The sequence below is a fragment of the Alteromonas sp. H02 genome (assembly GCF_059682525.1).
Map to the genome: position 1 here is coordinate 4,260,989 of NZ_CM185021.1, position 56,792 is coordinate 4,317,780.

Genomic DNA, 56,792 nt, shown 5'->3' on the forward strand with positions numbered 1-56,792 from the left:
AGTCTCTGAAGCATTACTGGAGATATCCCGTAAAGGCCTGGGCCTAACCGGCATTACCGATACAGAGCGCAACCTGCTGGGCGTATTTACCGACGGGGATTTACGCCGCCTGCTGGATGCCCGGGTGGATATCCACGATACCCGTGTAGAAGAAGTAATGACCCGTGGCTGTAAAACGTCCCGCGGTGAAAACCTCGCCGTTGAGGCACTTAACGTAATGGAACAATACAAAATCAGCGCCCTGTTAGTGGTGGATGAAAACAACCAGCCAGTAGGTGCGTTTAACATGCACATGCTGTTAAAAGCCGGAGTACTGTAATGAGCATGGTTAAAACCCTGTATACTGAACTTCCTCATGCGTTTTATCAGCAACTGCAACAGATTAAGCTGCTGGTTTGCGATGTGGATGGTGTATTCTCAGATGGACGCATTTATCTGGGCAATCAGGGCGAAGAATTAAAAGCTTTTCATACCCGCGATGGTTATGGCGTTAAAGCGCTGGTTAATGCCGGCATTGAAGTGGCAGTTATTACCGGTCGGCGTTCAGCTATCGTTAAGGACCGTATGACATCATTAAAGGTGTCGCACATAATCCAGGGTGAAGAAAACAAGGCCGACGCGCTGGCTGAGTTAATGGCTTCACTGGGACTTAGCCGGGAACAGGTGGCCGCTATAGGTGATGATATGCCGGATACCGGTATGTATACCCACAGCGCGGTTAACATTGCGGTGAAAGATGCTCACCCACAGGTGATTGCGCAGGCAAACTGGGTAACCACCCTGCCTGGCGGCTTTGGTGCGGTAAGAGAAGTGTGTGACACCCTGCTGCAGGCCAACGATAAGTTACAAGGTATTTTAGGAGCCAGTGTATGAGTAAAGTAGGCCTGAGCATTGCCTGCCTGTTTATTCTGGCCACACTGCTTTACCTGCCCGGGTTTCTGGCAGAAGAACCGCTTATCCCCCCGGATCAGGATGTATTGGCCATTACACCCAGTTATAAAGCCCGTAACCTGACCACCACCTTATATAACGAACAGGGTCAGCGCGTGCATGAAGTATTTTCATCTACCATGGAAAACTACGAGCAGCTGGGCTTTGTGTTGTTTTTAGCGCCGCAGTACACCATTTACCAGGAGTCTGGCGAGCCACCCTGGCAGGTAGTCGCCGACGAAGGGACGTTGTATGATAACAATATGATACAACTGGAAAATAACGTAGTGATTGTGAGTAAGGACCAGGCTGACTTTGTACAGCGGGTAACCACAGACTACCTTGAGATAGATTTGGACCAACAAACCATGGTTTCCGACGCCAGGGTGGAAATTTCGGGGCCTGATTTCCTGATATTTAGTAACGGACTTCGCGCCAACCTATTGAATAAAACTTATGAGTTGAATCAACATGTGCAAACGACTTATTCCCCTGCTAACTAGCCTGTCGCTGACGCTCTCGCCGGCGGTGGTCATGGCAGCCAAGTCTGATTTCAAAAAAGACATCGAGGTGTTTTCCGAGTCACAGTTCCTCGACGGTAAGAATAAAAAGTCTATCCTGATTGATAATGTACAGGTTACCCAGGGCTCGCTCAGCATTAAGGCCGACCGGGTAGAAGTAGAAGCTGGCGGCGGCAAGGGCAAGGAAATATTTATCGCTACTGGCAAACCTGCTGTATACAGCCAGACTCTGGACGATGGCCGGGTTGTGGAAGCCCGTGCATTTGAGATCCGTTATGAAGTGGCGAATCGCACTATTTCGCTGGCCGGTGATGCCGAATTGAATCAGAATACCAGTGTCGTAAAAGGTGAAACCATCGTTTACGACATGGAAAAAGAACAACTTAAAGCCACCGGTGACGGCAGCGGCAGTGAAGATGGCCGGGTGCGTACCGTGTTTAGTCTGGAAGATATTGAAGCCGTGCGCGACGAAAGCAAGGCCAGTGATAGCACAGACGACCAACAGGATAATGACAACGAATGACCACCCTGACCGCCACCCACTTAGCTAAGTCGTATAAGTCCCGGCAGGTAGTAAGGGATGTTAGCGTTGAGGTATCTGCCGGCCAGATTGTTGGCCTGTTAGGCCCCAATGGTGCAGGTAAAACCACCACTTTTTACATGATTGTAGGCCTGGTGGCACTGGATAAGGGCGATATTCGCATCGACGAGATGGATCTGACCCGCCAGCCCATGCACGAACGTGCCCGCAACGGAATTGGTTATCTACCCCAGGAAGCCTCTATTTTCAGAAAGTTAACGGTTTTTGACAATATCATGGCAATATTGCAGACACGCAAAGACCTTTCTTCTGCCGAACAGCAAAATGAAGCCGATGCGCTACTTGATGAATTCAATATCAACCATATACGTAATAGTACAGGGATGAGTTTGTCGGGGGGAGAGCGGCGTCGGGTAGAAATTGCCAGGGCACTGGCGGCGAATCCAAAATTTATTTTGCTCGATGAACCCTTTGCGGGAGTTGACCCAATTTCGGTTAATGATATAAAGAAGATCATACAGCATCTTCGTGACCGTGGAATTGGTATCCTGATTACCGACCACAACGTCCGGGAAACCCTCGACGTATGCGAGAAAGCCTACATTGTGAGTCAGGGGGAATTAATCGCCCAGGGCACCGCCGAACAGGTTTTAAGTAATCAAAAGGTCAAGGATGTATACCTGGGTGAGCAATTCAGGCTATAGTTAGATGCATATAGACAACAAATTTTGTCCCGATCAATAATAAGCAAGGCGTTAAGAACAGAAGTAGATGAAACCATCTTTACAGCTCAAATTTAGTCAACAACTTACTATGACGCCACAATTGCAGCAGGCGATTAAACTGCTGCAACTATCTACTCTGGATTTACAACAGGAAATCCAGGAAGCGCTCGATTCAAATCCGTTATTGGAAGTTGATGACAACAGCGACAACGATACGGTTGAGAAAAGTAAACTCGATGCGGAAGCGGATGCCGCAGCAACCGCCAGCACCGAGACCAGCATGGACACCAATGAGGCCCTCGAAAAGAACGAGTTGCCCGACGAATTACCCATCGACAGCACCTGGGATGAATATTATTCGGCCTCCTCAGCGCCAGCGCCAGGCCCTGCTTCCAACGACGATGAGAATGTTTTTCAGGGTGAAACCACCGACAATATTCAGGACCACCTGCTCTGGCAAATGCGCCTCACGCCCTTCAGCGATGTAGACCGTGCCATTGCGATTGCCATTATTGATTCGATTGACGAATCAGGATATTTAACCGTAACAGTTGAAGATATCCTGCAGAGCGTCAATACTGAAGATATGGAAGAACCGGTTGAAGTGGACGAAATTGAATGCGTGCTGAAACGGATCCAAATGTTCGACCCGATTGGTTCAGGCTCACGTACCCCGCAGGAGTGTCTACTGGTCCAGTTAAAACAATTTGCTCCCGACACGCCATGGCTCAAGGAAGCAAAAACCCTGATTGAAGACTATGCCGACCTGCTGGGCAGCAAGGACTATCGCACCTTAATGCGTAAATCACGCCTGAAGGAAGACGATTTGCGTGAAGCAATGCGCTTACTGCAAACCCTTAATCCGCGTCCGGGCAGTGCATTAATTACTCAGGAGCCCGAGTACGTTATTCCCGACGTATCGGTCACCAAGAAAAAAGGCCGTTGGGTGGTTGAACTCAATCCCGACAGCCTGCCAAAACTGAGCGTAAATCAGCAGTACGCTGCCATGAGCCGTCAGGCCCGCAACAGTTCAGATTCCCAGTTTATTCGCTCGCATATGCAGGAAGCCAAGTGGTTTATCAAGAGCCTGGAGTCGCGTAACGAAACCTTGCTCAAGGTTGCTAACTGCATTGTGCAGCAGCAAATGGGCTTTTTCGAACACGGCCCGGAAATGATGAAGCCTATGGTCCTCAATGACGTAGCCGAAATGGTTGATATGCATGAATCTACCATTTCGCGGGTAACCACTCAGAAATACATGCACACCCCCCGCGGTATTTTTGAACTGAAGTATTTCTTCTCCAGCCACGTAGCCACCGAGTCGGGCGGAGAATGTTCATCTACTGCCATCCGCGCTCTGATTAAAAAACTGGTTGCCGCCGAGAAGCCCAGTAAACCACTAAGCGACAGCAAAATTGCTCAATTGTTGGCCGAACAAGGTATAAAAGTTGCCCGGCGGACAATAGCAAAATACCGGGAATCCTTGTCGATTCCACCGTCTAACCAACGCAAGAGCCTTATTTAGGCCGAAATATAAGGAAGACGAACTATGCAAATAAATCTTACAGGTCATCACATCGAGATAACCGATTCTTTGCGTAATTATGTTGATACCAAGTTTAGTAAACTGGAGCGCCACTTTGATCACATATCCAATGTGCATGTGATCCTCAACGTGGAAAAGCTTGCTCAAAAAGCCGAAGCCACGATGCATTTGAGTGGCGCGGAAGTATTTGCCTCGTCAGAAAATCAAGATATGTATGCCGCGATAGACAGTATGGTCGACAAACTGGATCGCCAGGTAATTAAGCATAAGGAAAAGCTCAAAAAGCACTAGGCCCAATTTAACCTTATGAATATTCAAGCCTTAGTTAGCCTGGATCGCACTGAATGTGCGGTCCAGTGCAACAGTAAAAAAAGAATTTTAGAAATCATCAGCGATATTGCTGCCGAAACCAACGCCGAAATTCAAAAAGAAGACGCGCTTAACGCCCTGCTCAGTCGTGAAAAAATGGGCAGCACCGGCATTGGCAATGGCATAGCGTTGCCGCATGGCAGACTGGCTAATCTTTCCAACGTAACAGCCGTGGTAGTAACCACCAACCCAGCCATTGCCTTTGACGCCATTGATGATAAACCGGTTGATATCTTTTTTGCCATTCTGGTACCAGAAAACCAGACCGAGGGGCATTTGCAGACCCTCGCCACGATTGCCGGCAAGTTAAGCCAGAAAAGCATTGTAAAAACCATCCGTAACGCCGAATCGAAGGAACAGGTTATCGCCGCACTATGCGACGAGGCTGCAAATTAGTCCGGCAGGGAGTCTGACAAAACCATGAAACTCATTATCATCAGCGGGCGCTCCGGCTCCGGCAAATCCGTTGCGCTAAGGGCGCTGGAAGATTTAGGCTACTACTGCGTTGATAACATTCCGGTAAACCTGCTCCCCACCCTCACCCATACCGTGGTCGACGAATACGATCAGGTAGCCGTGAGCATCGACGTGCGTAACCTGCCAAAGGATCCCGATGAATTAGTTGAGATTCTCGACTATCTGCCCTCGTCCTGGTCGATGACCATTGTTTACCTTGACGCCAGTGATGACATGCTGGTGAAGCGCTTTAGTGAAACCCGCCGCCTGCACCCGCTGGCCAAATTGAATAAATCCCTGGCCGATGCCATTCAGGCAGAAAAAGAATTACTCGCGCCCATTACCGAGCGGGCCGACCTGTACATTGATACCGACAGATTATCGATTCACCAGCTCGCCGAACTTATCCGCGAACGTATTCTGGGTAAAAAGAGCTCAAGGTTAGTGTTGGTATTTGAGTCATTCGGCTTTAAGCACGGCATACCCAAAGACGCGGATTACGTGTTTGATGTTCGCTTTCTACCCAACCCGCACTGGGAGCCGGACCTAAAGCACCTTACCGGTCTGGACTCCCCGGTAGAAGCCTTTCTGGGTTCACAGCCCATTGTGACCAAGTTTATCTGGCAGATTCAAAACCTGCTAGACACCTGGATGCCCCATCTGGAACGTAATAACCGCAGCTATGTGACCATTGCCATCGGCTGCACCGGAGGCCAGCACCGCTCGGTGTTTGTAGCCCAGTCACTGGCCAAAATATACAGCGATAAGCATCCGGATGTGCAAATCCGTCACCGGGAGTTAAACCGATAATGCGCGTAGAAAAAACACTTACCATCGTTAATAAGCTAGGCCTGCATGCCCGTGCAGCCACACAGTTAGTGCAACTCGCTAATCAGTTTGATGCCGAAATCACCCTTAAAAAAGGGGATAAAGAAGCCAATGCCAACAGTGTACTGGGTTTAATGCTGATGGAAAGTCATCAGGGCGAACAGGTTGATGTGATCAGCGAAGGCCCGGATGCCGAAGCCGCCATGGCAGCGGTGGAAACTTTGATTGTTGGCCGTTTTAACGAAGACGAGTAGTAGCCACAAACAACCACTGTGCAGCGGTTATCTGTGGTTTTATTGCGGATAGCAAAGACTAATCATTCAATTGCAGTTGCAATCGGCCGTTTTGATTCACATAAAATCCAAATCGAAACTCCACTCTCACATGACGATTATCTGCTGAATCTGTGTCGTAATGGCCGGGTGGTGGCGCATTGCCATCTCTAATCCATGCAGGCCAGCCTTTGAATGTTACCGACTTCCCCGGGCCGGGAGAGATTTGGTACTCTGCAACTAAAGCCTGTTTATTGTGACTTACCACAGGTCTAAAATATTCACACGCTAACTGAAATGGTTTTGCAAGCCTGATCAAATCGGAACCACCTGGGTTGCAGAGCGGTACAGCAAACATTGTATTTTGCACTTCATTCACGCCTTGCGCCTGAATTCCAATGGTATATTGACTGAAAGTGAGATCCACTGCGTCTTGTGAAGTGAGCTGGTCGTTTATCCCATTGATAGTCGATGCAGCGACAGACGAAGTGATCAGGATATTCAGTGTCATTAAGGTTGGCACGAATCGCGTTATTTTCATATCGAACTCCTTCTGTTTGACTTCATTAATTATAGCTTGTACGAATGAACAGAGCCTTTCAGCAACATTAACAGAACATTAAAAGCAGAGTCCTGGCAGGCTTCACAGTGCCCTGTGAGATAAAGAGGAAATGCGATATTTGCACTAAGACAAAATATTCGCGCCCTGCTCCGGCGCCCTCGCTTCTTCTGCCTGGCGACGGATATCATCATTTTCACTGGAGACATCGTCATGTGCCGCTGAGTCCTTCTCTGCTTCAGTTTGGGGTTCACTGACAGGGCTTTGTTTAACCGGGTCTTTTTGCTCGCTGACCTGCTCCTGGTTATTGACCATCGTTACCGGCACGCCCTGCGGGAAAATCACTTCACGGGCGTCATCCGGCATACTAATACCCCTGGCAGTGAACAGCTCCACCAGGTCGCGCATTAATACTGACGCCATTTTAATTACGCTGGTACTTTCTACGTTGATCCAGAAATACACTTTTAGGTTAACCGTTGCCGAGCCGAGCTCATCGACCAGCACTAACGGCTCAGGTTCTTTGAGTACGTTAGGGTGCTCACCAATTAGCTGTAACGCTAACCGCTGAGCCTGCTGACAGTCGGCATCGTAACCAATGCCTAAGGTAAACTGGCCACGCATTTTAGGGTTAGCGGTAAGATTTTTAATGGTCCCTTTGTATATCACGGCATTGGGGATCTGAATATGATTGCCATCGAAATCCACCAGCGTAGTGGCCCGCGTCGTGACTTTCTGAACCACCCCGGTATAACTATTAATTTGCACCACGTCATCGATACGAAACGGGCGCTGCACCGTTAATAACAAGCTGGCCATCATGTTTTCTGCGATATCCCGAAAGGCAAACCCCAGAATAAGCCCCAGTACACCGGTTCCGCTCATTATTGCCACGGCAAACTCGGAAAGGCCGGAGAGCTTTAAAAAGATATACAGTGCCAGCAGAATAAGAATCAGACTCACCGCGCGCTGGCTGACCGAACGCAATAGCGGACTGGAAGAAAGGTAACGAACAGGTCTTATCAATGCTTGTGAAACTCGTCCGGCGAGCCACAAGGTCAGCATCAATATCAACACCCCTAATGCAATAGCTGGCAGCTTTACGATAAAAGCCTGCCAGTATGCATTTAGCGAGCTAACCAGTTCACTGGTGGAGGATTCCATTAACTTATTCCCTTACGCTGTTTCCATTAATTAATAATAGCTTTTTCCCTGAATAGATCAGAAATGCCAGGGCCTCACCGTTGAATAACCTTCGGTTCAGCACTGGCACCAGGTGTATTTGGATTCAACCGGCTGTTAATTTAAACGCTTGAGGCTACGTATCCCAAACGTCGCTAACACAAATCCAATCCCACCGGTTATCGCACCGATCCATAGCGCGTGGATAGGTACAAAGATAAGTTCCAGCGAAGACGTTGAGGATGTATAGTCTGGGGTATAAAACGAATACTGCATGGCCCAATACCCCCAAAAATGAATTACCGCAATCGCTAACAGCGCTAACCAAAGAGCCAGCTTGCCTGGTACAGAGTGTTTCAGGCGGCTAGTTAGCCCCACCAGTAGCAAAGCGCCGTAAGGAACGGCTCTGAATCCGGCAGCAAATAGCAAGCTATCGACAGTTAAATACCGGGTAACCTCAGAAACCCCTTCTGCCACGCCGTAGTCGCCAACAAGTACAGCCAATACCCAGTCCACCAGTATTTCATTAATAACAACAAAGGCCGTTATTAACACTATCCAGAAACGTTTATTCATCACTCAACCCTTGTTTAGTTTTGGGTATTTATCAATCGTGAGTAAGTCGCCATCAGGGCGACTTACTCTGCCTCTGGAGCAAAAGTGGCTGCCTGGCTTGTGGCGGGTTGAATAGTGGCAGTCCCGGATTTCGCCTCAGCACAATCCCGCACATTCTTTTGCACGGTGATAGCCGCAAACATACTTAATACAAAGGCCATCCCGAAAAAGCCCTTTTCACTGAGTGCCAGTTCTGCGTTATACAGCCCCACAATTAACAAAGCAATGGCTGCCACAGTAGCAACCCCACAAGCAATAAAGTAGGCACGGGTCACTTCAATACCCGCCATTTTATCGCGGATGGTTTTTTGTAGAGACACCACAGCAAAAAGTCCCAGTAACATTACGGTCAGGTAATAGCCTTTTTCATTAAGCTGCATATAAGCGTTAAATAAGCCAATCAGATAACTGGCAACCCCAATAATAAGCGCCGCTACTGCAGCAGTCCGAAAAGCCTTGGTGGGTGCATTTGTCATCGTTTGAGTTGAGATTTCCATGTCGATATCCTCGGTTAAATGGCTTGAGTACGGCCGTTGGCATAGAGCACCACGGCATGTTGAGATAAGTTAAACTGCGCTAAGTAATTGCCAATGGTGGTAAAGGTAGCTGTGCGAACCCGCCCTTTGTGATCAGAAGTGGTTACCCCATCTGTTACCATACTGCCCAGGGCCAGTTTTAGCGGGCTGATATGCACTCGCTGAGGATTAAAGTAAGCGGCATTATTAGCTTTAATTCGCTTTTTATCCTCGGTCTGGTACATGGCCGCCTGCAGCATATCCAGGGTGAACTCCGTGCAGTTTTGCCTTTCACTATTAAAAGGATTGGCCACTACCGAATAACGGGGGTTGTGCAAAACCAGATGCTTTTGTTCACTGATTAGTGCAATGAGCCGTTCCTGCACCGCCGGGGTTGGTATTACGATACCGGCTTTAAGCGTTTGTGCGCCCCAGAAAAAATCCACCGGGTAATCAATAACAATGTCGCTGCGGCCCGGGTCGTCTGCGCGCTGATAAAGATTATGAATGGCGTAACCGTATTCTGTACTCCCGTCATCCAGGGTAATGGCAGAGTAAACCGCCACCGCCGTATGGGTAAAATGAATGCCTTTGGGCAGCTCTTTTTCCGGGCGGCCGACCCGGCCGATAATAAAGGCATGGGCTTGGTGCTCTGCCGCATACTGCTCGACCTGCTTGGCAAAGTCGATGATCTGCTCTGGTTGAAATACCGATTTCGACGGGGCCTGACTGCCGGCCTGTGCGCCGGCAGTCAGTAAAATCAATAGTGCTGCTATAATGACTCGCATAGTCTGTTCCTTGTCGGATTAACCCTGAGGGTGAACCCTGAGGGTAAACCCTTAGTGTTTTACCGTTTGTTCAACTACGACTTCTGAAGGCGGTGGATCGCGAGTGATCACGCGGGTAGTAATAGTGAGAGGTTTTGTGTTTTGCTGATGTTTGGCATGAAGGGCTTTAACCGACTGGTGGGTTGAGTCGGCGACGGCCACCACACTCATGCCAGTAACAATCACCGGTGCTGCGACTACGGCACTGGCTACCGAAGCCGTTGAAGCAGCACCTTCCACACTGGCCAGTACACTGTGTTTACTGGCCTGACCGCTGTGATCAACGGAGTCCGCCGCTATAGCCCCCTGGCTAATAACAACACTGGTAAGTAACGCAATAACTAATTTCTTCATGGTCATAATCCTTCATTGGTTGGTTCCCCTTCAAGCTAATCCTCGGTAGAAAATAAGTAAACTCAATTAAAATTTGTAGTATATTCCTACACCAAAGGTATCGGATTTTAATACTATGAGTCAGATTAAGCAGGTAACACAGCGTTTAAAGCAATTACTCAAGGAACAGGGAATGACCTATAAATCCCTGTCTGAACAGCTGCAACTAAGTGAAGCGAGTATAAAACGCTGCTTTTCCCAACAGAGTTTTACCCTGGAGCGCCTGGAGCAGGTTTGTGAGGCGTTAGGGTTAACCCTGAGCGATGTGTTTATTCAGGTTGCCCAGACTCAGCCCCGGGTCTCCCAGCTATCGAAGGGGCAGGAGCGCGAACTGCTTGAGAATCCACGCTTGCTGCTGGCCGCGGTGTGCGTGCGCGATGGCTGGCAATTTAACGAGATCATTGATTACTACGCTATCAGCGAGCCCGAAGCCGTGCGCCTGATGGTAAAACTGGATCGTCTGAAATTGATTGAGTTTCTGCCCGGTAATCGCTACCGCCTGTTGATTGCGCAGGATTTTCGCTGGATCCCGGGCGGCCCCCTGGAAAGGTTTATGGAGCAGGAAGTGATGGTAAAATTTATGGCGCCGAAAAAAAACGAACCCTGGGCTTTTCGTTTTTACCTGCGTGGGCGCTATTCGGCGAGTTCGGTGGAAATTATCCAGCGCCGGCTCAATCAGTTAACCCGGGAAGCGGCCGAACTCAATGAAGAAGATGCCCGCTTACCGATCAGTGAACGCACACATATGGGCTTGCTCATGGCCATGCGCCCCTGGGAGCCATCATTATTTGAAGCAATGCGCCGGGAGTAATACCAGCCTGGCCTACCCGGGCTGGCCAGCATTTTTCTCAATCATCAGTGCCACAATCTCATTGCGGTAGCCATCCGTGGTCTTATATTCCCGATAACCTTTTGAGACGGCAAAACCAACCACGTACTGCTGCCCATCGAGAGTATAAATACCCGCTCCCTGTTCACCGCTACGATAACGAACAATATCTTGAGGAAGCGTCAGTTGACAGCCCGCCTGCCAGGGCGCATTGCTGCTGGCGGAGACTACCTTACCGCTACGCTCTACAAAAATCCCCATCCGTTTTGAATCTCTGCTATTGAGCACATCGTCCAGCATCTGCCGGAACTCGGGTTCACTGTCGAATACCAGACCTATCCCCCCAACGACACGGTTATTACTGCGAATGGCGGCATTATAGATATACGTGGGTCGCTGCTGGTAATAATCACAGGGGTGAAATGACGACACACTGTATTGCTGTGTGTCCGTCAGGGCCATTACGCTTTGCCAACGGCTGTGCTCTGTTGCCTGGGTATCCTGCCACGCTTTGAAGCCAGGATTTGACACGGCAATGATCCTACCGCTTTTATCAAACACGTAGATCCCCTGATACACCGTATATAAATCGTTGATGTAAGCTAAGGTATCACTTATGGATTGGCCTGCCTGCGGCGAAAAATCAGGTGCAGACAGCACCTGTGTAAAAGTGTCCGTTAATGCCCACCAGCGGCAATCATTGGCCCGCTCGTATAAATTTCGGTCCATAATATCAATCGCCAAAGCTGCCTGAGCGCTCAGTGCATTGTAGTGGGTAGTTAATGCAGTACTCATCAGCTGGCTCACGGAGCGACTGAAAATGCCCTGCATCTGACGGCCAATCTGACGAATTTCTTCCAGTATCGGAATAAACTCATCCGCATCGGTGCGGGCCGCCGCGATACGGCCATTGAGCACCACCAGATCGAGATCATCCGTAACCACCCGGGAACGATGTTGAATATTGCTGAGCGTGGCAGAAAATCCCTGCCAACGGGTAACGTCCTGCTCAGCCGCTGCTGTGTCTGTCTGCTCTCCTTGTTCCGCAGGTTGTGTAAAAGGCATTAACACACATCCCTGCCAGGATAACCCTGTATATCCCTGATAACCCCGGGTTGGTGCCACGGTGCAAAAATATTGCTGGTTGTTAAGCGTAATTAACGAGCCCTGACCATTCGTTGCTACCTGCTCACCCCGCCCTAATACCGACTGATCACTGCACACCAGAACCTTACCACGAGCATCCAGTAACGCCATCAGCAGTCCGCTGCCATCATCCAGGTCAGCAAACAGCGAAGTCATTTCATCTTCCAGTTTAAAGCTTAAACACAGCACTCCAAGCAGTTCGTTGCTATGCGGATCCCTGACCGGCGCGAGAAACAAAGAAGCAACCGTTTTATGCGGACACAGTGCAGAATAACGGCAAATCTCCACGTAGTCTTTACCACTGCTTACCAGCTCCTTGATTACCGGATCCGTGCCTAATTGCCCGGCCACCGCGCTATTCATACGGGCTCTTACGCGGCCCTGCGGGTCGAGTAATATCACATCGTCGTACACGGAATATTTTGCTGCGTATTCCTGCATATGCTGCACGATGTTTTGAGTATCAGTTGCGGTTTGGCTATCGGTGATGTTGTGCTGCGCTTTCAAAAAATTGACAAACCGGGTATCGGTGGCCAGAAAGCCCACATCGGCGGTGCGTTCAAACAAATTACGGTTGGGAATATCAATCAGCGTCTGGGCCATAGAGCGGTGCTTGCGCCCCACCTGTTGTAGCTGCTCAGCCAGTAGATTTTCAATCAGCAATTCCTGTAGGTCGGCAAATTCCCCCTTAGTATCCAGCATGTTAGCTAACAAACTCTGAGGCACATTCAAACTGTTAATTTTGCCAACCAGAGCTACTTTATCCCACCAACGATTGAGGTTTGTCAGGTTAGTCTGATGTTTTATGACAGAAGGAAAGACTACTGCCAGCGCATTGTTATTTCTGGTATTTAAAATTTCCACGGCGCCGCACCTAATACTTTAGTATAAGTTATTGTTTTAAATGGGTTATTAATATTCTTTATAACAGATGGTAAAATAAAATATCGTATAATTTATGTTAACAACCATAACCTTTAGCTATAGAAGTCACGCTAAAACCTGTTGTATAGAATAAAAAAGCGCCAGTTAACGTTTTAATCCATGACAGAAATCAGCCTCTGAGTTACCCTTACAGACATAGCGATATACTTAAGGATTACGGGTGGCAGAAGCGATTGAAGCGAACTATGCGCGAGGGCAATTACGTGCCATCAATCAGGCGCTGTCTGAGGGTCGCTTTGTTTCTGTGCGCAAGCAGCTGCACGAGATGCCCCCCAGCGATGTCGCGCTGATTCTTGAGTCCAGCCCTACCAAAACCCGTGATGATTTATGGGAATTACTCGACAGTGATTTTCATGGCGATGTCATCGAAGAGCTTTCCGAGGAAGTCCGTAACGGTATTATTGCCAAAATGATGCCCGCCAAGGTGGTCGATGCTCTCGAAGACATGGACACCGACGACCTCGCCGAAACCTTGTCGAGTCTGCCTGAAGAAGTGCTGCAGGATGTGCTGCAGTCCATGGATGCCCAGGACCGCCACCGCGCAGAACAAGCCATGTCGTACGGTGAAGAAACCGCTGGTTTCATCATGAACACCGACACCATTACGCTGCGCCCGGAAGTCTCCATTGATGTAGTACTGCGGTATCTGCGCCTGAAAGGTGAGCTGCCGGAAAATACTGATACGTTTTACGTCGTCAGCCGCACTGATAATCTGGTGGGTATTGTGCCCGTAGCACGGCTTCTCACAACCGATCCGGAAGCCAAAGTATCGGATGTCATGGACGAAGAGCCAGAAGCTATTCCCGTGAATATGCCCGATGACGAAGTCGCCAGCATGTTTGAACGGTATAACTGGCTTTCGGCACCGGTGGTGGACGATAAACACCGTCTGGTCGGCCGGATCACCATTGATGACGTGGTGGATATTATTCGTGAAGACGCCGAGCACTCCATGATGAGTATGGCCGGTCTGGATGATGAAGAAGATACCTTTGCCCCGGTCTGGCAAAGTACCCGCAGACGCTCTGTCTGGCTTGGCGTTAACCTGCTTACCGCCCTGATGGCCGCTGCGGTAAGCGATTTATTTGAAGCGACGCTGAGTCAACTGGCAGTGCTGGCCATTCTCAATACTATTGTGCCCAGCATGGGGGGCGTCGCAGGTAACCAAACCCTCACCTTAGTGATCCGCGGTATGGCTCTGGGCCACGTTAATCCGTCTAACTCACGCTGGCTGATCACCAAGGAGTTCGCTATAGGCTTGCTTAATGGTGTTATCTGGGCAGTCCTGATTGCCACCGTAATAGCCGCTTGGAAACAAGACCTTACACTCGGAATTATCATTGCCTTCGCAATGCTGATGAACATGATTGCCGCTGCGCTGTCAGGCGTTACACTACCTATTGTTATGAAAAAGCTGCGCATTGATCCCGCGCTGGCTGGTAGTGTGATTTTGACTACCATCACCGACGTAGTGGGTATCTTTGCCTTTTTGGGCACCGCAACGCTATTTCTGGTGTAGCGGTAACTCGCCACATCTACCCTGACGATGTAACCAACAATCAATAGAGTAGCCTGCCGTTATCACCCGCTGCTGAGTGGTGAGCGGCCATCTTTCAAAGGAGAGAACACATGGAACTGATCCGCTCTTTGAGCATTGCTGTTGCAACCGCCCTCGCGCTGAGTGGCTGTATGACCGCGCAACAAAGCTCTACAGAGGACACCGCCAGTTCGGTAACCCCGGCCGTCCCTGCCACCACTGAAGATCCTTACCTGTGGCTGGAAGAAGTCGAAGGCGACAGAGCACTCAACTGGGTACGTAGCCAGAACCAGCGCACCCTGGCCGACCTTCAGGCTAATCCAGTTTATGCCGACCTGAATGAGCAAGCGCTGGAAGTGGTTAACTCCTCCGAGCGTATTCCCTACGGCACCATCCGTAATGGCTATGTGTACAACTTCTGGCAGGATGCGACTAATGTAAGAGGCCTGTGGCGCCGAACCACACTCGAAAGTTATGCTACCGAATCTCCCCAATGGGAAACTATCCTCGACTTCGACCAACTGGCACAACGCGAAGATAGAAACTGGGTATATAAAGGCGCCAACTGTTACACCGCCAAGGCAAAAGCCGATTACAAATGCCTGATTAGCTTATCCAATGGCGGCAAAGACGCGGTGGTGATCCGTGAGTTTGACCTTGCTACCAAGCGCTTTGTGGATGACGGCTTTACCCTGCCCGAAGCCAAATCCGGCGTAGCCTGGGTTGACTACAATACACTGCTGGTGGCGACAGACTGGGGCGGTGATGGCACTACCCTAACGCAATCCGGCTACCCCTCTACGGTAAAACGCTGGCAGCGCGGCACACCACTTAGCGAAGCAACACAGCTGTTCAGCGGCAATAAAACTGATGTTGGCGTATTTCCTTACACCCAGGAACGGGATGATGGCACCCGCCTGGAAGGGGTAGTCGTTGCCCCCACTTTCTTTACCCGCGAAAACTATATATTCCCGGCAGGTAAAGATGCTGTGCGTCTTCCGCTGCCAGATAAAGCCGATATCGTGGGTTTGTTTGAAGGACAACTGATATTTACCATCAAACAAGACTGGACCGTGGAAGCCGGTGGCAGTACCACGCATTATTCTACCGGTAGTCTGCTGGCGATGCCTTTCACTGAAGCAGGCGAAATGACCTCTGAAACGGTGCCTGAGGTCATTTTTGAACCTAACGATCGTCAGGCTATCGAAGGTGTCTCGATGACCCGGGGACAGTTACTGATGACTTTAAGCGACAATGTGGTAGGCAAAGTATTTGCCATCACTAAAGCCGGCGATGAATGGCAACGGGAACAACTGGACTTGCCTGCCAATGGCACGCTGTCGGTCTCTTTTGCTGGTAAAGATGAGGCAACGGTACTGATCAATTACGAAGGCTTCCTGACGCCCGATTCGTTAATGAGTTATTCACCGCAAAGCGGCGAAGTGACAACCTTAAAGAGCCTGCCCAGCTGGTTTAACACTGAGGATCTGGTAGTAGAGCAAAAAGAAGCAAAATCGAAAGACGGCACCATGGTGCCGTTTTTCGTGATCCATAAAAAGGCATTAAGCACGATGGCAAAACGCCTACTCTGCTGTATGGCTATGGCGGCTTTCAAATCTCCATGCGCCCCAGCTACAGCGGCTTAAGGGGCAAGCTGTGGTTAGAGCGAGGCGGTGCTTTCGTACTGGCGAATATCCGTGGCGGTGGTGAATTCGGCCCTAAATGGCATCAGGCCGGTTTGAAAACCAACCGTCAGGTGGTGTATGACGACTTTATCGCCGTAGGCGAATGGCTGATTGATCACAAACTGACCTCCCCTGAACATCTGGGGATCCAGGGCGGCTCTAACGGTGGCCTGCTAATGGGGGTCATGCTCACCCAGCGTCCCGATTTATGGAATGCGGTGATAGTGCAGGTACCATTGCTCGATATGCTGCGTTTCCACCTGTTGCTGGCCGGCGCCAGCTGGGTGGGAGAATACGGCTCACCAGAAGTGCCCGAAGAGCGCGAATGGCTGGAAAAAATGTCGCCCTACCACAACTTTGATGCCGATGCGGATTACCCGGAACCTTTCTTTGTGACCTCCACCAAGGATGACAGGGTACATCCCGGACACGCCCGTAAGATGGCCAAACTGTTTGAGGCCGCCGGCAAGCCGTTTTTGTACTACGAGAACATTGATGGTGGTCATTCAGCAGCGGCTAACCAGCAAGAAACCGCTAAGCGGGTAGCCCTTGAGTTCACCTATCTGACAGAGAAACTGATGGCTGAAAGCGCAGATTAAGCCTGCTGATTTTCACCAGAAAAGCCCACAAGAAAGCCCGTTACGTTAACGGGCTTTTTTCATTTTACTGGTTCCCCAATCCCTAAGCGGATTGGGATAACTGTAAACAGTCGCTGTTAAATTTATACCCCACACCCCATACGGTTTCGACCAGATGAGCGCCGGCTTTGGTTTTCCCCAGCTTGGCACGCAGGCGGTTTACATGACTGGCCACTGTGTGTTCAAAGCCCCCATAATGATATCCCCAGACTGAGGTTAACAATTGCTCTCTGGAAAATACCTGATCCGGATGACTGGCCAGGAAATGCAGCAACGAGAATTCTTTGGCGGTGAGAGGTAATGCCTGGCCGTCCAGCTCGGCACGGTGATAGCTGTTATCGATATAAAAGCGACCGATACGAACCGGGTGCTCACTGCTTTTATCCGCCCCGGTTCGACCGGCGGCGCGGCGTAACTGAACCCTTATCCGGGCCTGTACCTCGGCCGGATTAAACGGATACTCAATATAGTCCTGGGCACCGAGTTCAAGGCTGACAATACGCTCTGAATCACAGCCCTGATGAGCCATAACGATGATTGCGCTTTCGGGTAACTTAGTCTGTAGCTGGGCAATCAGCTCAAAGTGTTCGGCAAGCTTGCTGTAGCTGTCAATAATGATTACCGGGTAACGTTTTTGCAGGCAACGCTGAATGACCCCGGATGAAGTGCATACCAGTTCACAGTTTTCGCTGATCCGCTCAACGCAAGTAAGTAGCGGCCGACAATGATGACGATTATCGCTGACAATTAGAATCATTCCCTCTCCCGGTCTGTTGCCTGACTGCAGACGCAGTCAGCGTACCTGTTATTAATCAACAGACCGGAAGACAGGAAACTTTATTCCACTTTTTTATTGCGGTGGTTATTCAACCCGGGTAATGGTGAGTTTTACCGCCGGGTTATCAAACCGATGCGCAGCAGTAAGCACCGACATTGTCAGGCCATCTTGAGCCGAAACCACGCCAGGGTGAAAGCTCACCAAATCCGCATCGTCCCGTTCAGCATTGTAGCCTTCCCCGCCATCAGCCGGGCCGGGAATAGTGCCCGCCACCTCGCTGTTGGCCTCGGTACCTGCATCGAGGACGGGCAATACCATGGTCATGCTCTGGTTCACTTCAAGCTCACCCAAAGCATGGCCGGTAACGCCGGCAAACGCGTCGTTGGTGTTAACCAACATGGTAGCAACGCTGATAAACGTATCAGGTTCATTTATCACTGTGACAGTGATGGTTTCACTGCTACCCGGCGCAATAGGCCCTGCACCTGATGCAGAGGCCATTACGCCCTCTGAGGCAGTAAAATCGCTGTTATCACCACCCTCAGCGAGTACTTCCAGAGCCGCTGAGGCAGGCATGCCTACTTCCCACATCACCGCATCACCATGCAGCGCTACACCTACCGGCGACAGCGGTTGTCCCTGCGTTATGTTTTGTACTGTCACCTCATAGGAATACGAGACATCAGCGGGTGGCACCGGGGCAGGCTCGTTATCATCGTTATGATCACATGCAGTCAGGGCCAGGCAGCTTAACGCGACCAGTGAAAGTCCGAATCGTTGTTGTATAACCATGGGACCTCCTACTCTGATACGGTAACGGTGACCATGGCAACAGGGTTTAACCAGCGCTGGACAGTATTGGAAATATCAGACATGCCAGCCTCGGTATCATTGTCGCCAAGATTCCCGGGGTGAATGTGCACCGTGGCATTGGTGATTTCGCTGGTGACACCACTACCACCGCTACCTACCAGATCCTCAAGCGGTGGTGGAACAGGCAGACCCGGTGCGCCAGGTGCGCCGCCACCCCGGATTTCATCGTTGGCTTCCGTGCCGGCATCGTAGGCATTAAGATACACGGTATAAGTACCCGGCTCATCGGGGATCATCCAGCTATTCAGACCAATAAAGCCATCATTAGTCGGCAGCATCATGGCAACAATAGATAATGTGGTGTTGCCGTCCATGGTAGACAAACTCGTTGTGGTGGCTGCGGTAGGCATTAATAAACCGCCAGCAGGGTTGGCTACTGTATCAGCACTTAATGCATCGACGGCCATTTCCAGCCCGGAAATATCGCCGCCTTCGGCCATCGCCTGCAGCTCGGTGCTGGCGGCTTCACCCACATTGAAAAGCTGCTGATCAGGGCTATGGGCCGTAATTAAAATGGGCGTAAAATAAATACCACGAGTGAGGTTTTGCACGGTAACTTCAAGCTCGGCGGCCTGAGCAAATCCGCTCATTGCAGTCAGGCCGGTGGCGACCATCAAGGGTGTCAGTTGCTTTAGTTTCATAGAGATTCCTTTTGCGCTTAATCATTCTAAGGCTTCGGTATTTCATTCAGTAAGTGCTAAACACTTTGAGTTACCGAAGCACTGGCTGTTCACGTTACTGAAGAGCGGAATAACGCTGATATGTGCTAACACCGTTCTTCATAGCGCTAAGGATGGCCGACAAAGTTCGCAAAAGTTTCACAGAAAAATCACAATTTTCAGGCATAAAAAAACCGGCGGTTAAGCCGGTTTTTACTGATTATCTATTCACGCCAGATTATTTAATGACCTTCAGATTAGGTTTACCACGAGGTTTTGGTGGCGTCTGAGGCGGTACCTCAGCGTCTGTTTTTGCTTCTTCCAGAACCGGAGCGCTGTCGTCTGTTTCGGGCTCATCAGCCGGCATGCCCTCAGGAGCAAATACCGTACCGGCGCCATTCTCACGCGCATAGATAGCCAGAACTGCCTCACAAGGCATACTCAGGCTGCGCGGCTGGCCACTAAAACGGGCCTGAAAAGACAAACCATCTTTATCCAGATAGAAATTAACACAGGCAGACGGCGAGATGTTCAGCACAATCTGGCCGTCTTTAACAAATTCCTGCGGCACATCAACCAGACTATTTGTGGCGTCTACAACAATGTAGGGCGTGAGATCGTTATCAACAATCCAGTCGAAAAACGCTCTTAACAAATACGGTTGGTTGGAGGTCATTTGACTCATAACGGGTTATGAATTTCGCGTTCTTGATCAGTCAGCGACGCTTTGAACGAACTTCTTGAGAAGATACGGTTCATGTAAGCGTGGATGTCTTTAGCGCCACCACCGTTAAGCTCAATGCCCAGGGCAGGTAAACGCCATAACAGCGGCGCAAGGTAGCAATCTACCAGACTGAATTCTTCGCTCATGAAGTAAGGCATTTCGGCAAATACCGGTGCCAGGCTTAACAGCGCTTCGCGTAAATCGTTGCGGGCAGTTTCCACATCACCTTCGCCACGGAAGATTTGCGCTGCCAGGCTGTACCAGTCCTGTTCGATGCGGTGCATCATCAGGCGGCTCTGACCACGGGATACCGGATAAACAGGCATCAGTGGCGGATGAGGAAAACGCTCATCAAGGTATTCCATGATGATGTGAGACTTATACAGCACTAATTCACGATCAACCAAAGTGGGCACTGTTCCATAAGGATTCAGCTCCATCAGGTCTTCAGGCAGTTTAGTGGGATCGGTGTAGCTGATCTCAACGCCAACGCCTTTTTCGGCCAATACAATACGAACCTGATGACTATAGATGTCAATCGTGTCTGAGAACAACGTCATGATTGAACGTTTATTCGCGGCTACGGCCATTCATTCTCCTCCGAGATACATTAAATCGAGCATGGTTGAACGCTAATTTGCGGCCAACATAAACTAAAAAAAGGGGGCGAGAGGCCCCCTGTCATTTATTATACTATAAAACCCTGACGATTAGTGAACGTCTCGCCAGAATTCTTTCTTGAGCATGAATACAAATACAAACAGTACCAGGATGAAGATCAGTACCCATTTACCAATGGACTCTGACTCCAGGCGGAACGGTTCGCCGGTGTATTCGAGGTAGTTAACCAGATCCAGAATAGCCTGGTCGTACTCTGCGGTTGTCAGTGCACCGTCACCATCGGTTTTAATACCGGCGTGACGCATCACTGTTTCACCATCGACCATTGCTTCTTCTTCAACCATGCGCGGCGTACCTTGCAGTGGTTGCAGCACGTGTGGCATACCTACTTCAGGGAATACTGTGTTGTTGACACCAAACGGACGCGACTCATCCACGTAGAAAGAACGCAGATAAGTGTAAATCCAGTCAGCACCACGAACGCGAGCAACCAGTGTCAGATCCGGCGGCGCCGCACCAAACCACTGAGCGGCAGACTCTGCCGGCATAGAGCGTTCAATGTAATCGGAGATTTTATCACCGGTGAATTGCAGGTTTTCTTCTGCCAGTTCTTCCGGAATACCCAGATCGTTGAACGTACGCTGGTAGCGCTGATACTGCTGGCCGTGACAGCCAAGGCAGTAGTTCATGAATAATTTCGCACCACGCTGCAACGACGCTTTGTCGCTCAAATCGTAGTTAGCTTTGTCCAGGTGGACGTTGCCGCCAGCGGCCAGAGCCATCCCAGGCAACAGCAACGCCAGTACACAAATTAGTTTTCTCATTTAGGGATCCTCGCTGGTACAGGCTTAGTTGTTTCATTTTTACTGTAGATAAACAGCAGGATGAAGAAACCGAAATACATCACTGTTAAGATTTGCGACGCCGTGATTTTCCAGTTTTCCTGAGGCGTACCGCCTAAGTAACCTAAGAAAATAAACACACCGGCAAACACAAGCAGATTCAGCTTATGCAGACCGCTGCGATAGCGCCATGACTTAACGGTACCGCGGTCGAACCAAGGTAACAGGAACAGGAAGATAATCGCACCAAACATCGCGATAACCCCAAACAGCTTATCCGGAACCGCTTTCAGAATCGCGTAGAACGGCGTGAAGTACCATACCGGGAAGATATGCGCAGGCGTTTTCAGCGGGTTAGCAATTTCAAAGTTTGGATGCTCAAGGAATTTACCGCCCATTTCCGGCGCAAAGAACATGATGTAAGTGAACGCCGCCAGGAAGATACAAAACGCCACCAGGTCTTTCAGCACGATGTGCGGGAAGAAGGGTACAACATCATCTGCGATGTCATACTTGCTGGTGTAGTACTCATGAATTTCAAACTTGGTTTTTTCGTCTTCAGACAGGCTGCCTTTCTTGTGTTTGATAGCCACACCATCAGGGTTGTTAGAACCCACTTCGTGCAGTGCAATGATGTGCAGGAACACTAAGATAACAATAACCAGTGGCAATGCGATAACGTGTAACGCAAAGAAGCGGTTAAGCGTAGCACCAGAGATAACGTAGTCACCCTGAATCCACTGTACTAAGTCCGGACCAATCACCGGAATGGCACTAAACAGCGATACGATTACCTGTGCACCCCAGTAAGACATCTGACCCCATGGCAGTACGTAACCCATGAAGGCTTCAGCCATCAGGGCGAGGTAAATCAGCATACCGAAGATCCACAGCAGCTCGCGTGGCTTCTGGTAAGAACCGTAGATCATGCCACGGAACATGTGCATGTATACCACGATAAAGAACGCTGACGCGCCGGTGCTGTGCATGTAACGGATGATCCATCCGTAATCGATTTCACGCATGATGTATTCAACCGACGCGAAGGCACCTTCGGCAGTTGGGTTGAAGTTCATGGTTAACCAGATACCGGTTACGATTTGGTTTACTAATACAATGGTGGCCAGAAACCCGAACACGTACCAGAAGTTCATGTTACGTGGTGCCGGATACTGGATAGCGTGCATGTTGGCCACACGCATCATTGGGATACGTGCTTCAATCCAGGCTAGAAATGCTTGCATGTTACGCAACCTCCGCTTCTGAACCAATGATCACTGTTGTGTCGTCAACAAACTGATACGGTGGAACAACCAGATTTAATGGCGCTGGAACGTTTTGGAAAACGCGGCCGGCCATATCGAATTTAGAACCGTGGCACGGGCAGAAGAAGCCTTCTGGCACGCCTTCGACGTATTCTTCAAACGCACCATCTTTCATGTGTTGTGGAGAGCAACCAAGATGCGTACAAATACCTACCAGAATGAGGTATTCCTCTTTCATTGAGCGGTACTGGTTCTGCGCAAATGCAGGTTGTTGCTCGTTTTCAGAGTTAGGGTCACGTAACTGATCTTCGTGTTGACCAAGTTCTGCCAGGATTTCAGGCGTACGACGTACGATCCATACCGGCTTGCTTCGCCACATAACACGAATCAGCTGGCCAGGTTCGATTGCGCTGATATCAACTTCCACATCAGCACCGGCCGCTTTCGCTTTTGCACTCGGATTCCAGGACGCAACGAAAGGTACAGCTGCACCTACTACACCCACACCACCAACAACCGATGTCGCAACGGTTAGAAACCGACGACGCGGATTATCTTGCGGTTTGTTATCACTCAGCGCAGACTCTTTTGCATCTACAGATACATTGCTCATCCACTTTTCTCCAGGTTTTGGATAATATGAAAACCCGCAAACCACCGCCCCAGGCGGGTTTTACAGGCTTTCATTAAACTTGTCGTGTCCGTATCGCCAGAGCGTTTTAGCAAGGTGGCGATTTAGCACGAAAGATTGTCATAATTTTCGACCGAAAATGATAAAAGAAAACCCCCTCAAAACACAAGGAATTACTGGAATTAACTGGATAAATATTTGCGCCAAATCAGGCCGGTAATGCAGCCTGAGACGAAAGTCGTAGTCAGATTTACGGCCTTAAACATATTTTTTACATTTAATTATCACAATTGTGCAGCGGGCGCTTCGCGGTCTGCGTAGAAGCGTAAAAATCCCTGTACATCAGGCATAAAAAAACCCGGCATAAGCCGGGTTTTTGCATTCTGTATAAACGTATTAACGTTTTGAGAATTGTGGTTTCTTACGTGCTTTATGAAGACCCACTTTCTTACGTTCAACGCGACGAGCGTCACGAGTAACGAAGCCTGCTTTACGCAGAGCTGGACGAAGTGCTTCATCATATTCCATCAGTGCACGGGTAATACCGTGACGGATTGCACCAGCCTGACCATTTGAACCACCACCTTTAACAGTGATGTACAGGTCAAACTTTTCAGTCATTTCTACCAGTTCCAGTGGCTGACGAACAACCATGCACTCGGTTTCACGACCAAAGTACTCGTCAAGAGCACGTGAGTTTACTGTGATGTTTCCTGAACCTGGACGCAGGAATACACGAGCAGTAGAACTTTTGCGACGGCCAGTGCCGTAATATTGAGTATCTGCCATGTGATAAGCTCCTTAAATGTCCAATACTTGAGGCTGTTGAGCAGTGTGCTTGTGTTCAGCACCTGCGTAAACTTTAAGCTTGCGGAACATTGCACGGCCCAGAGGACCTTTTGGCAACATACCTTTAACCGCTTTTTCAAGCACCATTTCTGGCTTGTGAGCAAGCAGCTTCTCAAAGTTAGTCTCTTTAAGACCACCAGGATAACCAGTGTGAGCGTAGTACATTTTACCCTGCGCTTTGTTACCAGTTACAGTAATTTTCTCAGCGTTGATAACTACAATGTAGTCACCAGTGTCAACGTGAGGAGTATACTCAGGCTTATGCTTACCACGTAAACGCAGTGCGATTTCAGAAGCCAAGCGACCCAGAGTTTTGTCTGTGGCGTCTACCACATACCAGTCACGGACTACCGTTTCTGGCTTTGCAACAAAAGTTTTCATTTTAAAATTCACCGAAATAATTCGTCGTTACTTTGGTTAAGAAGCATTGTTAAGCGATTAACAACGTTTCAAACCTACCTAAAATCAACTGTCTGACCCCTTCGAGTCTGATGATTCTTCCACCTTCCCACAGGTGGGTGTAACTGGGCAGGGCGCGAATTATACAGCATTTGCACAAAAAGCATACCCCCAACACAGCAAAAAATTAAATTGGCACAAGCTTTATTCGTCGACTAATCTTGATAACGAATTCAAACATATATTGCTGTTTATGAAACCCTTTTCATTTTCAATCCTGCTCGCCGTGTTATTCAGCCCGGCAGGCTTCGCTAACGACGCGCCAGAAAAAGTGATTTTCACCCGCGCCTTTGCCGATGAAGCCTACGGGTATTATCACGCGCAGATCCTGGCACAGGTGCTGGAGTTAACACCAGAATTTGGGGCGGCAGTGGCAGAACCACATCCCCAACCCATGCCCCAGGCCAGACAAATTATAAAGCTCCAGAGTGGCGAGGCGCAGGTAATGTGGAGCGCTACCTCAGCGGAGCGCGAAAAACAGTTACTCACGGTACGTTTTCCATTACTGCAGGGCCTGGCCGGCTACCGGGTGCTGGTTATCCATAAATACAAGCAAGGCAGTTATCCGCAGGATGTAACCAAATCAACCCTACAGTCTTATCTGGGGGTACAGGGCGCAGACTGGCCGGATTTAACGGTGCTAAAATACAATGGATATCAGGTTGAAGGGCTACCCTGGAGTCTGTGGTTTACCAATATGTTTATCGCCGTAGAAAAAGGCATGGTGGACTACTTTCCGCGTAATGTTATCGAAGTCTCCAACGACCTCGAACGACATGCCGACAAGTTAGTTAAACTCGAAGATAACCTGTTGCTGCGCTATCCCAGCTACGAATATTTTTTTGTATCGCCAAAACATCCGAAACTGGTAAAACGGCTGTATACGGGTTTGTTAAGAATGCTGGATAGCGGTGAACTTAAAACCTATTTCGACAAACACTACAATCATCCACGAGCGCTGGAGCTGGCCACCGACCCCAACCGAAAAATATTTGAGCTGGAAAATCCTGGCATCAAGCAAACCTTTGAAAACCCTTTGTGGAGCCAGAGTCCGGCTCCGTTACGCGCTTACCTTGCTGCCCGGGCTGCAGAATAAAACATTGCAAACAGCGATATCAGGCAGATGTTTCCTGACGTTTTACCCGCTGCCATAATTGTTCAAGCTCATCCAGCGAGTGCGCTTCAAGTGCGCCTTTTTCCGCCTTTGCCATCGCTTCAACCGCAGCAAAACGATTAGCAAACTTTTGACTGGCCCGGCGCAACGCGGCATCAGCATCCACATTACAATGTCGTGCCAGGTTTACCATGGCAAATAATGCATCACCAATTTCAGCTTCGAGGGCCTGCTGATCGCGCTTCGGCGCATCCAGCTCCGCCTGTATTTCCGCCACTTCCTCGCGCACTTTATCAGCCACCGGGGCAACTTCTGGCCAGTCAAACCCCACTCGCGCGCATTTCTTCTGAATTTTCTGGGCATACATTAACGCCGGCAAACCGGTGGGGACACTGTCCAGTAGGGCTTGCGGGACGTGTTTTCGCTCCTGTGCCTTAATGGCTTCCCATTGCTGCGTTAAACCGGCGTTATCGGTGGTTGCTTCGCCAAACACATGGGGATGGCGGCGCACCATTTTATCGCTGATTGCATTCGCGATGTCCGTAAAGTCGAACTGCTGTGATTCATTGCCAATTTGCGCGTAGAAAACGATCTGAAACAGCAGATCACCCAGTTCATCTTTAATCTCATCCGGTGCCCCCCGCTCTATGGCATCAACGGCCTCATAAGCTTCCTCAATCGTATAACGGGTGAGCGACTGCATGGTTTGTTGCACATCCCACGGGCAGCCCGATTGCGGGTCACGCAGGCGCGCCATGATATCAAGCAGGCGGGCTAACGCCGCCTTCGGTTCAGTGGGTCTTACGTCTGACATCAATGATGTCCTTCAGTTGTCGCAAACGATTCGTCAGGCGGCTCAGCGCTTCTACATCGGAGACTTCTACCGATACCGAAATCAGTGCAGTGTGGCTGTTTTTGTCGCTCAGGCTGTTTACGCCGAGCAGGGCCACGCCTTCGTTAGCCAGCACTGTGGTGATATCGCGCAGCAGACCAGTACGATCATTACATTCAATGTCCAGATTCGCTTCATAACCGACGTTGAGATCTTCTGACCAACTCACTTCAATTTGCCGTTCCGGATGCTGATTGAGCAGGTTCTGAAGTTGCTCACAGCTGTCTTTGTGCACGCTTACACCGCGCCCCTGAGTGATATAACCCAAAATATGATCGCCGGGCACCGGCTGACAGCAGTTAGCCAGCTGGCTCATCAGGTTACCCACGCCCTGCACTACCACACTGTCAGGTTTATTTTTGCCCCGCGCGGCTTTGCGCGTTTTAACCTTGGGGCTCAGTTCTTCAACTTCCGGCGGCGGTGCCACTAACTGTTGCAGATGATGCACCACCGACATTACCCGCACATCGCCGGCACCTATTGCAGCAAACAGTTCGTCTGTACTGGGCACATTAAATCGTTCGCAGGCATCGACCGCCATTTTAACAGGCAGTCCGGCCCGTTGGAGTTCGCGCTCCAGCAGCTCTTTACCCGCCTGCTGGTTTTTCTCTTTATCCTGTTTCTTAAAGAAACTGTGAATTGTCGCGCGGGCCCGTGACGAATGGACATAACCTAAACCAGGATGCAGCCAGTCTCGCGACGGGTTGGGTTCTTTTCCGGTCAGGATCCCCACCTGATCGCCACTTTGCAGCTGATAGGTAAATGGTACAATACGACCGTTAATCTTAGCGCCGATACAGCGGTGCCCTACATTACTATGAATGTAATAGGCAAAATCCACCGGCGTTGACCCCTGCGGTAAATCAATCACATCACCGCGCGGTGTAAAGACATATACCCGGTCGTCAAACACCTGACTGCGCAGTTCTTCAACAAAGTCACCCGACTCGGCCACCTCTTCCTGCCATTGCAGGATTTTACGTAACCAGTTAATCCGCTCATCGTAGCCAGAAACCTTACCAGCACTGCCCTCTTTATATTTCCAGTGCGCCGCTACACCCAGTTCAGCATCCTGGTGCATCTTCTGGGTACGGATCTGAATTTCAACCGGCTTACCTTCCGGGCCGACAATAACCGTATGTATCGACTGATAGCCATTCGGTTTAGGAGTGGCAATATAGTCGTCGAATTCTTTGGGAATATGCTTGAAATGGGCATGCACCGTGCCCAGCGCCGCGTAGCAATCCTGCAACCGCTCGGCAATGATCCGCACTGCCCTGATATCGAAAAGCTGCTCAAAAGTCAGGCGTTTTTTCTGCATTTTTTTCCAGATGCTGTAGATGTGTTTTGGTCGCCCGTAAACCTCGGCCTTAATGTGTTCGTTATTGAGCAAGTCCTGCAAAGAGTCCACTACATTGTCGATATACTCGGCGCGCTCGCGCCTTTTACCATCCAGCTGTTTAGCGATTTGTTTATAAGTGGCTGGATGTAAATAGCGAAAGGCTAAATCTTCCAGCTCCCATTTTAACTGACCAATGCCAAGACGGTTAGCCAGTGGCGCATAGATGGTGGCACACTCCCGGGCAACCATAACCCGGGTTTCTTCGTCGGCCTTTTTAACCTGTTGCAGGGCGCAAATCCGTTCCGCCATTTTAATCACAACCGCCCGCACGTCTTCCACCATGGCCAGCAGCATACGACGGATACTGTCGATGTGTTGCTCATCGGGTGCTGAGAGCTTGCTTTCGGATTGTTTGCGGTTATGCAGCATGCGAATCGCTTCCATGCGGCGTACACCCACTACCAGTTGCTCAATTTCAGTACCAAAGTTTTCCGCCACCTCGGCATCAGACAACTCATGCTGCTGACAATAGGGATAAACCAGCGCGGCCTGCAATGTTGCATCATCCATGTTGAGCTGATGAAGGATTTCCACCATCTCCTGCCCGACCAGCAGTTTATCCGGCATGTGCGAAATATCGCGCAGCTTCTGAGCGGTACTTTCAGACAGATTAAGACTCGCCAGCCATTCTTCAAACGGTGGCCGGTGTTCTTCGTGCACTGTGCGGGTTGAAACCATATTTACCTCTTACCCTTTAGCCACGCGTTCGAGTAACGCCATCGACTCAATATGCTGGGTATACGGGAACATTTCCATTAGTCCGAGTTTCACGATCCGATACCCGGCTTGCAGTAGCGGTGCCAGATCGCGATTAAACGTTGCCGGATTGCAAGATACGTACACGACTGACTCAACTCTGGCTTTAGCGATATGCTGACAAGTCTCAAAAGCCCCTTCCCGGGACGGGTCCAGCAACACTTTATCGTATTTCTTCATCGCCAGAGCGCTAAGTTCAGCGTCATTATTTAAATCGGCAGTGCGCCAGTTAATGTTAATAATGCCTTGTTGGCGGGCAACTTTTTCACCTTTTTGCACCATTGTGGAAACGCCTTCTACTGCAGTGACGCCAGCGCAGCGTTTTGCCAGAGGTAATGAAAAGTTACCTAATCCGCAGAACAGATCGAGCACTTTATGCTGCGCCTGAGGCGCCAGCCAGCCGAGCGCCTGCTCAATCATGGCCAGATTTACCTCTGCATTGACCTGGATAAAATCTTCGGTGGTCACCGCCAGCGATAATGCATCGGTGGTGGCGCATAACAACTCATCTACCGGCTTATGCAAGGCTTCGCTGTGATCACCATAGTCGAGTCGCAGTAACAGCTTATTTGTCTGAGCAAAGGTCATTAACAATTCGCGGTCGCTGCCTGCAAAAGGTTGAGTGCAGCGAAATGTGATGCCGATACCGTTTTGTGCTCTTAGTAAACTTATATGGCCAATAGCGGTGCGCCCGGATAGCTGCTCGAGTAGTTTATGTAACGGCGCTAACAGATCATTAAGTTCAGGTTCAAGCACCGGGCAATGGTTGACATTGACCACTTTATCGCTCTTTGCCGCTCTGAATCCCAGCGCCAGCGGCTTGCCTTTGCGGGCATCAATGGCCAGGCGCGTTTTTCGCCGGTATTGGTCACCGGCGCTGCGTAAAGGTGTGACCCAGGGTAACTTGTCTAACGAGTGGGTGAGCCGGATTTGCTCATCCAGCGCCTGTTGTCGCCAGGCTAAGGCAGCGTCGCGCTCAACGTGCTGCAACTGGCAGCCGCCACATTGCTCATATACCGGGCAAAAAGGCGTTTGCCGCGCCGGGGCAGGCTCAAGCACTTTGGTTACATGACCTTCGCAGACTTGTTTTTTACTGCGCGTAATGGCTACCTGACAGGTTTCACCGGGCAGCGCGCCATCCACAAACAGCACCGGCTGATAGGTTCGGCAAACACCGCGTCCTCGGGGGTCCCACTTTTCCAACGTCACGGTGACAGAAGAAGCCTGAGCAGGCCCTTTTCGTTTTCCGCTGGCGCGACGCTTACCACCGCCCTGATAAATACTGACCATTATCTTGCCTCACGGTGTTTCAAGGATCACCGTTGCCACGGCGTAATGTTGTTCATCAGATAAACTTAAGTGAGCACTCACTATGCCTTTAATCTTGCATTTCTCGGCAAACTCACCGCTATAATGCAGAATTGGCGCGCCCGCTTCGTCATTGCTGACACGCAATTGTTGCCAGCTAATACCGCGACCAATCCCGGTGCCCAGCGCTTTTACCGCGGCTTCTTTAGCGGCAAACCGTTTAGCCAGATACCGTACCGGCTGATTGTGCGCTGAATAAATGGCCCATTCATCCGGTGTGAGCACCCGACGCGCGAGGCGATCCCGGGAGCCATCCTCCATCTCAAAACGGGCAATTTCGACAATATCAGTTCCCAAGCCTGCAATGGCCATGGTCAGCTCCGGTGGTGGTTAGCCTATGTATGCCTGTAAACGCGCTTCCTGCATCAGGCTGCGCATATCCGCCACGGCTTTGTGCAAACCGTCAAACGCAGCTCGGGCGATAATGGCATGACCAATATTGAGTTCGATTAGCTGCGGGATAGCGGCAATCGGTTTTACGTTGTGGTAATGCAAGCCATGACCAGCGTTAACCTGCAGCCCGAGATTATCGGCATACTCCACACCACGGCGGATTTGCGCCAGGTGTTCCAACTGCTCCGCTTCACTGGTTGCATCGGCATAATGACCGGTATGAATTTCGATATACGGTGCGCCGGTTGCTTTAGCGGCATCAAGCTGGCGCTCATCGCCATCAATGAACAGGGAAACCAGAATATTCGCCTCGGCCAGGCGCTGGCAGGCATCGGTCATACGACTCAGATTGCCGGCCACATCCAGCCCGCCTTCGGTGGTTAACTCTTCACGTTTTTCGGGCACCAGGCAACAAAATGTGGGTTTAACCTGTTCGGCAATGGCCAGCATTTCGTCGGTGACAGCCATTTCTAGGTTTAAGCGGGTATTAATGGTTTGCGCGAGTAACGTGACATCACGGTCTTTAATGTGGCGACGGTCTTCCCGCAGATGAACGGTTATACCGTCTGCGCCTGCGCGTTCTGCGATATCCGCAGCGTGCACCGGATCGGGGTAAGAGGTACCACGCGCATTTCGCAGCGTAGCGATATGATCAATATTAACGCCAAGCAGAATATCTTTCATTCCCAGGGTCCTGGATTACATAACAAAACTGAAGTGGCGCGTATTGTAGCAGTGATTCAGCGGGAGGCCAAAAAGAGCTCACGACTTTTCAATGGCTTGTCACCCACAAAGGGATGCAGAGCTAACCGGCATAAGCGCTTTGCCGCCTTTAATCCCGGCGGGCTGAAATCCTGTTCAGCCAGCATCAGCAGTTCGGTACCGGAAAAACTGAGTTTGCTGGCCTGTTTAACCTGGCAAAACCCCAGTTCCGACACCAGTTCGTAATGAAAAGACGGTTCGATGGGATCATTGGAAGCCGCGTCAGTAGTGAAATCCGGCATAACGCCAAGCTCCTGCAAGAGTGCCAGTTCATACTGACGCAGAATATACTCGGCAGCCGCCTGTTCCTGCTGCAATGCTGCCAGGGCTGTTGCATAGGCACTGTAGAGCTCTGCAGCCTCGACACCGCCAGGCAATACCCGGTTGGTGATCTCATTGACATACAGGGCACAATAAAGGGCATTTCCGGTGAGCATGCGCAAAGCGCCATTGCCTTCTAATTGAGTCAGGTTCTTTAAATCGCTTTTGCCGCTTAGCTGTACTCGCAGCGCCTGGAAGGGTTGCAGCAGGCTTCGGCGGTCGGATTTGGCGCTGCGCACACCACGGGCTACGGCGCTGACGCGGCCGAGTTCGAGGGTAAAGAAATCAACAATAAAACTGGTTTCACGATAGGGGCGTCGATGCAAAACATAGGCATTCAACCAGTGGTTAGCCATGATTATGCCCGCTTGATCCGCACAACTTTCATCTGTTCAAACTCCATACCAGCAACGGTTTCCACCGTGCGGTAGTAGGTCATATTCACCCGGGCTCCCTGCAGCGACTGATAAGGTTTGGTGCGTTTAAACACGAAGGGCGCATCGACATCTTCAATCATCACAGTATGGCGAACCCAGTCGCCATCCTGGCGCTGTACATGAGAAACCACTTTCAGGTTTTCACTGTGAGTCAGTGACTGATGTCGTTTTAGCAGCTTATCCACACTCATAGCAATTCATTACCTGTCAGGCCACCGGAGCCAGAGCTTCCACCAGCAGTTGCAGCGATTCCCTGCCCCGATAGTAATTCACATCCAGCTGATACGCCAACTGTACCTGTTTAACAGTAGGGTCAGGCCAGACATCGAAATCAATATTAAACGCGATAGCGTCGAACTCCTCGCCGCTGTCGGGATGCGCCAGCACCATTTTAAGATGTCGCTCACCGACAATCCGCTGCTGAATAAGCTGGAAAGTGCCGTCGAATAGCGGCGGCTGAAAGCCCTGGCCGAAAGGACCGGCCTGGCGCAATACCTGAGCAGTGGGCAAATTAAGGATGTGTGGCGCCAGTTCACCATCACTGAGGATGATATTCGGGTCGTCAATGTCAGCCAGAGCCGCTTTAACATGGCTGGTAAAGGCGGCGGTAAAGGCGGAAAGACTGGCAGTCTGGATTGATAATCCGGCGGCTGCCGCGTGTCCGCCGAACTTCTCAATCAGGCCCGGGTGGGCGGTACTGACGGCCTCCAGAATGTCGCGGATATGGACCCCGGCTATGGAGCGCGCCGAGCCTTTAATAATTTCATCATCCTGTTTGGCAAATACAATGGTAGGTCGTTTATATTCATCTTTCAGCCGACCCGCGACGATCCCGATGACGCCCTGGTGAAAATGCGCATCGAAGAGTACGATGGCATCTGGCGGTGCACTGCTGTCGAGTTGCACCGACGCCAGGGTTTCCTGTGCTTGTTGTTTCATTTCCTGTTCAATGGTTCGCCGCTGCTGGTTAAGCCGGTCGAGCTCCGTCGCCCGCGCCCGGGCTTCCATGGTATCGCTGCAAAGCAGGCACTCTATCCCGGCCGCCATATCATCCAGACGACCCGCCGCATTTAGCCGGGGGCCTATTACAAAGCCCAGATCCGTTGCCGTCAGGCGGCTGGCATGACGCTGAGCTACGTCGAGTAAGGCAGTAATCCCCGGCCGGCATTGTCCGGCACGGATCCGCTGTAAGCCCTGATGCACCAGAATACGGTTATTCTGATCAAGCGGCACCACGTCCGCTACTGTGCCTACTGCCACGATGTCGAATAAATTGGCTAAATTAGGCACCTGAAGCCCCTGGCGTGTAAACCAGTCACGCCGTTGCAGTTCAGCTCTCAGCGCCAGCATAAGGTAAAACGCCACGCCAACACCGGCGAGGTTCTTCGAGGCAAAATGGCAGTCCGGCTGATTAGGATTAACGATGGCGGTAGCGGCAGGTAGCGTTTCGCCGGGTAGATGGTGATCAGTCACTATCACTTCCATACCCAGTTCTTTCGCTTTCTCTACGCCGGCATGGCAGGAAATGCCATTGTCGACGGTAATGATTAATGGCGTTCCCCGCTCGGCGGCCACCTCGACAATCTGTGGCGAAAGCCCGTAACCAAAATCAAACCGATTAGGTACCAGGTAATCCAGCCGGGTTGCCCCCATCTGCCCCAATGCCAGCATACATAGCGCGGTGCTGGTCGCGCCATCGGCGTCAAAGTCACCAATAATGGTTATCGATTGCTGCTCACTAATGGCATCGGCAATGCGCGCGGCGGCTATGTCGCAGCCCAGTAAATCGCGATAATGCAGCAGTGCCCGGGCACCGGTATTTAATTGCTCGGCAGACTGAATGGAACGGCCACGGTAAACCCGCTCAAGAACCGGATGTATTGCCGTGTCAAAGGTATCGGTTAACGGCCGGCGCCTGATATGTAAACTCATAAATTCGCTGTGATTCGTTGCTGAAACTGAAAAGCATTCTGATTGGTGAAGCAACCGGATACCTGAGAGGAATGGTATCCGGTAGGCGGTAAGACAATTAACCGGCGATCTGTTTAAGCGCCGATAGCAACTGTTCCGGCGGTTGGTAACCAGGAATAATACTGCCATCGCTGAGTACGATATTAGGCGTACCATTTACGCCAATCTTGCGACCAAAACGAAATTGCTCGGCAATGTCGTTATCACAGCTGTTAGGCGTTACGCTGCTGCCTGATTTTGCGTTGGTCATAGCTTTTTTCGGATCGGCGGAGCACCAGACCGATACCATCTGACGATAGACCGGGCTGTTGAGGCCAGCACGAGGATACGCCAGGTATCTTACGGTAATGCCTTCTTCGTTGTACTGAGCAATCTGCTCGTGCAGCTTACGGCAATATCCGCAGGTAGTGTCGGTGAATACTGTTACCACGTATTGTTCGTCTTCAGCTTTAAATTCGATGTAGGAATCATCAAATTGCTTTAAACCATCCAGACGCATTTCAGCCAGCGCGGTTTCGGTTTCGTTACGCATTTCTTCGTCGAGATTGTAAACCCGCGCCTGGAGTAAATAGGTGCCGTCTGCACTAACGTAAAACAGGCCGTTTTCGGTGCTGATTTGCAGTAAGCCATCAACAGGTGAGTCGGCGATGGCATCTACCCGCCATTTCAGCGTGGTTTCGATTTTTGCTTTAACGCTCTCTTTATCTGCCGCATCGGCCAGCACATTTGCAGTTGCAGCAACTGAAACAACACTCAGCACTGCCAGTAAACTGCGAAGAAACACTTTCATTTAATCACTCCTGAAAACCACTCGGATTATGGCCTAAACGGCCTCTGGGGTGCTGAATTTACAGCACATTGTTTTCTTTAAGACCGGTATTTCACCGTAAAATTCGCTCTAGTGTATCAAAAAATCCCGCTCTGGCGATGATTGCCATCGACAATTACCCCGGTGCTCATCGAATCGGCCCTGCCAATAGTTTGTTTTATCCCCTAGAGGTTGTTGATCTTTGTATGAAAAGCAGCCGGCATAGCAACGAGGTATAATTGTTTCGCCAAAAATAATTAACCGTAATGTTGCTATGCCAAGAACGATGTTAACAGATGATGCGTGGGAAATCCTAAAAGTACTGCTAAAGGAGAGTGGCAGAGTCTATAACAAATATGAGCACCGAAATACCCTGGAGGGCATACTTTACCGAATGCGTACCGGCATTCAGTGGCGGGATTTGCCATCTGAATTTGGTCTCTGGAATACGGTCTACCGACGATTTAATTTATGGTCGAAGAAAGGCATATTGCAAAAGTTATTTGAAAGCTTAGCCTCCGAGGGTGACCCAGAATGGTTGTTTCTTGATGGTAGTATAGTTAAAGCGCATCAGGATAGTAGCGGTGCAGCGGGTAAACAAGATGAGGCCATCGGAAAAAGTCGAGGTGGTAACTCAACGAAAATTCACCTTGCGGTAGATAGCGGTGGCCTGCCCGTTTATTTTGAACTATCCGGTGGTCAAGTGAACGACATCGTACATGCACAAAGTCTGATAATAAACTCCCCACAAGCCGATATTGTTTGTGCTGATAAAGGCTATGACAGTGAAGCTTTTAGAGCTTACGTAGAAGAAAGTGGAGCAGATGCCAATATTCCACGCAAACGAAATAACAAATTAGGTAATGACGATATGGACTGGTGCCTGTATCGATATAGGCATCTTGTTGAAAACGCGTTTTTGAGGATAAAAAGGTACCGGGCAATATCAACAAGATACGACAAGCTAGCTCGAAACTATAGCAGTACAGTCGCATTGGCATTCATGATGATGTGGCTACCAATGTACTGCTGAACAAATAATGTTCAAAGATCAACAGCCTCTAGGATGATGCGCTGTAATCAGGTTTTGAAGTCTCTCTGTGGCAACATGGGTATAAATTTGCGTGGTTGACAGATCGCTGTGGCCCAATAGCATTTGCACCACCCGCAGGTCGGCACCATGATTAAGTAAATGCGTTGCGAATGCATGGCGCAGTGTATGGGGAGACAACTGAGTACGGATCCCGGCTTTCACTGCATAGTGTTTAATGCGGTGCCAGAATGTCTGGCGGGTCATCTGTACACCACGGTTACTCACGAACACCACGTCGGTCTGATGCTTTAACAATTGCGGGCGGGCACTGTGTAAATAGTCCTGTAGCGCATCGAGGGCATTTTCACCCAGCGGTACCAGGCGCTCTTTATTGCCTTTACCCATCACCCGCACCAGTCCTTGCTGTAAGCTGACTTCCGACAAGCGCAGGCCAATTAGCTCACTGACCCGCAGGCCGGTAGCATACAGCACTTCGAGCATGCATTTATCACGACACTCAATGGGTTCTTCCATTTCCGGCGCATCGAGCAACGCCTCAACATCGGCCTCGCTCAGCGTCCCGGGTAATTTCTTGGCAGCTTTGGGGATAGCCAGTTGACTCACCGGGTTATCCTTACGCTGATTATCCGTAACCAGATAGCGGTAAAACTGACGCATAGCGCTAATGTTGCGCTGCGTGCTGCGCGCCGAAAGTCCCCGCTGCTCGCGAAACATCAGATAGTCCTGCATGTCGGTGAGGCTGGCCTGCTTCAGACCGGTGGAGCGACTGGTTAGAAAGCCCGCCACATGGCACAGATCCCGGCGATAACTCTGCTGAGTATTGTCGCTTAAGCCTTTCTCGAGCCAGAGCATTTCGATAAAAGCTTCTATCAGGTCAAGGTCGGACGCACTGGGTGGCGGCATTTTCTGACTCATTTAAAGCCGCGCCGCTCTTTTATCAGCTCGTAAGCTGCCTGAATATCCTGGGCTTTATTTTTGGCGATTTCCATCGCCTGTTCCGGCAGTCCTTTGGATGCTAGTTTATCCGGGTGATGCTCAGACATGCGCTTTCGATAAGCCCGTTTGATGACCTTTTCATCATCACTGGCCGTTACCCCTAACACGGCATAGGCATCTTCCAGAGAGGGCCCGCTTTGCTGAGTACCCTGACGTTGGTGACTACCGCGCCCCTGACTGCGGAAGCGCACCTCGGCCTCAAACATGGCAATAAGATAATCGAGATCGCGACGAACAAACCCCAGCGCTTTAGCGACTTTCTCCAGCACCCGGTATTCTTCGTTGGCCAGACGGCCATCGGCAAATGCCGCCTGAATCAAAATCTCCAGAAATACCTGCAGAATGTCCCGGCGGCCGTGGCAGGATTCATATAATTGTTTGAGAATATCAGCAATGGGAAAATCCCGCGATTTACCTTCCCGGAAAGCCTGTTGCGCTTCCTGACGAGCCTGTCCCTGCAGTTGCATGTCGTCCATCAGACGTGAGGCAACCTTTATTTCTGATTCCGTAACCTTACCATCAGATTTTGCCAGGTGCCCCAGGGCAGCAAACAAACTATGGAAGAAGATAGCCTGTTGCTGCAACGCATCCTGACTGGAGAAAAAGCGTCCGAAACCGCCCATGCGACCGAAATCCTGACTGTAGCCTTTATCGAACATATAGCCGACAAAGAACCCCAGAATGGCGCCCGGTATTTTTAAAAACATCATTCCGAAAATTAAACCCAGTAATCTGCCCCAAATCGGCATGCATTCCCCCTACAACTGCGACGCCCCGCGCCGGACTGGTTGATAAACAGGCGTAACAACCAGAAAAAAGATAAGATGTTAAGCACTATAACCAATGGTTATTCGCTTGAGAAGTCGCCCACATCATTGCTTTAAAGCAAATAAATGGGGATAAGATATGAATTTTTCGATTTTTTTAGGGTCTGCTGTTGGTAATTGGCGGCGAAGTGCATAGAATTAGCGCCTTATCAGAACAGACATCGGCGCCCCTACCTGCCGAATAATCCTTAGAAGCACCGAGAATAATAATTTGCTGTCGAAAACTACACAACTTGCTCAGCAGCATGGCCAACGAAAAACCCGGGCTCCCAGACAACCAGTCAACCGCCAACGGCGCATGAATGGCGCTCTGGTTTGGCTTGCTGTAGCAGGTTTGAACAGTCTCGCCTGGCAGGCAAATGCCCAGACCGCTATTAACAATAATGCGCTGTGCATGGCCGTTCCTGCCCCCTTTGACAGCTCGCAACTGCTACAAAAGAAGCAGGTTCAGGTCACTGCCGATGTCGCAGAGATCCGCGAAAACCAGTTTGCCCTGTTTGAAGGGAATGTGGATATTGTTACCGACAGTGCCATTATTCACGCCAACACAGCCGAGGTTACCAATAATGGCCGCGCGTTGTCGGCCAGTGGCGATGTTAGTTATCGCAGTCCCGATCTTACGGTAAGCAGCGACTTACTGTCGGTTGATTCGGTTCAGCAGCGCTTAACACTGAAAAATACGCAATATCAGCTTACCGGTTTTGTGGGCCACGGTGCTGCTGGCGAGATTGCTATAGTCACTCAGCAAGGTATTGCTCTGCGTGATGTCAGCTTTACCACCTGCCCGCTGGACCAGCAGGACTGGCGGCTTGAAGCCTCGAAAATCAGTATTGAACCGGGTGACACCCTCGGTGAAGCCCGACATACCCGTTTTTATTTGGGCGATGTGCCGGTGCTGTATTTGCCCTATTTCGCTTTTCCGGTGAGTAACCAACGCCAAACCGGCTTACTGTTTCCGATCATCAGCAGTTCCAGCGCCACCGGGGTCGATTATGAGCAGCCGTTTTACTGGAATATTGCGCCGAATTACGATATGACCATCTCGCCACGGCTGATGACCAACCGTGGTTTACAGTTGAAAACAGAATTTCGCTATTTGACCGCCGCTTCTGGTGGTCAGGTACATCTTGAATATCTCAACAATGATACAAAACTTGCCAGCGATGACAGCCGCTATTTTTACCGTTACCAGCATCATGGCATGCTGTCGGATAACTGGCAGCTAAACGTAGATTTTAATGGTATCAGTGATAACAACTACGTGGTTGACTTTGGTTCCGATTTTTACAACCGCTCTGATACCACTATCAACCGCACCATTGGCCTGGATTATTACAGCCCATCGCTCGATATGAGCCTGTACTTACGTGATTTTGAAACCCTGGGCGATTTTGATGCCATTTACCGCGCCCTGCCGGAAGCAAAACTGCAGTGGCGAAACAGCCTCAGTGACTTGCTGACTTTTAAGGTAGATTCTGAACTGGCTTACTTTGATAATGCCCAGGCGTCCAGACCGGACGCCCTGCGCTGGCACCTGGCGCCTACCGTTGCGCTACCCTATCAGCGTTACTGGGGAGAGGTAACGGCTGAATTAACCGCCATGAATACCTATTACAAACAAACCAATATAGCCAATACCGAATTGGACGAAGAGGTTAACCGTACTCTCTATCAGGGCCGACTGTTCAGCACCCTGTACCTGGAAAAGAATGACCAGCTGTTTGGCAATGATGTAACCATTACTTTTGAGCCCAAAGTTCAGTATCTGTATACCTCATATAAAGACCAGAGCAATATCGGTTTATACGACACCACAGCGCTGTTAACCGATGTGAACGGGCTGTTCCGCGGCCAGGAATTTTCCGGTCTTGACCGTATCAGTGATAATGACCAGATCACGGTAGGAGCAACGTCTCGAATAATTGATGACAACAACCGGGAACAATTTGTTATCAGCCTGGGTCAGATATTCTACCTGTCGGACTCACAGGTCACCACGGCAGTGGACGATCGCAACCGCTCGGCGCTGGCCGGCGAACTGGACTGGCGTTTTGATGACAGCTGGTTTGTTCATTCGGCGGTACAAATTGCCACCGACAATGACAAGGTTGAACGCAGCAGTATGGCACTGGAATATCGTCTCGACGCCACACGGCTGGTGCAACTGAGTCACCGGTTTGTGCGCGATCTGTCGGGGGAAACCATCGATCAGTTTGGCGTATCGGCGAGCTGGCCGATTGGCGAGAACTGGCAGGTAGTCGGACGTTCTTATCGCGATTTAGAGCGAGACAGAAGCATCGAAAACTATTTTGGGTTACAGTATGAGTCCTGCTGCTGGGCGGTACGGATTGTTGCCCAGCGAAGTCTGAGTAACCGTTACGATGTAGCGGGCCAGCAAAATACCAATGAGTTTGACTCAAGTATTGCTCTGCAATTTATTTTTAAAGGGATCGGTTCATCCCGGTCGAATCGGGCTATGCTCGAGGACGGCATGTTCGGCTATCGACAGCCTTACGTGTTAAATTAAATGCGCCGGTATCCCTTAAGGGAACATGGCAGTATTAACAACAAGCAAGAGAGTTTATGAAGTATTTTATTCGGGGTTTGTTTTTAAGTCTGGTAATGAGCTTACCCGTCATGGCCCAAACCGAGCTACTCGACAAAGTGGCGGTAATTGTTGATCAGGGTGTGGTACTGGAAAGTGAAGTAAGAGCGCTGGTTAATGAAGTAAAAGCAGACGCGGCAGCCAAAGATCAGCGCCTGCCTTCTGACGAAGCCCTGCGCACTCAGGCCATTGAGCGCCTGATCCTGAAAAACCTGCAACTGCAAATGGCAGAGCGCATGGGGATCCGGGTAAGTGATCCACAGCTCGACCAGACCATTGCCAACATCGCCGCCGGTGAAGGCGCAACGGTTGAGCAACTGCGTGATGAAATTACCCGTCAGGGCATTGCTTATAATGACTACCGCGAACAGGTTCGCGAAGAAATCATTATGGGTGAAGTACGTCGCGCTAACGTGCGTCGTCGAATCTATATTACTTCGCAGGAAATCGCTAACCTGGTGGACCTGATGGAACAACAGGGTTCTGCGCAGGCTGAGTATGAACTCGGTCACATTCTGATTGGCTTTCCGCCGGAGACCACCGATGCCGACGTAGCCGATGCCCGCGAACGAGCCGATAAAGTCCTAAACCTGCTGGATGAAGGCTCTGAGTTTTCTCGTCTTGCTATTGCCGCCTCTTCAGGCTCTGAAGCCCTGGACGGTGGTAACATGGGCTGGATGAACATTAACGCCATGCCTACTCTGTTTGCCGAAGCAGTGCAGGGTAAACGTAAAGGTGAAGTAATCGGCCCAATTCGTAGTGGCGCAGGTTTCCACATTCTGAAAATTCTTGATACCCGTGGTATTGAGGTTGTGGAAGTAGAAGAAGTTAACGCCCGACATATTCTGATCCAGCCGTCCATTATTCTGAGTGAAGAGCATGCCCGCAGCATGCTGGTCGAATTTAAAGAACAGGTTCAGGCTGGCGACGCCGACTTTGCCGAACTGGCAAAAGAGCATTCAGCGGACCCAGGTTCTGCCCTGCGTGGCGGTGAGTTGGGTTGGTCAGATCCGAGCATCTATGTGCCCGAGTTCAAAGAAGCACTGGCTAATTTGGAGCCCGGAGAGTACAGTGAACCTGTACGTACGCAACACGGTTGGCATTTAATTCAGTTGCTCGACCGTCGTATCGACGATGCCACAGAACAACGCAAGGAAGATAAAGCCCACCAGCTGCTGTTTAACCGTAAATTTGCAGAAGAGAGTGAGAACTGGTTACGTGAAATGCGTGACTCGGCTTATATCGAAGTCCTTAGTGATTAAAATTAAGGTCTGACTATGACACCGCTTAAAATTGCCATTACGCCAGGCGAACCCGCTGGCGTTGGCCCCGATCTGGTTATCGAACTGGCGCAACAGGAATGGCCCGCACAGCTGGTTATTTTTGCCGACGAAACCATGATGCAGGAACGCGCTGCGGCATTAAATATGCCGCTCAAGCTAACGCCATACACCCACGGTGAAACACGCATTCAGGCACCAGGTGAACTGTTTATTCAGGCGATTCCTACTGCCGTACCGGTTGAGCCCGGAGTATTAAGCAGCGATAACGGCCACTACGTGGTGGAAACCCTGCGTCAGGCCTGCCAGGCCAACATTGAGGGCGACTTCGACGCCGTAGTTACCGGGCCGGTAAACAAGGGTATCATTAATAAAGCGGGAATTTCCTTTAGCGGCCATACTGAGTATTTTGCCCATCAGTCTAATACCATTGATGTGGTGATGCTGCTGGCAACCGAAGGTTTAAATGTCGCTCTGGCCACTACCCACATTCCGCTGGAATATGTTTCCCGAGCGATTACCCGCGAGCGCCTGCACAAGGTCATTCATATCATTCATACCGATCTGAAGCTCAAATTTAATATCACCAAACCGCATATCTATGTGTGCGGCCTGAATCCGCATGCTGGTGAAGACGGCCACATTGGCCGCGAAGAAATCGAAACCATTAGCCCTGCACTGGACGAACTGCGCGCTGAAGGTATTCACCTCACCGGGCCCTTGCCTGCTGATACCATTTTCCAGCCAAAATACCTGGAAGATGCCGATGTCGTTCTGGCCATGTATCACGACCAGGGACTTCCCGTGCTAAAATACAAAGGCTTTGGTGCGGCGGTGAATATTACATTGGGTCTGCCGTTTATTCGCACCTCAGTAGATCATGGTACGGCGCTGGATCTGGCTGCTAAAGGCCAGGCAGACAGCGGCAGTTTTACCAAAGCATTGAATAAAGCAATTGAACTGGCTCATCATCAACAATGAATAAAACCCATTTAGGCCACACCGCGCGTAAGCGGTTTGGCCAGAATTTTTTAAACGACACCTTTGTGATTGAGCAAATTGTCGATGCTATTAATCCGCAGGACGGCGAGAATCTTGTAGAGATCGGCCCTGGTCTGGGCGCTCTTACCGATCCGGTTTGTGAGCGGGTTAATGCACTGACGGTTATCGAACTGGACCGGGACCTGGCCAAACGCCTGCGTCATCACCCGTTTCATGGCAGCAAACTCACTATTGTTGAACAGGATGCCCTGACCGTAGACTTTAACGATCTCGCCAAAGCTGATGCGCCTTTGCGGGTATTTGGTAATCTGCCTTACAACATTTCCACGCCCATCATGTTTCACCTTTTTTCCCACGCCGGGATTATTGGCGACATGCATTTTATGCTGCAAAAGGAAGTGGTTAACCGTTTGGCTGCCAGCCCGGGTAATAAAAATTACGGCCGTTTGTCGGTAATGGCGCAGTATTACTGTAAGGTTCAGCCGGTACTCAATGTGCCGCCAGGTGCCTTTGTGCCGCCGCCGAAGGTGGAGTCGGCCGTGGTCCGTCTTACTCCCCATCAAACTCCGGTGGTAACGGTTAGTGATGTAAAAATGCTTGAACGTGTTTGCACGATGGCGTTTAATCAACGCAGAAAGACCATACGTAATAGTCTTAAAGACTGTATTGACGAAGCACAGTTAGAAGCGCTTGGCCTTGATCCAACCCGACGGGCTGAGACACTGTCGCTCGATGATTTTGCAACCATTGCGAATTGGGTGAGTGAACATGACAGCACCGAAGACCGAACATAATCCGGCCGACCTGGTAACCGTAAGAGTTGTAACGCGGCATTTACCAGAACATTTACCCTCAGACAGCGATAAATATGCCTTTGCGTATCAGATTACTGTGATCAATCACAATAGCTTTGCGGTGAAACTGACTCACCGTTACTGGCTGGTGACTGATGCAAACGGCAAACAAACCGAAGTCAGCGGTGAAGGTGTGGTAGGAAAAAAACCCACCATTGAACCCGGTGACAGCTTTCAATATACCAGTGGCTCCGTCATTGATACGGAAGTAGGCACTATGCAGGGGTATTACGACATGAAAACCGCCGACGGCGATGTTTTCAAAGTACCTATAGAACCCTTTCGCCTCGCGCTACCCAATATCATCAACTAACTTATACTAATGGCAACCTATGTAATTGGCGACATTCAGGGGTGTTACGCCGGGCTTCGCCGTTTGCTCGACAGCGTTAGCTTTGAGCCCGGCCGCGACAGCCTGTATGCCGTGGGCGATCTGATTGCCCGAGGCGAGGACTCACTGAATACACTGCGTTATCTGCGTTCATTAGGTAGCAGTTTTTACAGCGTGCTGGGTAATCACGATCTGCATTTCTTATCGGTGTCGCAAGGAATAAAAAAAGCCAAGCGCAGTGATAACCTCGAGCCTCTGTTGAAAGCGCCGGATATTGAAGAGCTCACCGCCTGGCTAAGGCAATGGCCGCTGGCAATGGCGCTTGATGAAAGACACACCTTGGTGCACGCCGGTTTATATCCGGGCTGGTCGACTGCTCAGTTACTGACATACAGTCAGGAAATCGCCCAACAACTCAACAGCGTAAAGTGGTGCCAGCTGCTCGAAAACATGTACGGCGACGGTCCGCCAAAGTGGGACGAAAAGCTCAGTGGTAAACAGCGGCAACGATTTATCATCAATGCCACCACCCGAATGCGCTTTGTACGCCCCTCACTGGCACTTAACTTATCGGTAAAATCGGCGCCAAAGGATGCGCCTTCCTCCCTGCGTCCCTGGTTTGATATCCCCAATCAGCAGTTAAAAGCCGAAGAACGCATTTTATTCGGCCATTGGGCGGCATTGCAGGGCAACACATCTTCTAACCAGTTTGTAGCTCTCGATACAGGTTACGTCTGGGGCAATACTATGACCCTCTGGCACAAAGAAACCAACGAATGCATTTCGGTATCTGCGTAACTTGATCTCAACGACTATACTAATGGGCAACCATTGATTAAATCATTTAACTATTGGCAAAACTGTCCGATAAGGAATTACTGGCTGATACAAAAATCCGCTGAAAAAGTTCTAATACTTTTGTATCAGTTTTAAAAGATTGGTATAACTAATCTGGCGGGGGAACAGCTCCTCAGCAACAGATTATCCGGTTTATTGCGAGCTTTGAGGGGATGCAACGCTGCAATACCAAAGGAACCGGTTAACACCAGACTCCGAACAGGCACAGTTCATATTTGTTTGGAACGCCAAAACTATAATAATGCTCTGGGAGCTACAATGAATTTAACGGTAAAAGCACGGGTTATTCTCGGCTTCTTCACGATAAGTGTGCTGCTGCTAATCATCAGCGGAGTGTCTCTGATTAACCTTCGATCTCTGCAAAACGATGTGGGCGAAGTGAACACCGTGGCAGTGCCCACAGTTATTGGCAGCAATACGCTTAAAGCCTCATTTTTAAATATGGGCCGTCTGGTTTTCGAAGCTTATGTGTCTGATGAACTGTCAACAGTCAAAGAAAAACAAACACAATTCGAAGAAGCCAGTCAAAATTTTACCAACGCTTACAGTGCACTGGCATCAACGGTAAAAAACGATCCAAAACTTAGCGCCGCTTTGCAAAACGTCAATGGTATCTCGCAGGAGTACCTGGCCACGGTCAACGGGTTATATGCCAGCCATAACAGTTATTTGTCACGTCGCAACGATGTGGAAGATCGTTTAATGGACGTTAAGGATAACGCCGACGACGCCTCCACCTACCTGCTTGACTTCAGCGACTTACGCGAAGTACAAAGCAATGCGAATCTGCGCCGCGCCTCAGAGCTGGGTGGTGAATTGGAAACCCGCCTGCTTACGCTTATCACCGTAACCTCCGACTACATGAAAACGCAGACACTGGTGCGCGCCGATACCCTTGGCAACGAAGTGAAATTTGCCGTGGATGCCATTCGTGAACAGCTCGATGCCATGCTCAGCGCAGCTAATGGCCAGGATTCGTCCGGCACGCTGGAAGAAGTTGAGTCGCTGGTTAATGATGCTATCGATGCGGTAACCGGCAGCGATGGCGTGGTGCAATTGCATGTATCGCGTTTAGAACTGCGCAACCAGACCGAACAAGCCCTTGGTAAGTCTGAAGAAATGGCGGCCAACGCGGTAAGCGAGCTTGAGCAGCTACTTAACCTGACCAATGCTAAAGTTAAAACTCTCGAAGAACAGGTTACCAGTAACGTTAGTTTTGGTACCACACTGGTAGTGGTTATTGTTCTGGCATCACTGATTATTGCCTTCTTTACCGGCTATAAAACCGTTAATGCCATTACCATTCCGCTTAAAAAGGTCAACGACTTACTTAACATCGCCTCGTCCGGCGATCTGACCCATAACCTGGATGACTCCAGCAAAGATGAATTTGGTCAGCTGGCGAAAAACTGTAATAAGCTAATCCTCAGCCTTAAAGAGCTTATCCGCGGTATTAACGTGCGCGCCGAGCAGCTCGCCGCGGCTTCAGAGCAAACCTCAGCCGTTACCACGCAAACCACCAAGTCCATTCAGGATCAAAAAGCGCAAATTGCTTTGGTAGCCACGGCAACCACAGAAATGCATTCCACTTCACAAATGGTCTCGCAAAATGCTGAAGATACGCTGCTTGAGATTCGTAATGCCGACCAGGAATCGAACAAGGTTCGTGATATTTCATTGGAGAACAAGGCCACCATTGAAGTACTGGCCCGCGATGTAGAAGATGCCGCTCAGGTTATTCACAAACTTCATCAGGACAGTGCCAGCATCGGTAGCATCCTCGATGTTATCCGTGGCATTGCCGACCAGACCAACCTGTTGGCACTGAACGCCGCTATTGAGGCAGCACGCGCCGGTGAGCAAGGCCGGGGCTTTGCGGTGGTAGCCGACGAAGTTCGCACCCTGGCCAGCCGTACGCAGGAGTCCACTCAGGAAATCAACGCGATGATCGAAGTCCTGCAGGAAGGCGCAGAGAAAGCCGTATCAGTGATGGATCAGGGTAAACAGCAAACTGCTAAGTGTGTTGAACAAACCGAACTGGCCACTCAGGCCCTTGATATCATTTCTGAGGCCGTTAAACGGGCTTACGATGTGAGCAGCCAGATTGAGCAGTCAGCCCGTGAGCAAAACCTGGTATCACAGGATATCTCTGAGAAGCTGGAAACCATTGTTGGCATCGCAGAAGAAACTACCGTGGGTGCACAACAAACGTCAGAGTCGAGCGAAGAGGTTGCCCGCCTGGCCGAAGAACTACAAAGCTCAATCCGACAGTTTAAGGTTTAAAAAACGCTAAGGCGTTTTTTAAACCCCGGAATCGTTGAAAACGATATCCGGGGTCTCAATGTCATCCCTGTTATCGTGGATCTAAAACAACAAAGTAAAAAGCAGGCTATTTTAAATGAGTCATGCTGCTCATGAGATACCGGCTCGCAGGCCGGTATGACAGATTTTTTTGGCCGGAAAACTCCTCAAAATCATCCCGGAATTTTCACAGAAACTATACTAGATCCCTTTCCCTGTTATCGTGGGCCTAAAACATCAAGATAAAAAGCAGGATTTTTTTAATGAGTCACGCTGCTCAGGAGATACCGGCACAGTGGCCGGTATGACAGATTTTTATTGAGACGGAAACATCCCCGTCATCCCGGAATTTTCACAGAAACTATACTGGATCCCTTTCCCTGTTATCGTGGGCCTAAAACATCAAGATAAAAAGCAGGATTTTTTTAATGAGTCACGCTGCTCATGAGATACCGGCACAGTGGCCGGTATGACAGATTTTTATTGAGACGGAAACATCCCCGTCTTCCCGGAATTTTCGCAGAAAATATCCGGGACCCCCTTCCCTGTTATCGTGGGTCTTAAAAGAACCAAATAAAAAACGGGATGTTTTAGATGAGTCACGCTGTTCAGGAGATACCGGCTCAGAGGCCGGTATGACAGGTTATTTTTGACCGGTATACTTCTCACAGTCATCCCGGAATTTTCGCAGAAAATATCCGGGATCTTCTTCCATTGCCTCTATTCCGTACCAAACACCTCAGCAATACTCCCGGCGATATCGTGACCGCCTTTATCACTGTCCCACGTTACCGAGACCACGCACCAGCGCCGACCGTCGTTTACCAGTTGAAAAGTATTAATTCCTCTTGAGTACACCGGTTTATCCGGCGTTTCCCGGGATTCGTAAGCACTGATAACTGTGGCCATATGCCCTACCTGGATGGTTTGATTATGTGTCTCGGTTTCATAAAAACCCACATCCTTAAACAGTCGTTTATTGAGCGCCACAAACTCACGGGCCGTCAGCACTGAAATATCCGGCATCCCCTGGCGATGAAACAATGGCGTAATAGTCGCAGTGGGTGCAAACAGGTCGTGGAGGAATTGCCAGTTGCGTTCCTCGCCTGGCGCACCAGACACCACTTCATATAAGGCCGGCACAATACCGGGCAAGGCCTCGGCTTCACTGCGATACGGGCCACAAAAATGAGGTGGTTGCAACTTCACCGCAGCTCCCGCTCTGTTGGATGTAAACAGGTTCAGACTGATCATTAGTAGTACCATGATAATGACCAATTCTGCTGTACGGTAACCAGGTTTATAACTAAATTGCATCGTGTAATTTTCCGTGGCTAATTAATACCAGCCAGCTTACTGCCATGCTCAGAAGCATGTTGCACCGGGCGTCCAAAACTTTTAACCAATCGTATAATTTACACAAAGCGTGTTCCACTGAACGTTAATCACAGTCTGCTTATCTTATTAAGCTCGTTTTTCGCCCGATAAATAGCTACCGTTACGCCGCGAATCAGTGCAGTGTCGGGCACGTAAAACACAATCACAACGCGGTCCGTCAACATGCATAATCTGCCACTAAAAGCAGAGTTGGTCATTGGCTGCGTAGACAAAAATAATTCACGCTCAGCCCGCTCACTGATTAAGTATCTATTGCCTGAAAACGACCGTTTTTTTTGTTGTTCTTCTTTGAAGGGAAATTAATGTCTAGTGATACCCGAAAAGGCCACAGAGGCCTTAAGGCAGTCGGTACACCGTTTAAATTATCGTTACTCTCTGTCATTCTGACCACCTTGTCGGTTTCCGGCAGCGTTTATGCACAAACCACGGCGTCGCCCGCAGCAAGACCCTCTGATGACGCGACCAATCAGAGCGCCAGGGAGCGCGACCGGATCTTACTCAAACGCAACCCCATTGCTTCTGAATATCAGGGTAACAATACTCCCGGGCGCTTTTTCAGCGCGGTGACCGATGCCGAAGGTGTGGATTTTCGTGGTCAGTTTCGTTTATCAAAAGGCAGGGCCGCAGCCCATAATGCAGAAATTGAGGCCAACCTTAGTTATCAGGACGTGGCCCGGCAATATACGCCTGGCGGCAGCATTAAGCTGGCCAAAAGTTTCGATCGCTGGCGCTTGCAGTTTAACGCCCAGAAAAACAGTCTGGAGCGAATAGTCGATTTTTACGAGGCCCGCTGGCTATCTATAGATGCACCTGAGGCACCGGAACAACAGGCTTTATTACTGGGTTTCCCCCGCTACAGCCAGGACCAGTTTGATACCACCAGCACCAATATGCAGTGGCGCGCTGACTACGTGCTTTCACAGCATACCTATTTTACCTATGAAGGCATGTCGACCAACTACGATGATATCGCCACCCGTAACCGACTGGAATACCAAATTGGCGCCGGCACCATTGATAGCGTCGAACTGAGTAATGACGGCTCCACCTTGAGCGATGTCAGCGTGTCCGACTCGCGTATTCGCCGTTACTTTCACAGAATGGAAACCGCCAGGGATATTCATCGTCATCGCCTGGGCGTTAATTACGAAACCGATACCAGCGCGTTTGAAGCTGGCATCTACTATAGCCGCTGGGTCAACGAGCGACTCTGGCTGCCCTGGAATTTTGTTGATCAGGGACTGACCGCTAACTATTTATTCTATTGATAGCCCTTATCTGCCAGCTACCACCGTAACCAATGCCGACGTATTTGATACCAGTCAGTCCTGGTTTGCTAACTACCGGCCGACACTGACTACCACAACAGATACCGACTATGCTCTGGTTACCGACTGGAGCCAGCAGTTTAAGTTTGCCGGACGACCAGTGTGGGTGGGTAGTGGCATCACCTGGCGCAATAAAGAGCGCGATAACGACAATTACCGCTCTGTATATACCGCTACCGACAACCGCTTTAGCCTCACCCAGGTACTGGGAAGTAATCAGGCAGTTGAGATTATGGAAAACCGAACCACCATCCCTGCCGGTATGGACTTGTTATTGGGTGAACCCTATCTGGCCGCAAACCCGGAGCAGTTTAACTTTAATCCGGCGCAATCCTTTTTAGAGTCTATCCAGGATATTTATACCAGCGAAGAAACCGTGAGTTCTGCCTACATCGATGCTTACCAACAACGGTCATCCTGGTTCTGGCGCCTTGGTCTGCGTTACGAGAAAACCAAAACCAGTACTCGCGGTGCGGTTAGCGGGCCTACAGAAGCCGGTATTGCTAACCTTGGCGATCAGATCACCCGCGTGGACGTGGCCGGCCTCACTATCGATGAAACCTTCAGCCACTTTGATGCGGCATTTGTGGAAGGCGGTAACAGCTATCAGCACCTGTTGCCGTCACTGGAATTGCGCTATCAGCTATCATCCTCTACCCGTTTAAAATTTAATTATTTTGAGCAGTTAATGCGCCCGCAGTATTTTGATACAGTGCGTTACCGCCGCATTAATCCCCCCACCCGCACCATTACGGAGGGCTCACCGGAACTTGAGGCCACGACCATTGTTAACTGGTTTGCCGGCCTTGAATATAGTCACAGTCAGGTAGGTAAACTCTATGCCGGGGTATACTACAATGACATCGCGGACTTCTTCTATGACTCCCGGATCACTGAAGAACTCGACGGCATTGTTTACGATGTCACCCGGGTGGAAAATGGCAAGGATGGCTTTATCCGCGGCGTGCAGACCTACTGGTCACGGCAGTTTACTGATACAGGGCTGGCTCTGGTTGATATTAAAGCGTCTTACACTTACTCAGATACTGAAGCCAATCTCACCGATCGTTCAATTGCCATGCCTGAACGTGCTGAGCATCGCCTGATGATCAACCTGATGGTGAAGCACAATCAGTGGCAATATACCACCAATCTGGCCTGGCAAAGCGAAGCGCTGGATGATGTTGGCGCCGATGCCCAACAGGACACCATCAGAGAAAAAGTCCTTTCGTGGAACCAGTCTTTCATCTGGCGCTTCAGTGAACACCTGAGCACCAGATTCAGCCTGAACAATATTCTAAACTACCCGGATCGTTCTTATCTGACCGAACAAAAGCGGGTTATTAATAACTTGTACAGCGGCACAACAGCCCAAATGAGCCTGCGCTACACCTTTTAAAACTTCGTCGGAATGTTCGGCTGGCTTTGGGATCACCAGCGAACCTTCTGACGCTGTTGTTTACGCTGACTCTTGGCCTGCTTGGCATCTTTGCGGCGGGCCTTCACGGCTCTGCTGACCCGGGTGGGCCGGCGCTTTTTCTGTACTTTGGTGTTGTCCTTAATCCACTCCACTAAACGAGTAATGGCATCCTCGCGATTCTGCTCCTGGGTTCTAAATTGTTGCGCCTTGATAATCATTACGCCGTCGGAGTTTACCCGACTGTCGTTGCAGTTGAGCAGCTTCTGCTTAATGGGATCGGGTAAGGACGAGTTGTGGATATCAAAGCGTAAATGAATAGCACTGCTAACCTTATTTACGTTCTGCCCGCCACTGCCCTGGGCGCGAATGGCCTGCAGCTCCATTTCGCTTTCGGCAACAGCCAGTGTCGACGAGATCTCAATTATATTGCTCATATATCCATCAACTGTGATAAATCCATACCAAATAGTACCGCGAACGCATTATTTTTTATACCTTATGGCTTTTTCGCTACCCCGCATAAAAATATCAGTGTTACGATAGAAAGCCGTTAATAAGTCTACAAAGAGGTCAGCTTTAAGTGTTTCGCTGCTATACCCTTGTTCTCGGTTTAATGTGCGTAAGCTCACTGTTTATGGCTACTGCGTGTCAGTCTAAACAGCTTACCTTGCTCTATGCGGCTGAACTTCCTCTGATCATTAACCCGCCGCATGGCAGTTACGCCAACCTCGCTACTCTGGTTGAGCAAACCAGAAGCACTCAACAGCCCAGTCTGTTCTTATTTGGCGGCGGTAGCCTGGCACCCAGCATGCTGTCATCCTTCGATCGCGGTGCGCATATTATCGATATCCTCAACACTATCGAACCGGATGCCATGGGCGTCGCTAAACGGGAGTTCAGTTACTTTGAGGATGAGCTGTCGTTACGCGCCCATGAAGCTGCTTTCCCGGTAGTATTAAGCAATGTGACCGATCCACTCACCCGGCAAGAGCTTGAAGGTACCTGGCAGGATATCATGCTTGAAAGGGGGGGGATAAGGATTGGCATACTTACGGTGATAGACAGCACCGCCTCAGAAGAATACTTAATGCAGCGACTGCAGATTAACTCCCCTTATGACACCATTGTCAGCCGTGCCAACGCGCTGCGTGAACGCGGCGCAGAATTAGTAGTGCTAATGATTTCAGACGAATTACCTTTTATTAATAAGCTACTAGGCCAATCGCAAGTCGATCTGGTGCTGCGCAGCGATCCCTACTATGTTGAGCCGGTGGCGCCTGATGAAAAGCCACGGGCAAACTATGTCATCGTTACCAGTGAAGCCGCCGCAGCGAAAGTGAACATTGAATGGCCACAAGGCAATCCTGGCGAGGCTCAGTATGAAGTGATACAACTCCCTCTCAGCGACTACCCGAAAGATCCGGTGATTGCCGAACAGGTGGCCACCTACGATGACCGAATTACCGCGCTGCTTAGTGAACAGGTGGCCCGCCTCTCAACCGAAATGGACACTTCGCGAGAAGCTGTGCGTACCCGTGAGAATGGCTTTGGAAACCTGGTGAGCGATGCCTTAAAGGAAGCCAGCCATACCGACGAGGCAATCATCAACGGTGGTGCTATCCGTGGCGAGCGCAGCTATCGTGAAGGGCACCTGTTAACCCGTAAGGATATTACCAGCGAACTGCCGTTTCGAAATCATATCCGGGTGCTGAGGATCACCGGGGCTGATTTAAAGTCAGCACTGGAAAACGGCGTGAGCAGGGTTGAAGACGCTTCAGGCCGTTTCCCACATGTCTCTGGTATGCAGTTTAAAGTGCAGCTTTCTTCGGCGCCTGGCAATCGTGTGAAAGAGCTCACTATTAACGGCTCCCCTATGGAGCCTGGCCGTATCTACTCACTTGCCACTTCTGATTATCTGGCAAATGGCGGTGACGGATATGACAGCCTCAAACGCGGAACTGAAGTTCCCTTTAGCCAGCAGGTTACCCCACTGATTGCCGACATCGTGATCAGTGTTCTACGACGTCAGTCCACTCTGTCTGCCACTGCAACAGGCAGAGTCAGCTTTGTAAATGGCAGGGACAGCTGAGATGAACAGTCAGCAAGGGCGGCAGACTGCCAGCAAACGTCTTAAGTTCAGGGGATTATACTCGCTATCGGGGATCATTAATTTGAGTCTGGTTACACTGATCATCGCGGTAATGATCCTGGCATATACCACCTATTCCAAACTGTCTTCTTTCGAACAGTCACTAAATTCAATGATGGATAAATCGCTGCCCAGTGTCATTCAGTCTGGCAAACTGTATTCTCAAATGAACCTGTTACTGAGCGGCACCGAACAATTGTCCATGGCTAACTCCGAAGCCATGCGCAGAATAGCTACCAAGGCCATTACCCAACAATTAGAAGGCTTAAACACACTTTCACAGGAACATGAGCAAACCTACCACATCACCTCTCAGCCAACTTCGGTTGAGCGGGAACTGGATGAACTTAATGCGTTAGTAGAGCAACGTATTGACATCAATAACAGAATCGATCGGCTAACTGCTAAACTCTTCAATCTGCAAGGCCGAATCAATACTGAGCTGACCGTCAGCAACCCAACAACTGCCACCACATCCTGGTCGTTACTGCTTTCCCGTATCATGCTGCTCTCTGCAGAACTTACCAGCCTCGACCAGTTAAGCGAAATACGCCAACGGCAGATTCTCCTGGATAACCTGTTCATCTCACTGTCAGAACTTGCCGATACACTACCAGCAGACCAACAATCGGGTAGCCGGAGGTATCTAGCCTCCAGCCCCCACAACACCCTGCATGCGGCTCCGCACAGGGCGTTTCATTTAGGATAGTGAAGCGCAATCCATCCATCACGCAGTGAATAAAGCCCTTCGGATTTTAAGTAATCAAGAGATAACGCCTGATTGATCCCCGGAGATTTTGCACTACGCCATGGTCCTTTGCTGGTGATACCACACGCTACCGCAGCTTGAACATGCACGCCCAGTCTCATTAAGTTTCGTACCTTGGTGCGGGGCTTTCGCCACTGACGCCAGTAGGCCATTCTCACTCTGCGCCGGATCCAATGATCCAGTTCTACGCATCGCTGATATCCACTGGCGATACCAAAGTAATTTATCCAGCCTCGTAAATACTGGCTAAGCTTAAAGAGTTGGTAATGCATCGACACGCCCCAGTTGCGGTTCGTTAACCGTCTGACCTGTTGCTTAAACTTCAACAGGGTCTTTGGGTGCCATTGAATGCGGCCTGCCTTGAAGGTAAATCCAAGGAATTTGCTTTCACTGGTCTTAACGACGTGGCTTTTGGTTGTATTAACCACCAACTTCAAGCGGTGACTCAGGAATCTGCTAATGCTATTGAGCACGCGTTCACCCGAACGGGGCGTCTTTACCAATATGGTAAAATCGTCCGCATATCGGGCAAATTTGTGACCCCGTTTCTCAAGCTCTTTGTCTAACGGGTCGAGCATGATGTTTGCCAGTAGAGGCGATAATGGCCCGCCCTGAGGTACACCTTCTCGACTCTCACTATAAAACTGGTTATCGATAACCCCAGCTCGTAAGTAGCGTTTAATCAGTTTAAGCAATCGCTTATCCTTCACTTTATAGCCAAGGTAGGTCATGAGTAAATCGTGATTAACGCGGTCAAAGAACTTAGACAGATCAACATCCACGGCAAAACGGCGTCCCGTTTTGATAATGCTGTTTACCTGCTTCACTGCTTGCTGCCCATTTCGATGTGGCCTGAACCCAAAGCTATTATCTGAGAAGGTTGGGTCGAAAATAGGCGTAAGGACTTGGGCAATCGCTTGTTGGATCACGCGATCAACGATAGTTGGGATCCCTAATTGACGTTTTCCGCCATCAGGTTTGTCAATCTCAACGCGTTTCACCGGTGAAGGTTGGTATTGGCCTGAGCGAAGCTCAGTCATAACACGTTTCCAGTTTCCGGCGTTTGCCCAAGCGGGGAAGTCATCAATGGTCATGCCATCAATGCCAGCGGCCCCTTTGTTGGCTCGAACCTGTTTCCATGCCGACACAAGATTGGAAGGCTTGAGAAAAAGTTCGAGTAGATCTGCGCTAAAGGCTGGCTGCTCATCAGTACGCTGAGTCACGTCACTACCGGACGGCATTCGTGTGTTCAAGTCTGACAAGGCTCCTCCTTTGTTCTAAATGTTCCGGCCTTCACCGTGTCCCAGCCATTACGCTGGGCATTTGGCTACTATGCCGTCTGCTGACTTCTGCTTTATCACCGCCACAGTTACCTGTAACAGCGCTATCGGTTTGCATCGAATTCGCTCGCAGTGGATGATGCGTTTCCGCTGCTCCAAGGCACTTGTATACCAGAGCCTTACTGGTATTTACCGATCGCTCGTAAAGCAGATCTCCCCAGATAAGAGCATGGACTGTCTCTGCACTGCTGCATCATTTACGGTGGCCGTTAGATCACATGGTTTCGTTGTCTTGTGCCAGCTCACCTCCAGCCTACGCCTCATATGATGTTCTTGTTCATCAGCTCGCAGATTTGCTAGCGGCTTCCTCCAGACTATCTCTCACGATTTAGCCCTTGCCATTCGCTAGTAGTTAGCGTTGAATAACAGTGTGTTAAACAACGGTGATCTTCCTACAGAGGACTTTCACCTCATTAGTTCATGCCCATGCTGGGCGTACACAAAGTGCACAACTGGCCATAGCGGCACTATCTGAAACCGTGTTACATCCCAATTCCGGGTTAATTGCCCTGCGTCAGTTGCAGTTAAAGATCCTTGGCCGGGTGCAGGGCAGAAGTAACTTTGTACGCAACCTGATTGCCGACTATGCTCGCTTAAATGAATTTGAATCCCATCAACTAAACCAGGCCGTGCTGGGTCAGGCGGAGAAGACCTCACGACTGGTAGAGCAACAGGTTAAGCAGGCCAGTCTGCTGTTTATTATTGTGCTGTTTGCTTACGTCGGATTTGCCTTATTTATCCAACGGGTAGTGGTTAATCGGTTAAAGACACTTAACAAGCAGGTGCAACAACGCTCTACCGGTGAAGGCCACCTCATCACTGTAAGCGGCAGGGATGAAATTACAGAACTGGCCAAGAGCTTTGAACGGTTTGCCACCACTATCGAATTACAAAAGAACACGCTGGAAGAAATGAGTCTGCTCGATGCCCTTACAGGTATCGCTAACCGCCGTGCCTTTGACGACTATTATTCCCAAGCGCTCAATGTAGCTAGTCGTCAACGCTGGCCACTAACCGTATTGCTGATTGATGTGGATTATTTTAAGCAGTACAACGACAACTACGGTCACAGTCAGGGGGATGTATGTTTAAAGCAGGTTGCCGCTCTGATCAAACAGCAGATGCCCCGTAAAACTGATACTTTAGCTCGCTACGGCGGCGAAGAATTTGCCGTTTTACTGCCCGACACCGACCTGGAAGGGGCGACAACAGTTACCAGAAATATTCTGGATGCGTTTAAGAACGCGCAAATTCCCCACGATTTTAGCGGTGTTGCCGATCACGTTACCGTAAGCA

General features: G+C 50.0%; 59 protein-coding genes (2 of these 59 running past the window's edge). 28 read left to right on the forward strand and 31 right to left on the reverse strand.

Annotation, left to right across the window (positions count from 1 at the left end; translation table 11 throughout):
* The 10 genes from AC566Q_RS19760 to AC566Q_RS19805 all read left to right on the forward strand — a co-directional run.
* Positions 1-319, forward strand: the 3' end of a protein-coding gene (locus AC566Q_RS19760; RefSeq protein WP_499609811.1) for a KpsF/GutQ family sugar-phosphate isomerase. The gene continues 662 nt to the left of window position 1, outside the view; only the last 319 of its 981 coding nucleotides appear in the window; the start codon falls outside the window, past its left edge; the stop codon is at positions 317-319.
* A gap of 5 nt (positions 320-324) precedes the next feature.
* A complete protein-coding gene (gene kdsC / locus AC566Q_RS19765; protein WP_499617562.1) occupies positions 325-873 on the forward strand; it encodes a 3-deoxy-manno-octulosonate-8-phosphatase KdsC in 549 nt (182 codons plus the stop codon).
* Complete coding sequence (gene lptC, locus AC566Q_RS19770; RefSeq protein ID WP_105936569.1) at positions 870-1,433, forward strand: LPS export ABC transporter periplasmic protein LptC; 564 nt, start codon at positions 870-872, stop codon at positions 1,431-1,433. Before kdsC ends, lptC begins: the two co-directional genes overlap by 4 nt.
* A gap of 31 nt (positions 1,434-1,464) precedes the next feature.
* Positions 1,465-1,974 carry a lipopolysaccharide transport periplasmic protein LptA gene (gene lptA / locus AC566Q_RS19775; RefSeq protein WP_240622054.1) on the forward strand — a complete coding sequence of 170 codons (510 nt, stop codon included), beginning with the start codon at positions 1,465-1,467 and terminating at the stop codon, positions 1,972-1,974.
* Positions 1,971-2,696, forward strand: coding sequence for an LPS export ABC transporter ATP-binding protein (gene lptB / locus AC566Q_RS19780; protein ID WP_105936567.1), 726 nt, complete (start codon positions 1,971-1,973; stop codon positions 2,694-2,696). Before lptA ends, lptB begins: the two co-directional genes overlap by 4 nt.
* Positions 2,697-2,763: 67 nt before the next feature.
* Complete coding sequence (locus AC566Q_RS19785; RefSeq protein WP_105936566.1) at positions 2,764-4,242, forward strand: RNA polymerase factor sigma-54; 1,479 nt, start codon at positions 2,764-2,766, stop codon at positions 4,240-4,242.
* Between the two features lie 24 nt (positions 4,243-4,266).
* Positions 4,267-4,554 (forward strand): ribosome hibernation promoting factor, encoded by a 288-nt coding sequence (gene hpf / locus AC566Q_RS19790; RefSeq protein ID WP_105936565.1) that lies wholly within the window; start codon positions 4,267-4,269, stop codon positions 4,552-4,554.
* A gap of 15 nt (positions 4,555-4,569) precedes the next feature.
* The gene (ptsN, locus tag AC566Q_RS19795; RefSeq protein ID WP_499609816.1) at positions 4,570-5,028 is read left to right on the forward strand and encodes a PTS IIA-like nitrogen regulatory protein PtsN; all 459 of its coding nucleotides are present in this window, start codon (positions 4,570-4,572) and stop codon (positions 5,026-5,028) included.
* Positions 5,029-5,052: 24 nt separating this feature from the next.
* A complete protein-coding gene (gene rapZ, locus AC566Q_RS19800) occupies positions 5,053-5,898 on the forward strand; it encodes an RNase adapter RapZ (protein ID WP_499609819.1) in 846 nt (281 codons plus the stop codon).
* On the forward strand, positions 5,898-6,170 hold the full coding sequence (locus AC566Q_RS19805) for an HPr family phosphocarrier protein (RefSeq protein WP_279320121.1): 273 nt from the start codon (positions 5,898-5,900) through the stop codon (positions 6,168-6,170). Before rapZ ends, AC566Q_RS19805 begins: the two co-directional genes overlap by 1 nt.
* 58 nt (positions 6,171-6,228) lie before the next feature.
* Here the strand turns inward: AC566Q_RS19805 and AC566Q_RS19810 are convergent, their stop codons facing one another.
* From AC566Q_RS19810 to AC566Q_RS19835, 6 genes are all read right to left on the reverse strand, one after another.
* Complete coding sequence (locus AC566Q_RS19810) at positions 6,229-6,729, reverse strand: hypothetical protein (RefSeq protein ID WP_499609824.1); 501 nt, start codon at positions 6,727-6,729, stop codon at positions 6,229-6,231.
* 144 nt (positions 6,730-6,873) lie between these two features.
* Positions 6,874-7,911 carry a mechanosensitive ion channel family protein gene (locus tag AC566Q_RS19815; RefSeq protein ID WP_499609827.1) on the reverse strand — a complete coding sequence of 346 codons (1,038 nt, stop codon included), beginning with the start codon at positions 7,909-7,911 and terminating at the stop codon, positions 6,874-6,876.
* 135 nt (positions 7,912-8,046) lie between these two features.
* The gene (locus AC566Q_RS19820) at positions 8,047-8,505 is read right to left on the reverse strand and encodes a hypothetical protein (protein WP_499609830.1); all 459 of its coding nucleotides are present in this window, start codon (positions 8,503-8,505) and stop codon (positions 8,047-8,049) included.
* Between the two features lie 62 nt (positions 8,506-8,567).
* Positions 8,568-9,041 (reverse strand): inner membrane protein YiaA, encoded by a 474-nt coding sequence (gene yiaA, locus AC566Q_RS19825; RefSeq protein ID WP_499609833.1) that lies wholly within the window; start codon positions 9,039-9,041, stop codon positions 8,568-8,570.
* 14 nt (positions 9,042-9,055) lie between these two features.
* Positions 9,056-9,847, reverse strand: coding sequence for a DUF2145 domain-containing protein (locus tag AC566Q_RS19830; protein WP_499609837.1), 792 nt, complete (start codon positions 9,845-9,847; stop codon positions 9,056-9,058).
* A 51-nt stretch (positions 9,848-9,898) separates the two neighbouring features.
* Positions 9,899-10,240: a hypothetical protein gene (locus AC566Q_RS19835; protein WP_240622053.1), complete on the reverse strand. Its 342-nt coding sequence runs from the start codon at positions 10,238-10,240 to the stop codon at positions 9,899-9,901.
* Positions 10,241-10,355: 115 nt separating this feature from the next.
* Between AC566Q_RS19835 and AC566Q_RS19840 the strand changes: the two genes are divergently transcribed.
* Complete coding sequence (locus AC566Q_RS19840; RefSeq protein ID WP_499609840.1) at positions 10,356-11,090, forward strand: helix-turn-helix domain-containing protein; 735 nt, start codon at positions 10,356-10,358, stop codon at positions 11,088-11,090.
* A 12-nt stretch (positions 11,091-11,102) separates the two neighbouring features.
* Here AC566Q_RS19840 and AC566Q_RS19845 read toward each other — a convergent pair whose 3' ends face one another.
* Positions 11,103-13,118 carry a cache domain-containing protein gene (locus tag AC566Q_RS19845; RefSeq protein WP_499609843.1) on the reverse strand — a complete coding sequence of 672 codons (2,016 nt, stop codon included), beginning with the start codon at positions 13,116-13,118 and terminating at the stop codon, positions 11,103-11,105.
* A 241-nt stretch (positions 13,119-13,359) separates the two neighbouring features.
* On the opposite strand from AC566Q_RS19845, the gene mgtE reads away from it, so the two are divergent.
* From mgtE to AC566Q_RS19860, 3 genes are all read left to right on the forward strand, one after another.
* Entirely contained in the window at positions 13,360-14,718 is a 1,359-nt protein-coding gene (gene mgtE / locus AC566Q_RS19850; protein WP_499609846.1) for a magnesium transporter, read from the forward strand.
* A gap of 110 nt (positions 14,719-14,828) precedes the next feature.
* Positions 14,829-16,382 carry a prolyl oligopeptidase family protein gene (locus tag AC566Q_RS19855; RefSeq protein ID WP_499609849.1) on the forward strand — a complete coding sequence of 518 codons (1,554 nt, stop codon included), beginning with the start codon at positions 14,829-14,831 and terminating at the stop codon, positions 16,380-16,382.
* Entirely contained in the window at positions 16,358-17,020 is a 663-nt protein-coding gene (locus AC566Q_RS19860; RefSeq protein WP_499609852.1) for a prolyl oligopeptidase family serine peptidase, read from the forward strand. The genes AC566Q_RS19855 and AC566Q_RS19860 overlap by 25 nt, the downstream gene beginning before the upstream one ends.
* An 82-nt stretch (positions 17,021-17,102) precedes the next feature.
* On the opposite strand, the gene AC566Q_RS19865 is transcribed toward AC566Q_RS19860, so the two are convergent.
* The 10 genes from AC566Q_RS19865 to rplM form a co-directional block, all read right to left on the reverse strand.
* Positions 17,103-17,816 (reverse strand): response regulator transcription factor, encoded by a 714-nt coding sequence (locus AC566Q_RS19865; protein WP_499609856.1) that lies wholly within the window; start codon positions 17,814-17,816, stop codon positions 17,103-17,105.
* 105 nt (positions 17,817-17,921) lie between these two features.
* On the reverse strand, positions 17,922-18,629 hold the full coding sequence (locus AC566Q_RS19870) for a spondin domain-containing protein (RefSeq protein WP_499609859.1): 708 nt from the start codon (positions 18,627-18,629) through the stop codon (positions 17,922-17,924).
* A gap of 8 nt (positions 18,630-18,637) precedes the next feature.
* The gene (locus tag AC566Q_RS19875) at positions 18,638-19,351 is read right to left on the reverse strand and encodes a spondin domain-containing protein (RefSeq protein ID WP_499609862.1); all 714 of its coding nucleotides are present in this window, start codon (positions 19,349-19,351) and stop codon (positions 18,638-18,640) included.
* Positions 19,352-19,607: 256 nt separating this feature from the next.
* Positions 19,608-20,054 carry a ClpXP protease specificity-enhancing factor gene (locus AC566Q_RS19880; protein WP_499609865.1) on the reverse strand — a complete coding sequence of 149 codons (447 nt, stop codon included), beginning with the start codon at positions 20,052-20,054 and terminating at the stop codon, positions 19,608-19,610.
* A complete protein-coding gene (sspA, locus tag AC566Q_RS19885) occupies positions 20,051-20,683 on the reverse strand; it encodes a stringent starvation protein SspA (RefSeq protein ID WP_105936547.1) in 633 nt (210 codons plus the stop codon). Before sspA ends, AC566Q_RS19880 begins: the two co-directional genes overlap by 4 nt.
* A gap of 120 nt (positions 20,684-20,803) precedes the next feature.
* A complete protein-coding gene (locus AC566Q_RS19890) occupies positions 20,804-21,538 on the reverse strand; it encodes a cytochrome c1 (RefSeq protein WP_105936546.1) in 735 nt (244 codons plus the stop codon).
* Positions 21,535-22,800, reverse strand: a complete 1,266-nt coding sequence (locus AC566Q_RS19895) for a cytochrome b (RefSeq protein ID WP_105936545.1) — start codon at positions 22,798-22,800, stop codon at positions 21,535-21,537. The genes AC566Q_RS19890 and AC566Q_RS19895 overlap by 4 nt, the downstream gene beginning before the upstream one ends.
* Position 22,801: 1 nt before the next feature.
* A complete protein-coding gene (gene petA, locus AC566Q_RS19900) occupies positions 22,802-23,434 on the reverse strand; it encodes a ubiquinol-cytochrome c reductase iron-sulfur subunit (protein ID WP_105936544.1) in 633 nt (210 codons plus the stop codon).
* A gap of 414 nt (positions 23,435-23,848) precedes the next feature.
* Complete coding sequence (gene rpsI / locus AC566Q_RS19905) at positions 23,849-24,241, reverse strand: 30S ribosomal protein S9 (protein WP_105936543.1); 393 nt, start codon at positions 24,239-24,241, stop codon at positions 23,849-23,851.
* 12 nt (positions 24,242-24,253) lie between these two features.
* Positions 24,254-24,682, reverse strand: coding sequence for a 50S ribosomal protein L13 (rplM, locus tag AC566Q_RS19910; RefSeq protein ID WP_105936542.1), 429 nt, complete (start codon positions 24,680-24,682; stop codon positions 24,254-24,256).
* 271 nt (positions 24,683-24,953) lie between these two features.
* On the opposite strand from rplM, the gene AC566Q_RS19915 reads away from it, so the two are divergent.
* Positions 24,954-25,856: a transporter substrate-binding domain-containing protein gene (locus AC566Q_RS19915; RefSeq protein WP_499609871.1), complete on the forward strand. Its 903-nt coding sequence runs from the start codon at positions 24,954-24,956 to the stop codon at positions 25,854-25,856.
* A 19-nt stretch (positions 25,857-25,875) separates the two neighbouring features.
* On the opposite strand, the gene mazG is transcribed toward AC566Q_RS19915, so the two are convergent.
* The 9 genes from mazG to dsbC form a co-directional block, all read right to left on the reverse strand.
* Positions 25,876-26,688 (reverse strand): nucleoside triphosphate pyrophosphohydrolase, encoded by an 813-nt coding sequence (mazG, locus tag AC566Q_RS19920; RefSeq protein WP_499609873.1) that lies wholly within the window; start codon positions 26,686-26,688, stop codon positions 25,876-25,878.
* Entirely contained in the window at positions 26,666-28,846 is a 2,181-nt protein-coding gene (gene relA, locus AC566Q_RS19925; RefSeq protein ID WP_499609876.1) for a GTP diphosphokinase, read from the reverse strand. The genes mazG and relA overlap by 23 nt, the downstream gene beginning before the upstream one ends.
* A 9-nt stretch (positions 28,847-28,855) precedes the next feature.
* Complete coding sequence (gene rlmD, locus AC566Q_RS19930) at positions 28,856-30,214, reverse strand: 23S rRNA (uracil(1939)-C(5))-methyltransferase RlmD (RefSeq protein WP_499609879.1); 1,359 nt, start codon at positions 30,212-30,214, stop codon at positions 28,856-28,858.
* A 9-nt stretch (positions 30,215-30,223) separates the two neighbouring features.
* Entirely contained in the window at positions 30,224-30,604 is a 381-nt protein-coding gene (gene acpS / locus AC566Q_RS19935; RefSeq protein WP_499609882.1) for a holo-ACP synthase, read from the reverse strand.
* Positions 30,605-30,622: 18 nt separating this feature from the next.
* Positions 30,623-31,369, reverse strand: a complete 747-nt coding sequence (gene pdxJ / locus AC566Q_RS19940; RefSeq protein WP_499609885.1) for a pyridoxine 5'-phosphate synthase — start codon at positions 31,367-31,369, stop codon at positions 30,623-30,625.
* A 56-nt stretch (positions 31,370-31,425) separates the two neighbouring features.
* A complete protein-coding gene (recO, locus tag AC566Q_RS19945; protein ID WP_105936535.1) occupies positions 31,426-32,124 on the reverse strand; it encodes a DNA repair protein RecO in 699 nt (232 codons plus the stop codon).
* Positions 32,125-32,126: 2 nt separating this feature from the next.
* Positions 32,127-32,396: a hypothetical protein gene (locus tag AC566Q_RS19950; RefSeq protein ID WP_499609888.1), complete on the reverse strand. Its 270-nt coding sequence runs from the start codon at positions 32,394-32,396 to the stop codon at positions 32,127-32,129.
* Between the two features lie 16 nt (positions 32,397-32,412).
* Complete coding sequence (gene recJ, locus AC566Q_RS19955; protein WP_499609891.1) at positions 32,413-34,137, reverse strand: single-stranded-DNA-specific exonuclease RecJ; 1,725 nt, start codon at positions 34,135-34,137, stop codon at positions 32,413-32,415.
* Between the two features lie 97 nt (positions 34,138-34,234).
* Positions 34,235-34,966, reverse strand: coding sequence for a bifunctional protein-disulfide isomerase/oxidoreductase DsbC (gene dsbC / locus AC566Q_RS19960; protein WP_105936532.1), 732 nt, complete (start codon positions 34,964-34,966; stop codon positions 34,235-34,237).
* A gap of 292 nt (positions 34,967-35,258) precedes the next feature.
* Between dsbC and AC566Q_RS19965 the strand changes: the two genes are divergently transcribed.
* Positions 35,259-36,017 (forward strand): IS5 family transposase, encoded by a 759-nt coding sequence (locus AC566Q_RS19965; protein ID WP_123325976.1) that lies wholly within the window; start codon positions 35,259-35,261, stop codon positions 36,015-36,017.
* An 18-nt stretch (positions 36,018-36,035) separates the two neighbouring features.
* Here the strand turns inward: AC566Q_RS19965 and xerD are convergent, their stop codons facing one another.
* Positions 36,036-36,953, reverse strand: coding sequence for a site-specific tyrosine recombinase XerD (gene xerD, locus AC566Q_RS19970; RefSeq protein WP_499609894.1), 918 nt, complete (start codon positions 36,951-36,953; stop codon positions 36,036-36,038).
* Positions 36,950-37,783, reverse strand: coding sequence for a co-chaperone DjlA (djlA, locus tag AC566Q_RS19975; RefSeq protein WP_499609897.1), 834 nt, complete (start codon positions 37,781-37,783; stop codon positions 36,950-36,952). Before djlA ends, xerD begins: the two co-directional genes overlap by 4 nt.
* A gap of 289 nt (positions 37,784-38,072) precedes the next feature.
* Here djlA and AC566Q_RS19980 point away from each other — a divergent pair, with 289 nt between their 5' ends.
* The 7 genes from AC566Q_RS19980 (at position 38,073) to AC566Q_RS20010 (ending at position 47,074) form a co-directional block, all read left to right on the forward strand.
* On the forward strand, positions 38,073-40,388 hold the full coding sequence (locus AC566Q_RS19980) for an LPS-assembly protein LptD (RefSeq protein ID WP_499609900.1): 2,316 nt from the start codon (positions 38,073-38,075) through the stop codon (positions 40,386-40,388).
* Positions 40,389-40,444: 56 nt separating this feature from the next.
* The gene (gene surA / locus AC566Q_RS19985) at positions 40,445-41,728 is read left to right on the forward strand and encodes a peptidylprolyl isomerase SurA (RefSeq protein WP_499609904.1); all 1,284 of its coding nucleotides are present in this window, start codon (positions 40,445-40,447) and stop codon (positions 41,726-41,728) included.
* 15 nt (positions 41,729-41,743) lie between these two features.
* Complete coding sequence (pdxA, locus tag AC566Q_RS19990) at positions 41,744-42,727, forward strand: 4-hydroxythreonine-4-phosphate dehydrogenase PdxA (RefSeq protein WP_105936527.1); 984 nt, start codon at positions 41,744-41,746, stop codon at positions 42,725-42,727.
* Positions 42,724-43,542, forward strand: a complete 819-nt coding sequence (rsmA, locus tag AC566Q_RS19995) for a 16S rRNA (adenine(1518)-N(6)/adenine(1519)-N(6))-dimethyltransferase RsmA (RefSeq protein WP_499609908.1) — start codon at positions 42,724-42,726, stop codon at positions 43,540-43,542. Before pdxA ends, rsmA begins: the two co-directional genes overlap by 4 nt.
* Positions 43,517-43,915 (forward strand): Co2+/Mg2+ efflux facilitator ApaG/CorD, encoded by a 399-nt coding sequence (gene apaG, locus AC566Q_RS20000; RefSeq protein WP_499609911.1) that lies wholly within the window; start codon positions 43,517-43,519, stop codon positions 43,913-43,915. Before rsmA ends, apaG begins: the two co-directional genes overlap by 26 nt.
* A 9-nt stretch (positions 43,916-43,924) precedes the next feature.
* On the forward strand, positions 43,925-44,731 hold the full coding sequence (locus AC566Q_RS20005) for a symmetrical bis(5'-nucleosyl)-tetraphosphatase (protein ID WP_499609914.1): 807 nt from the start codon (positions 43,925-43,927) through the stop codon (positions 44,729-44,731).
* 318 nt (positions 44,732-45,049) lie between these two features.
* Positions 45,050-47,074: a methyl-accepting chemotaxis protein gene (locus AC566Q_RS20010; protein ID WP_499609920.1), complete on the forward strand. Its 2,025-nt coding sequence runs from the start codon at positions 45,050-45,052 to the stop codon at positions 47,072-47,074.
* 738 nt (positions 47,075-47,812) lie between these two features.
* On the opposite strand, the gene AC566Q_RS20015 is transcribed toward AC566Q_RS20010, so the two are convergent.
* Complete coding sequence (locus AC566Q_RS20015; protein ID WP_499609927.1) at positions 47,813-48,409, reverse strand: hypothetical protein; 597 nt, start codon at positions 48,407-48,409, stop codon at positions 47,813-47,815.
* 383 nt (positions 48,410-48,792) lie between these two features.
* Here AC566Q_RS20015 and AC566Q_RS20020 point away from each other — a divergent pair, with 383 nt between their 5' ends.
* Both AC566Q_RS20020 and AC566Q_RS20025 read left to right on the forward strand, forming a co-directional pair.
* Positions 48,793-49,758 carry a hypothetical protein gene (locus tag AC566Q_RS20020; RefSeq protein WP_499609932.1) on the forward strand — a complete coding sequence of 322 codons (966 nt, stop codon included), beginning with the start codon at positions 48,793-48,795 and terminating at the stop codon, positions 49,756-49,758.
* Between the two features lie 160 nt (positions 49,759-49,918).
* The gene (locus AC566Q_RS20025) at positions 49,919-51,217 is read left to right on the forward strand and encodes a TonB-dependent receptor domain-containing protein (protein ID WP_499609935.1); all 1,299 of its coding nucleotides are present in this window, start codon (positions 49,919-49,921) and stop codon (positions 51,215-51,217) included.
* Between the two features lie 32 nt (positions 51,218-51,249).
* Here the strand turns inward: AC566Q_RS20025 and arfB are convergent, their stop codons facing one another.
* On the reverse strand, positions 51,250-51,672 hold the full coding sequence (arfB, locus tag AC566Q_RS20030; protein WP_499609937.1) for an alternative ribosome rescue aminoacyl-tRNA hydrolase ArfB: 423 nt from the start codon (positions 51,670-51,672) through the stop codon (positions 51,250-51,252).
* Between the two features lie 200 nt (positions 51,673-51,872).
* On the opposite strand from arfB, the gene AC566Q_RS20035 reads away from it, so the two are divergent.
* Together AC566Q_RS20035 and AC566Q_RS20040 are read left to right on the forward strand one after the other, a co-directional pair.
* A complete protein-coding gene (locus AC566Q_RS20035; protein ID WP_499609940.1) occupies positions 51,873-53,327 on the forward strand; it encodes a bifunctional metallophosphatase/5'-nucleotidase in 1,455 nt (484 codons plus the stop codon).
* A 1-nt stretch (position 53,328) separates the two neighbouring features.
* Entirely contained in the window at positions 53,329-54,096 is a 768-nt protein-coding gene (locus AC566Q_RS20040; protein WP_499609943.1) for a hypothetical protein, read from the forward strand.
* Here AC566Q_RS20040 and ltrA read toward each other — a convergent pair.
* Complete coding sequence (gene ltrA, locus AC566Q_RS20045; RefSeq protein ID WP_499609945.1) at positions 54,084-55,418, reverse strand: group II intron reverse transcriptase/maturase; 1,335 nt, start codon at positions 55,416-55,418, stop codon at positions 54,084-54,086. The genes AC566Q_RS20040 and ltrA overlap by 13 nt on opposite strands.
* A 557-nt stretch (positions 55,419-55,975) precedes the next feature.
* On the opposite strand from ltrA, the gene AC566Q_RS20050 reads away from it, so the two are divergent.
* On the forward strand, positions 55,976-56,792 hold the 5' portion of the coding sequence (locus AC566Q_RS20050) for a GGDEF domain-containing protein (protein WP_499609947.1). The gene runs 137 nt beyond the window's last position; 817 of the gene's 954 nt are visible here — the first part of the coding sequence; it begins with the start codon at positions 55,976-55,978; the stop codon falls past the right edge of the window.

Excerpts from the sequence above, each read along its gene's own strand:
- recO (WP_105936535.1), bottom strand. The coding sequence starts at position 32,124 with ATGGCTAACCACTGGTTGAATGCCTATGTTTTGCATCGACGCCCCTAT.
- lptB (WP_105936567.1), top strand. The coding sequence starts at position 1,971 with ATGACCACCCTGACCGCCACCCACTTAGCTAAGTCGTATAAGTCCCGG.
- lptA (WP_240622054.1), top strand. The coding sequence starts at position 1,465 with ATGGCAGCCAAGTCTGATTTCAAAAAAGACATCGAGGTGTTTTCCGAG.
- sspA (WP_105936547.1), bottom strand. The coding sequence starts at position 20,683 with ATGGCCGTAGCCGCGAATAAACGTTCAATCATGACGTTGTTCTCAGAC.
- AC566Q_RS19890 (WP_105936546.1), bottom strand. The coding sequence starts at position 21,538 with ATGAGAAAACTAATTTGTGTACTGGCGTTGCTGTTGCCTGGGATGGCT.
- AC566Q_RS19815 (WP_499609827.1), bottom strand. The coding sequence starts at position 7,911 with ATGGAATCCTCCACCAGTGAACTGGTTAGCTCGCTAAATGCATACTGG.
- AC566Q_RS19915 (WP_499609871.1), top strand. The coding sequence starts at position 24,954 with ATGAAACCCTTTTCATTTTCAATCCTGCTCGCCGTGTTATTCAGCCCG.
- xerD (WP_499609894.1), bottom strand. The coding sequence starts at position 36,953 with ATGAGTCAGAAAATGCCGCCACCCAGTGCGTCCGACCTTGACCTGATA.
- apaG (WP_499609911.1), top strand. The coding sequence starts at position 43,517 with ATGACAGCACCGAAGACCGAACATAATCCGGCCGACCTGGTAACCGTA.
- rplM (WP_105936542.1), bottom strand. The coding sequence starts at position 24,682 with ATGAAAACTTTTGTTGCAAAGCCAGAAACGGTAGTCCGTGACTGGTAT.
- lptC (WP_105936569.1), top strand. The coding sequence starts at position 870 with ATGAGTAAAGTAGGCCTGAGCATTGCCTGCCTGTTTATTCTGGCCACA.
- AC566Q_RS19860 (WP_499609852.1), top strand. The coding sequence starts at position 16,358 with ATGCGCCCCAGCTACAGCGGCTTAAGGGGCAAGCTGTGGTTAGAGCGA.
- rlmD (WP_499609879.1), bottom strand. The coding sequence starts at position 30,214 with ATGGTCAGTATTTATCAGGGCGGTGGTAAGCGTCGCGCCAGCGGAAAA.
- AC566Q_RS19820 (WP_499609830.1), bottom strand. The coding sequence starts at position 8,505 with ATGAATAAACGTTTCTGGATAGTGTTAATAACGGCCTTTGTTGTTATT.
- hpf (WP_105936565.1), top strand. The coding sequence starts at position 4,267 with ATGCAAATAAATCTTACAGGTCATCACATCGAGATAACCGATTCTTTG.
- yiaA (WP_499609833.1), bottom strand. The coding sequence starts at position 9,041 with ATGGAAATCTCAACTCAAACGATGACAAATGCACCCACCAAGGCTTTT.
- relA (WP_499609876.1), bottom strand. The coding sequence starts at position 28,846 with ATGGTTTCAACCCGCACAGTGCACGAAGAACACCGGCCACCGTTTGAA.
- AC566Q_RS19880 (WP_499609865.1), bottom strand. The coding sequence starts at position 20,054 with ATGAGTCAAATGACCTCCAACCAACCGTATTTGTTAAGAGCGTTTTTC.
- djlA (WP_499609897.1), bottom strand. The coding sequence starts at position 37,783 with ATGCCGATTTGGGGCAGATTACTGGGTTTAATTTTCGGAATGATGTTT.
- petA (WP_105936544.1), bottom strand. The coding sequence starts at position 23,434 with ATGAGCAATGTATCTGTAGATGCAAAAGAGTCTGCGCTGAGTGATAAC.
- AC566Q_RS20040 (WP_499609943.1), top strand. The coding sequence starts at position 53,329 with ATGAACAGTCAGCAAGGGCGGCAGACTGCCAGCAAACGTCTTAAGTTC.
- AC566Q_RS19830 (WP_499609837.1), bottom strand. The coding sequence starts at position 9,847 with ATGCGAGTCATTATAGCAGCACTATTGATTTTACTGACTGCCGGCGCA.
- AC566Q_RS19855 (WP_499609849.1), top strand. The coding sequence starts at position 14,829 with ATGGAACTGATCCGCTCTTTGAGCATTGCTGTTGCAACCGCCCTCGCG.
- ptsN (WP_499609816.1), top strand. The coding sequence starts at position 4,570 with ATGAATATTCAAGCCTTAGTTAGCCTGGATCGCACTGAATGTGCGGTC.
- acpS (WP_499609882.1), bottom strand. The coding sequence starts at position 30,604 with ATGGCCATTGCAGGCTTGGGAACTGATATTGTCGAAATTGCCCGTTTT.
- AC566Q_RS19875 (WP_499609862.1), bottom strand. The coding sequence starts at position 19,351 with ATGAAACTAAAGCAACTGACACCCTTGATGGTCGCCACCGGCCTGACT.
- AC566Q_RS19840 (WP_499609840.1), top strand. The coding sequence starts at position 10,356 with ATGAGTCAGATTAAGCAGGTAACACAGCGTTTAAAGCAATTACTCAAG.
- AC566Q_RS19965 (WP_123325976.1), top strand. The coding sequence starts at position 35,259 with ATGCCAAGAACGATGTTAACAGATGATGCGTGGGAAATCCTAAAAGTA.
- AC566Q_RS20010 (WP_499609920.1), top strand. The coding sequence starts at position 45,050 with ATGAATTTAACGGTAAAAGCACGGGTTATTCTCGGCTTCTTCACGATA.
- AC566Q_RS19870 (WP_499609859.1), bottom strand. The coding sequence starts at position 18,629 with ATGGTTATACAACAACGATTCGGACTTTCACTGGTCGCGTTAAGCTGC.
- recJ (WP_499609891.1), bottom strand. The coding sequence starts at position 34,137 with ATGAGTTTACATATCAGGCGCCGGCCGTTAACCGATACCTTTGACACG.
- AC566Q_RS19835 (WP_240622053.1), bottom strand. The coding sequence starts at position 10,240 with ATGAAGAAATTAGTTATTGCGTTACTTACCAGTGTTGTTATTAGCCAG.
- AC566Q_RS19865 (WP_499609856.1), bottom strand. The coding sequence starts at position 17,816 with ATGATTCTAATTGTCAGCGATAATCGTCATCATTGTCGGCCGCTACTT.
- AC566Q_RS19895 (WP_105936545.1), bottom strand. The coding sequence starts at position 22,800 with ATGCAAGCATTTCTAGCCTGGATTGAAGCACGTATCCCAATGATGCGT.
- AC566Q_RS19950 (WP_499609888.1), bottom strand. The coding sequence starts at position 32,396 with ATGAGTGTGGATAAGCTGCTAAAACGACATCAGTCACTGACTCACAGT.
- mazG (WP_499609873.1), bottom strand. The coding sequence starts at position 26,688 with ATGTCAGACGTAAGACCCACTGAACCGAAGGCGGCGTTAGCCCGCCTG.
- AC566Q_RS20035 (WP_499609940.1), top strand. The coding sequence starts at position 51,873 with ATGGCTACTGCGTGTCAGTCTAAACAGCTTACCTTGCTCTATGCGGCT.
- rpsI (WP_105936543.1), bottom strand. The coding sequence starts at position 24,241 with ATGGCAGATACTCAATATTACGGCACTGGCCGTCGCAAAAGTTCTACT.
- AC566Q_RS20020 (WP_499609932.1), top strand. The coding sequence starts at position 48,793 with ATGTCTAGTGATACCCGAAAAGGCCACAGAGGCCTTAAGGCAGTCGGT.
- kdsC (WP_499617562.1), top strand. The coding sequence starts at position 325 with ATGGTTAAAACCCTGTATACTGAACTTCCTCATGCGTTTTATCAGCAA.
- AC566Q_RS19785 (WP_105936566.1), top strand. The coding sequence starts at position 2,764 with ATGAAACCATCTTTACAGCTCAAATTTAGTCAACAACTTACTATGACG.
- surA (WP_499609904.1), top strand. The coding sequence starts at position 40,445 with ATGAAGTATTTTATTCGGGGTTTGTTTTTAAGTCTGGTAATGAGCTTA.
- pdxA (WP_105936527.1), top strand. The coding sequence starts at position 41,744 with ATGACACCGCTTAAAATTGCCATTACGCCAGGCGAACCCGCTGGCGTT.
- AC566Q_RS20005 (WP_499609914.1), top strand. The coding sequence starts at position 43,925 with ATGGCAACCTATGTAATTGGCGACATTCAGGGGTGTTACGCCGGGCTT.
- rapZ (WP_499609819.1), top strand. The coding sequence starts at position 5,053 with ATGAAACTCATTATCATCAGCGGGCGCTCCGGCTCCGGCAAATCCGTT.
- AC566Q_RS19810 (WP_499609824.1), bottom strand. The coding sequence starts at position 6,729 with ATGAAAATAACGCGATTCGTGCCAACCTTAATGACACTGAATATCCTG.
- arfB (WP_499609937.1), bottom strand. The coding sequence starts at position 51,672 with ATGAGCAATATAATTGAGATCTCGTCGACACTGGCTGTTGCCGAAAGC.
- AC566Q_RS20015 (WP_499609927.1), bottom strand. The coding sequence starts at position 48,409 with ATGCAATTTAGTTATAAACCTGGTTACCGTACAGCAGAATTGGTCATT.
- dsbC (WP_105936532.1), bottom strand. The coding sequence starts at position 34,966 with ATGAAAGTGTTTCTTCGCAGTTTACTGGCAGTGCTGAGTGTTGTTTCA.
- AC566Q_RS19805 (WP_279320121.1), top strand. The coding sequence starts at position 5,898 with ATGCGCGTAGAAAAAACACTTACCATCGTTAATAAGCTAGGCCTGCAT.
- pdxJ (WP_499609885.1), bottom strand. The coding sequence starts at position 31,369 with ATGAAAGATATTCTGCTTGGCGTTAATATTGATCATATCGCTACGCTG.
- rsmA (WP_499609908.1), top strand. The coding sequence starts at position 42,724 with ATGAATAAAACCCATTTAGGCCACACCGCGCGTAAGCGGTTTGGCCAG.